The 55531-nt window shown below is 67.1% G+C and carries 53 protein-coding genes and 2 pseudogenes (1 of these 55 only partly in view); 32 read left to right on the top strand and 23 right to left on the bottom strand.

Translation table 11 applies throughout. The features are described from left to right. The first annotated feature begins 75 nt into the window (after positions 1 to 75). Positions 76 to 1176 (top strand): Mrp/NBP35 family ATP-binding protein, encoded by a 1101-nt coding sequence (locus CVUC_RS16670; RefSeq protein ID WP_096033501.1) that lies wholly within the window; start codon positions 76 to 78, stop codon positions 1174 to 1176. Positions 1177 to 1293: 117 nt separating this feature from the next. Here the strand turns inward: CVUC_RS16670 and CVUC_RS16665 are convergent, their stop codons facing one another. From CVUC_RS16665 to CVUC_RS16620, 9 genes and pseudogenes are all read right to left on the bottom strand, one after another. Beyond that, the gene (locus CVUC_RS16665) at positions 1294 to 2592 is read right to left on the bottom strand and encodes an outer membrane protein transport protein (protein WP_096033500.1); all 1299 of its coding nucleotides are present in this window, start codon (positions 2590 to 2592) and stop codon (positions 1294 to 1296) included. 230 nt (positions 2593 to 2822) lie between these two features. Beyond that, positions 2823 to 3728, bottom strand: a complete 906-nt coding sequence (locus CVUC_RS16660) for an SDR family NAD(P)-dependent oxidoreductase (RefSeq protein WP_096033499.1) — start codon at positions 3726 to 3728, stop codon at positions 2823 to 2825. Positions 3729 to 3791: 63 nt separating this feature from the next. Next, positions 3792 to 4046 (bottom strand): hypothetical protein, encoded by a 255-nt coding sequence (locus CVUC_RS20570; RefSeq protein ID WP_012640405.1) that lies wholly within the window; start codon positions 4044 to 4046, stop codon positions 3792 to 3794. A 79-nt stretch (positions 4047 to 4125) separates the two neighbouring features. Then, complete coding sequence (locus tag CVUC_RS20875; RefSeq protein WP_423748633.1) at positions 4126 to 4362, bottom strand: hypothetical protein; 237 nt, start codon at positions 4360 to 4362, stop codon at positions 4126 to 4128. A 214-nt stretch (positions 4363 to 4576) separates the two neighbouring features. Next, positions 4577 to 5803 (bottom strand): pyridoxal phosphate-dependent decarboxylase family protein, encoded by a 1227-nt coding sequence (locus CVUC_RS16640; RefSeq protein ID WP_096033497.1) that lies wholly within the window; start codon positions 5801 to 5803, stop codon positions 4577 to 4579. A gap of 111 nt (positions 5804 to 5914) precedes the next feature. Then, positions 5915 to 6078: pseudogene (locus CVUC_RS20560) on the bottom strand (hypothetical protein); the annotation flags it as partial. A 104-nt stretch (positions 6079 to 6182) separates the two neighbouring features. After that, positions 6183 to 7187: an HlyD family secretion protein gene (locus CVUC_RS16630; protein WP_096033495.1), complete on the bottom strand. Its 1005-nt coding sequence runs from the start codon at positions 7185 to 7187 to the stop codon at positions 6183 to 6185. A 20-nt stretch (positions 7188 to 7207) separates the two neighbouring features. After that, entirely contained in the window at positions 7208 to 7957 is a 750-nt protein-coding gene (locus CVUC_RS16625) for an ABC transporter ATP-binding protein (protein WP_010919952.1), read from the bottom strand. Beyond that, on the bottom strand, positions 7954 to 9159 hold the full coding sequence (locus CVUC_RS16620) for an ABC transporter permease (protein WP_024265760.1): 1206 nt from the start codon (positions 9157 to 9159) through the stop codon (positions 7954 to 7956). The genes CVUC_RS16625 and CVUC_RS16620 overlap by 4 nt, the downstream gene beginning before the upstream one ends. Before the next feature lie 309 nt (positions 9160 to 9468). Between CVUC_RS16620 and CVUC_RS16615 the strand changes: the two genes are divergently transcribed. Both CVUC_RS16615 and CVUC_RS16610 read left to right on the top strand, forming a co-directional pair. After that, positions 9469 to 10749: a NupC/NupG family nucleoside CNT transporter gene (locus CVUC_RS16615; protein ID WP_096033494.1), complete on the top strand. Its 1281-nt coding sequence runs from the start codon at positions 9469 to 9471 to the stop codon at positions 10747 to 10749. 62 nt (positions 10750 to 10811) lie between these two features. Next, entirely contained in the window at positions 10812 to 11435 is a 624-nt protein-coding gene (locus tag CVUC_RS16610) for a glutathione S-transferase family protein (protein ID WP_096033493.1), read from the top strand. Positions 11436 to 11551: 116 nt separating this feature from the next. On the opposite strand, the gene CVUC_RS16605 is transcribed toward CVUC_RS16610, so the two are convergent. Further along, the gene (locus tag CVUC_RS16605) at positions 11552 to 12004 is read right to left on the bottom strand and encodes a PaaI family thioesterase (protein ID WP_096033492.1); all 453 of its coding nucleotides are present in this window, start codon (positions 12002 to 12004) and stop codon (positions 11552 to 11554) included. Between the two features lie 102 nt (positions 12005 to 12106). Between CVUC_RS16605 and CVUC_RS16600 the strand changes: the two genes are divergently transcribed. The 5 genes from CVUC_RS16600 (at position 12107) to CVUC_RS16580 (ending at position 15907) form a co-directional block, all read left to right on the top strand. Beyond that, entirely contained in the window at positions 12107 to 12394 is a 288-nt protein-coding gene (locus tag CVUC_RS16600; RefSeq protein ID WP_024265759.1) for a DUF3253 domain-containing protein, read from the top strand. Between the two features lie 73 nt (positions 12395 to 12467). Next, positions 12468 to 13100 carry a glutathione S-transferase family protein gene (locus CVUC_RS16595; RefSeq protein WP_010919946.1) on the top strand — a complete coding sequence of 211 codons (633 nt, stop codon included), beginning with the start codon at positions 12468 to 12470 and terminating at the stop codon, positions 13098 to 13100. 43 nt (positions 13101 to 13143) lie between these two features. Further along, complete coding sequence (locus CVUC_RS16590) at positions 13144 to 13728, top strand: uracil-DNA glycosylase family protein (RefSeq protein ID WP_010919945.1); 585 nt, start codon at positions 13144 to 13146, stop codon at positions 13726 to 13728. Continuing rightward, on the top strand, positions 13725 to 14783 hold the full coding sequence (locus tag CVUC_RS16585) for an alpha/beta hydrolase (protein ID WP_096033491.1): 1059 nt from the start codon (positions 13725 to 13727) through the stop codon (positions 14781 to 14783). The genes CVUC_RS16590 and CVUC_RS16585 overlap by 4 nt, the downstream gene beginning before the upstream one ends. A gap of 62 nt (positions 14784 to 14845) precedes the next feature. Then, positions 14846 to 15907 carry a Leu/Phe/Val dehydrogenase gene (locus CVUC_RS16580; RefSeq protein WP_010919943.1) on the top strand — a complete coding sequence of 354 codons (1062 nt, stop codon included), beginning with the start codon at positions 14846 to 14848 and terminating at the stop codon, positions 15905 to 15907. 63 nt (positions 15908 to 15970) lie between these two features. Here CVUC_RS16580 and CVUC_RS16575 read toward each other — a convergent pair whose 3' ends face one another. Beyond that, positions 15971 to 16831, bottom strand: coding sequence for a hypothetical protein (locus CVUC_RS16575; protein ID WP_096033490.1), 861 nt, complete (start codon positions 16829 to 16831; stop codon positions 15971 to 15973). A 320-nt stretch (positions 16832 to 17151) separates the two neighbouring features. Then, positions 17152 to 17820: a TetR/AcrR family transcriptional regulator gene (locus CVUC_RS16570; RefSeq protein ID WP_010919941.1), complete on the bottom strand. Its 669-nt coding sequence runs from the start codon at positions 17818 to 17820 to the stop codon at positions 17152 to 17154. Positions 17821 to 17951: 131 nt separating this feature from the next. Between CVUC_RS16570 and CVUC_RS16565 the strand changes: the two genes are divergently transcribed. Further along, positions 17952 to 18461 carry a surface-adhesin E family protein gene (locus CVUC_RS16565; protein WP_096033489.1) on the top strand — a complete coding sequence of 170 codons (510 nt, stop codon included), beginning with the start codon at positions 17952 to 17954 and terminating at the stop codon, positions 18459 to 18461. Between the two features lie 110 nt (positions 18462 to 18571). Here CVUC_RS16565 and CVUC_RS16560 read toward each other — a convergent pair whose 3' ends face one another. Continuing rightward, a complete protein-coding gene (locus CVUC_RS16560; protein WP_096033488.1) occupies positions 18572 to 19126 on the bottom strand; it encodes a hypothetical protein in 555 nt (184 codons plus the stop codon). Next, positions 19123 to 20079: a glycosyltransferase family 2 protein gene (locus CVUC_RS16555; protein WP_096033487.1), complete on the bottom strand. Its 957-nt coding sequence runs from the start codon at positions 20077 to 20079 to the stop codon at positions 19123 to 19125. Before CVUC_RS16555 ends, CVUC_RS16560 begins: the two co-directional genes overlap by 4 nt. 157 nt (positions 20080 to 20236) lie before the next feature. Here CVUC_RS16555 and CVUC_RS16550 point away from each other — a divergent pair, with 157 nt between their 5' ends. The 3 genes from CVUC_RS16550 (at position 20237) to CVUC_RS16540 (ending at position 22831) form a co-directional block, all read left to right on the top strand. Continuing rightward, positions 20237 to 20584: a helix-turn-helix domain-containing protein gene (locus CVUC_RS16550; protein WP_010919937.1), complete on the top strand. Its 348-nt coding sequence runs from the start codon at positions 20237 to 20239 to the stop codon at positions 20582 to 20584. An 11-nt stretch (positions 20585 to 20595) separates the two neighbouring features. Then, positions 20596 to 22008, top strand: a complete 1413-nt coding sequence (locus CVUC_RS16545; RefSeq protein ID WP_096033486.1) for a calcium-binding protein — start codon at positions 20596 to 20598, stop codon at positions 22006 to 22008. A gap of 106 nt (positions 22009 to 22114) precedes the next feature. Next, a complete protein-coding gene (locus CVUC_RS16540) occupies positions 22115 to 22831 on the top strand; it encodes a hypothetical protein (RefSeq protein WP_096033485.1) in 717 nt (238 codons plus the stop codon). Between the two features lie 73 nt (positions 22832 to 22904). Here CVUC_RS16540 and CVUC_RS16535 read toward each other — a convergent pair whose 3' ends face one another. Next, positions 22905 to 24083, bottom strand: coding sequence for a vWA domain-containing protein (locus CVUC_RS16535; RefSeq protein ID WP_096033484.1), 1179 nt, complete (start codon positions 24081 to 24083; stop codon positions 22905 to 22907). Between the two features lie 168 nt (positions 24084 to 24251). Then, positions 24252 to 24788 (bottom strand): GNAT family N-acetyltransferase, encoded by a 537-nt coding sequence (locus tag CVUC_RS16530; RefSeq protein ID WP_096033483.1) that lies wholly within the window; start codon positions 24786 to 24788, stop codon positions 24252 to 24254. A 16-nt stretch (positions 24789 to 24804) separates the two neighbouring features. Between CVUC_RS16530 and CVUC_RS16525 the strand changes: the two genes are divergently transcribed. The 6 genes and pseudogenes from CVUC_RS16525 to CVUC_RS20550 form a co-directional block, all read left to right on the top strand. Then, entirely contained in the window at positions 24805 to 25725 is a 921-nt protein-coding gene (locus CVUC_RS16525; RefSeq protein WP_096033482.1) for a histone deacetylase family protein, read from the top strand. After that, positions 25722 to 26381, top strand: coding sequence for a histidine phosphatase family protein (locus CVUC_RS16520; protein ID WP_096033481.1), 660 nt, complete (start codon positions 25722 to 25724; stop codon positions 26379 to 26381). The genes CVUC_RS16525 and CVUC_RS16520 overlap by 4 nt, the downstream gene beginning before the upstream one ends. Positions 26382 to 26478: 97 nt before the next feature. Next, a complete protein-coding gene (locus CVUC_RS16515) occupies positions 26479 to 26733 on the top strand; it encodes an exodeoxyribonuclease VII small subunit (RefSeq protein ID WP_010919931.1) in 255 nt (84 codons plus the stop codon). Between the two features lie 37 nt (positions 26734 to 26770). Further along, the gene (locus tag CVUC_RS16510; RefSeq protein ID WP_010919930.1) at positions 26771 to 27655 is read left to right on the top strand and encodes a polyprenyl synthetase family protein; all 885 of its coding nucleotides are present in this window, start codon (positions 26771 to 26773) and stop codon (positions 27653 to 27655) included. Between the two features lie 17 nt (positions 27656 to 27672). Then, positions 27673 to 29595 (top strand): 1-deoxy-D-xylulose-5-phosphate synthase, encoded by a 1923-nt coding sequence (gene dxs / locus CVUC_RS16505; RefSeq protein WP_010919929.1) that lies wholly within the window; start codon positions 27673 to 27675, stop codon positions 29593 to 29595. Between the two features lie 86 nt (positions 29596 to 29681). After that, positions 29682 to 29815: pseudogene (locus CVUC_RS20550) on the top strand (hypothetical protein); the annotation flags it as partial. 108 nt (positions 29816 to 29923) lie between these two features. On the opposite strand, the gene flgH reads toward CVUC_RS20550, so the two are convergent. Genes flgH through flgF form a run of 4 tightly spaced genes read right to left on the bottom strand, consistent with a single transcriptional unit; the run spans position 29924 to position 33018 of the window. Beyond that, positions 29924 to 30658 carry a flagellar basal body L-ring protein FlgH gene (gene flgH, locus CVUC_RS16500; RefSeq protein WP_010919927.1) on the bottom strand — a complete coding sequence of 245 codons (735 nt, stop codon included), beginning with the start codon at positions 30656 to 30658 and terminating at the stop codon, positions 29924 to 29926. Between the two features lie 12 nt (positions 30659 to 30670). Further along, entirely contained in the window at positions 30671 to 31474 is an 804-nt protein-coding gene (gene flgA, locus CVUC_RS16495; RefSeq protein ID WP_096033480.1) for a flagellar basal body P-ring formation chaperone FlgA, read from the bottom strand. 4 nt (positions 31475 to 31478) lie between these two features. Then, the gene (gene flgG / locus CVUC_RS16490) at positions 31479 to 32267 is read right to left on the bottom strand and encodes a flagellar basal-body rod protein FlgG (RefSeq protein WP_010919925.1); all 789 of its coding nucleotides are present in this window, start codon (positions 32265 to 32267) and stop codon (positions 31479 to 31481) included. Positions 32268 to 32280: 13 nt separating this feature from the next. Next, complete coding sequence (gene flgF, locus CVUC_RS16485) at positions 32281 to 33018, bottom strand: flagellar basal-body rod protein FlgF (RefSeq protein ID WP_096033479.1); 738 nt, start codon at positions 33016 to 33018, stop codon at positions 32281 to 32283. 226 nt (positions 33019 to 33244) lie between these two features. Between flgF and fliL the strand changes: the two genes are divergently transcribed. The 12 genes from fliL to pyk all read left to right on the top strand — a co-directional run bounded on the left by fliL (position 33245) and on the right by pyk (position 49861). Continuing rightward, positions 33245 to 33862: a flagellar basal body-associated protein FliL gene (gene fliL, locus CVUC_RS16480; RefSeq protein WP_012640398.1), complete on the top strand. Its 618-nt coding sequence runs from the start codon at positions 33245 to 33247 to the stop codon at positions 33860 to 33862. 27 nt (positions 33863 to 33889) lie between these two features. Continuing rightward, positions 33890 to 35014: a flagellar motor switch protein FliM gene (gene fliM / locus CVUC_RS16475; protein ID WP_012640397.1), complete on the top strand. Its 1125-nt coding sequence runs from the start codon at positions 33890 to 33892 to the stop codon at positions 35012 to 35014. Continuing rightward, positions 35011 to 35595 (top strand): DUF6468 domain-containing protein, encoded by a 585-nt coding sequence (locus CVUC_RS16470; RefSeq protein ID WP_096033478.1) that lies wholly within the window; start codon positions 35011 to 35013, stop codon positions 35593 to 35595. The genes fliM and CVUC_RS16470 overlap by 4 nt, the downstream gene beginning before the upstream one ends. Then, positions 35592 to 36386: a MotE family protein gene (locus CVUC_RS16465; RefSeq protein WP_096033477.1), complete on the top strand. Its 795-nt coding sequence runs from the start codon at positions 35592 to 35594 to the stop codon at positions 36384 to 36386. Before CVUC_RS16470 ends, CVUC_RS16465 begins: the two co-directional genes overlap by 4 nt. A gap of 9 nt (positions 36387 to 36395) precedes the next feature. Further along, on the top strand, positions 36396 to 39272 hold the full coding sequence (locus CVUC_RS16460) for a tetratricopeptide repeat protein (protein ID WP_096033476.1): 2877 nt from the start codon (positions 36396 to 36398) through the stop codon (positions 39270 to 39272). Between the two features lie 281 nt (positions 39273 to 39553). Next, complete coding sequence (zwf, locus tag CVUC_RS16455; protein WP_096033475.1) at positions 39554 to 41017, top strand: glucose-6-phosphate dehydrogenase; 1464 nt, start codon at positions 39554 to 39556, stop codon at positions 41015 to 41017. A 2-nt stretch (positions 41018 to 41019) separates the two neighbouring features. Continuing rightward, the gene (gene pgl / locus CVUC_RS16450) at positions 41020 to 41718 is read left to right on the top strand and encodes a 6-phosphogluconolactonase (RefSeq protein WP_096033474.1); all 699 of its coding nucleotides are present in this window, start codon (positions 41020 to 41022) and stop codon (positions 41716 to 41718) included. A 6-nt stretch (positions 41719 to 41724) separates the two neighbouring features. Beyond that, a complete protein-coding gene (edd, locus tag CVUC_RS16445; protein WP_096033473.1) occupies positions 41725 to 43533 on the top strand; it encodes a phosphogluconate dehydratase in 1809 nt (602 codons plus the stop codon). A 14-nt stretch (positions 43534 to 43547) separates the two neighbouring features. Then, positions 43548 to 44543, top strand: coding sequence for a glucokinase (gene glk / locus CVUC_RS16440; protein ID WP_010919917.1), 996 nt, complete (start codon positions 43548 to 43550; stop codon positions 44541 to 44543). A gap of 85 nt (positions 44544 to 44628) precedes the next feature. After that, on the top strand, positions 44629 to 45648 hold the full coding sequence (locus tag CVUC_RS16435) for a LacI family DNA-binding transcriptional regulator (RefSeq protein WP_010919916.1): 1020 nt from the start codon (positions 44629 to 44631) through the stop codon (positions 45646 to 45648). A 297-nt stretch (positions 45649 to 45945) separates the two neighbouring features. Then, positions 45946 to 48411 (top strand): glycoside hydrolase family 3 protein, encoded by a 2466-nt coding sequence (locus CVUC_RS16430; RefSeq protein WP_096033472.1) that lies wholly within the window; start codon positions 45946 to 45948, stop codon positions 48409 to 48411. Positions 48412 to 48430: 19 nt separating this feature from the next. Then, positions 48431 to 49861 (top strand): pyruvate kinase, encoded by a 1431-nt coding sequence (gene pyk, locus CVUC_RS16425; protein ID WP_096033471.1) that lies wholly within the window; start codon positions 48431 to 48433, stop codon positions 49859 to 49861. A 178-nt stretch (positions 49862 to 50039) separates the two neighbouring features. On the opposite strand, the gene CVUC_RS16420 is transcribed toward pyk, so the two are convergent. Together CVUC_RS16420 and CVUC_RS16415 are read right to left on the bottom strand one after the other, a co-directional pair. Further along, positions 50040 to 51173: an acyl-CoA dehydrogenase family protein gene (locus tag CVUC_RS16420; RefSeq protein WP_096033470.1), complete on the bottom strand. Its 1134-nt coding sequence runs from the start codon at positions 51171 to 51173 to the stop codon at positions 50040 to 50042. Positions 51174 to 51245: 72 nt separating this feature from the next. After that, complete coding sequence (locus tag CVUC_RS16415) at positions 51246 to 52451, bottom strand: acyl-CoA dehydrogenase family protein (RefSeq protein WP_096033469.1); 1206 nt, start codon at positions 52449 to 52451, stop codon at positions 51246 to 51248. Positions 52452 to 52625: 174 nt separating this feature from the next. On the opposite strand from CVUC_RS16415, the gene CVUC_RS16405 reads away from it, so the two are divergent. Next, the gene (locus tag CVUC_RS16405) at positions 52626 to 54287 is read left to right on the top strand and encodes a phosphatidylglycerol lysyltransferase domain-containing protein (protein ID WP_096033468.1); all 1662 of its coding nucleotides are present in this window, start codon (positions 52626 to 52628) and stop codon (positions 54285 to 54287) included. Here CVUC_RS16405 and CVUC_RS16400 read toward each other — a convergent pair. Further along, on the bottom strand, positions 54284 to 54499 hold the full coding sequence (locus CVUC_RS16400; protein ID WP_096033467.1) for a hypothetical protein: 216 nt from the start codon (positions 54497 to 54499) through the stop codon (positions 54284 to 54286). The two genes, CVUC_RS16405 and CVUC_RS16400, sit on opposite strands and share 4 nt — an antisense overlap. Positions 54500 to 54707: 208 nt before the next feature. On the opposite strand from CVUC_RS16400, the gene CVUC_RS16395 reads away from it, so the two are divergent. Then, a protein-coding gene (locus CVUC_RS16395; RefSeq protein WP_096033466.1) for an SEL1-like repeat protein crosses the window boundary here: on the top strand, positions 54708 to 55531 show its start. The gene runs 2101 nt beyond the window's last position; 824 of the gene's 2925 nt are visible here — the first part of the coding sequence; the start codon lies at positions 54708 to 54710; the stop codon falls past the right edge of the window.

The following is a 55531-nucleotide window of genomic DNA, read 5'->3' as shown; positions in this document are numbered from 1 at the left end:
GGGGCGCGTGCCTCTACGCACTTGAAATGCCTGGCGCTCGCGCGGATATGAGACCCCCAACAGGAGGCCTCGCCCGTGACCGCAACCCTCGACGACGCCCGCGCGGCGCTGGACCGCATCGCCGACCCGGCCAGCGGGCAGGGATTGGTCAAGGCGGGTCTGGTTCAGGGCCTCGTCGTTCGCAACGGCCGCGCCGGCTTCATGCTGGAGGTCCCAGCCAGTGTGGTCGCGTCTTACGCCCCGGTTCGTGAAGCGGCCGAGAAGGCCCTGGCCGCCCTGCCGGGCGTCGAGCAGGCCCAGGTGGTGCTGACCGCGCAGGCCGCCGAGGGCGCGACCCGGGTCCGCAAGGGCGCCAAGATCTCCGAGGATCCCCAGGCCCGGATGGTTCCGCCACCCGAGGCGGAAAAGCCCCAGCACGTGCGCCACGTCATCGCCGTAGCCTCGGGCAAGGGCGGGGTGGGCAAGTCGACCGTGTCGACCAATCTCGCCGTGGCCTTCGCCAAGATGGGTCTGCGCGTCGGCCTGCTGGACGCGGACATCTATGGCCCCTCAGCCCCCAAGATGATGGGCGTCGACGGCGATCCGCTGTTCGAGAACGAGAAGCTGCAGCCGCTGGAGGCGCACGGCGTCAAGCTGATGTCGATCGGCTTCATCGTCGACGAGGGCAAGGCGATGATCTGGCGCGGGCCGATGGCCTCGTCAGCGGTTCGCCAGATGATCCATGACGTGGCCTGGGGTTCGGAGGCGCAGCCCCTGGACGTGCTGGTCGTCGACCTGCCGCCGGGCACCGGCGACGTGCAGTTGACCCTGGTGCAGAAGCTGCGGATCGACGGCGCGGTTCTGGTGACCACGCCGCAGGAGATCGCCCTGATCGATGCGCGCCGCGCCGCCGCGATGTTCGAAAAGACCGCGACGCCGATCCTGGGCCTGATCGAGAATATGGCCTTCTTCGCCGATCCCTCGACGGGCGCCCCGATCCCGATCTTCGGAGAAGGCGGCGGGGTGGCTGAGGCCGCGCGGCTGAACGTGCCGCTGCTGGGCCGGGTGCCGATCGAGATCGCCGTGCGGCTGGGCGGCGACCAGGGCGTCCCGGTGGTGATCGGCGAGCCCAAGGGGCAGGCGGCGGAGGTCTTTATCGGCGCCGCCAAGGTGCTTTGGAAGTCAGTTAGTCACTAAAATCCGTGTCATCCCGGCTCTGCGCTTCGCTACGGCCGGGATGACACATGAGTTTAGATGCGAAAAGGGCCATCCAGGTTTCCCCGGATGGCCCAGTATCTCAACGCTGGCTCAGCCTTAGAAGCTGAAGCGCGCGCCGGCCGCGAGCACGACGGCCGAACCCTCGACATCGCCGCGCAGGCGGACGGTCGAGCTGGTGGCGGTGACGTCAGTGCGATTGATCTGGCTCTTGTCGAACGCGATGTAGCTGATCGCGGCGTCGAGTTGCAGGGTCTCGGTCGCGGCCCAGGTCGCGCCGGTGGCGTACATCATGCGATCGCCGTCCGGCACGCGGGCGGTGCGGCCGATCTCCGGGGTCGGGGTCGGGTCATACTGGACGCCGGCCCGCAGGGTCAGGCGCTTTGAGGCCTGGTAGTCGACGCCGGCCGCGTAGGTGGTGACGTCCTTATAGTCCTGGGGGCTGGTCGAGCCGCCGCCGACGAAGCTGACGCGGATGGCGTCGAACTCGCTCCAGCCCACGCGGCTGACCGAACCGTTCAGGGTCCACTGGTCGTTCACCGCCCAGCGCGCGCCGAGGTTGGCGATCCAGGGCAGGGTGATCTTGGCCTGGCCGTCGACCGTGAAGTTGCTGGCGGCGGGGATCGGGGCCAGCAGGCCCGAGACCTTCACCGTGCCGTCCAGCTTGTGGTCGAGCTTGCTGCGATAGCTGGCGCCGATCGTCAGGCTCTTGGACGGGTGCAGTTGCGCGCCCACGCTGTAGCCATAGGCGAAGCCGTCGCCCTTCAGCGATTGCAGGCCATCGGCTTGCAGCGGCGAGATGTTGGGCAGGGCGTTGGTCAGTTCGGCGTCGGCGTACATCGCCGTCACGCCAAGGCCCAGATCCAGCATGTCATTGACGCGATAGGCGACCACGCCCTCGACATTGACGGTCCGCAGCTGCGACTTCAGCGCGTCGTAGCGGGTCCAGCTGTTGGCGGTGTACTCGGTGGTGAAGTTGTAGGGCGCGGCGACCGACAGGCCCAGCGAGAGCTTGTCGTTGATCTTCCAGGCGGCGCCGAAGTTCGGCACGATGCCGTTGTTGATCGGGTCGAAGGCGGTGTCGGCGCCGCCGACCGCAGTGGTCAGGCCGGCCGGGGGGACCGGGCGGGTGATGCTGGAGCCGGTGTTGGTGACCTCGGAGTTCACCAGGATCTGGTTCAGGCCGAAGTGGGCTTCGCTGCGGGTGATGCCGGCGATCGAGGCCGGGTTCCACCACAGGCTGCCGACGCCCTTGTCGGCGACTTCGCCCGAATAGGCGCGGCCCGTGCCGCGAACCGATTGTTCTTGCAGATAGAAGGCCGAAGCGGAGGCCTGGGAGGCGGCGACGAGCGCCACGAAAGCCACGCCGACGGCGAGGCGGGTACGCGTAAGAGACATCTTTGACTAGCGACCTTCTTGGGGAGGAGGAGGTCCGCCGGGCGCCGGTTGGCGCTCGAGGAGCGCCGCCTGTAACCCATTCAGTCAAATAGCGTTGATATTATTGATGTTGGTGGTGAATTTTATCAGTCATGTAAAAGAAACGGGGGCTGAAAGCCCCCGCATTAATCACTGTTCTGTCGAATATTGATCGAACGTTGCTTTTCGATCATTGTTTTATTTCTGGCGCGTCAGCCGCCGGCCATCTTGCGGAAGAACTTCTGGCCTTGTTCGCCGCCGTTGAAATAGGCCTTCTGGCCATCCTCGGCGGTGATCTGACCCCAGCTGTCACGGACTTCCTCGGCCGACAGGCCGCCTTCGCCCAGATAGACGCCTTCGGTCTCATAGATCCGCGACAGGGCGAAGGCGCCGGCGCCGGCGGTCAGGATCGCGCCGGTAGGCGCTTCGTCCGAGCAGAGATAGACGACGCCCGGCGTCACATATTCCGGCGCCAGCTTGGCCAGCACTTCGGGCGGCATCAGGCCCTCGGTCATGCGGGTGGCCGCGACCGGGCTGATGGCGTTGATCTTGACGTCGTTCTTGGCGCCCTCGAGCTTGAGGGTGTTCATCAGGCCCAGCACCGCCATCTTGGCCGCGCCGTAGTTGCTCTGGCCGAAGTTGCCGTACATGCCCGACGACGAGGTCGTCACGACGATGCGGCCATAGTTCTGGGCCTTCATGATGTCCCAGACGGCCTTGATCGGCTTGAAGGTGCCGAAGACGTGGACCTGCATGACCAGCTCGAAGTCGGCCAGCTCCATCTTGGTCAGGGTCTTGTCGCGCAGGATGCCGGCGTTGGCGATCAGGATGTCGATGCGGCCCCAGGTGTCCATGGCCTGCTTGATCATCAGGGCGACGCCCGCGTCGTCGGTCACCGACGAGCCGTTGGCGATGGCTTCGCCGCCGAAGGCCTTGATCTCGTCGACCACCTTCTGGGCCGCTTCGGACGAACCGCCCGAGCCGTCCATCGAGCCGCCCAGGTCGTTGACCACGACCTTGGCGCCGCGACGCGCCAGTTCCAGGGCGTGCTGTCGGCCAAGCCCGCCGCCGGCGCCCGTCACGATCGCCACCTTGCCGTCGAAGCGGATGTCCGCCATGCCGAAGTCTCCCTCAAACGTGTGTTTGGTTTGGCGCGTTTGTGCGGCGCGGGAGAGGGGAGGTCAAGGGGAGGCTCCTGTCTGGATTTGATGAGCGCCCCCTCCGTCGCGATGCTTCGCATCGCGCCACCTCCCCCGCTGCACGGGTGAGGAGGTCGGCCTGTCATCCTCCCCCGCGCGCGGGGGAGGTGGATCGGCGCGGATACGCGACGAGACGGAGGGGGCGCTCTGAGCACGCCACCACCACTTCACGCGGGCTCCCGCTGAAGGTTCGGAAAGGGACGCGGAGCGCCGGACAGCGTCCGGATTGTGAGACAAGAATACCGTTTCGACGAAGCCCGAACGCTCCGCGCAGCCGTTATCCATCAGCGTCCCGTCAGGTGGCCCTGTTCAGGCCTTACCGGGACCCGAGCGTCTGGTTTCCCAAACGTCCGACGGTCGAAGAGGACGAGCCAATACAGGCTAAGACACATCCTTTTACCCTCAACCACGCCGACGGCGGGCGGGTGAGCCCAGCAAGCTCAGCCCCGGACCGTCCGAGTATCCCCCTCGAACCTGTCCCCGCTCGACCGCCCCCCGCCGCCGCAAATGGTCGCTGGCCATGCGCCCTTTCCTCGCGACGAGGTGGGAGCATTGTGGGGGCGGTTTTGTCGGCGATGCGTCGATTTTGGATGATCCCGTCTCGCTGACGGCTAACGGGTTGATTGTGTTGGGAATGGGTCGTGCCAATCCCCGCGCGGCGGCGGGGATTGGGGGGCTTGCCGGAAAGTATTGCGATCGGTCGATCTGTTGACCGGCCGTCGGGAAAGGGGGGGAGCGGACCCCACTTCGCCTTCGACCTCGAGACGTCAGGTGGCGGCGCGCCGGCAAGTTTCGTCGATCGCTGCAATAATTCTTTCGATATCGGCGTTGGGGTTGGCGGAAACACATCTCAGCCAAGTCTCACCATCGATGTTCGCTGACGACGCAAGGCCCTGCGGAAGCGCGGCGCGAAACTCATCGACGCTATGAGATGCGGGTCTGAAAACGATCACACCCGTTCCGCCATCCGCAAAGACTTCAAGGTCTGGGTGAGCCGCGATGAAATCCTGCAATCGCCTCGCGTTGTCCATGCAGTGTTCGATCCGCGCGGCCAACCCCTCGCGTCCCCATGCCAGAAGCGTCGCCAGCAGCAGCGTTCCTGCGGCACCATGGGACCCTTGGACGCCAATGTTCGGCGCCGCGAGATACGCGCCACCGAAACTTATGGAGGCGTGAGCTGCCTCAGTGTCACGGAACATGACGAGCGCCGACTCTTTGGGTTGAAACAACCACTTGTGCGCCGACACAGCGACGGAATCGGCCCGGTCGACTCCGGAAAGGATGCTCCGGTGTCGATCTGACAATGCCAGCGGGCCAGCCCATGCTGCATCGATATGCGTCCAGGCTGCGAGACCGCAACAGTCCAGGGGATCCACGGCGCCGACGCTGGTGGTTCCGGCCGTGAGCACCAGGCAGGCGTCCGACAGGTCACTGGGTAATGTCGCCGGATCCAACCGGTGGCGCTGATCAACGACCGTTTCAACGTACTCGAGGCCCAAGATCCGGGCAGCTTTCCGGACGCTGAGGTGTGAAGCTGAGGACGCTAGCACCTTCTTCACGCCGCGCAGGTCACGAGCCGTCCACAGGGCCGTCAGATTGGCGATGCTGGATCCGGGAGCCATGTGGCCGCCGTTCATTCCAAAGAACGGCGCCAACCATTCGACGACGCACGCTTCAGCTTCCCGAGCGAACGGGGCAGTCGCGGGATGCAGCAGGTTCTGGTTGAGACGTGCGTTCCAGAGCGCCAAGGCCCAGGTAATCCATGGGGTCGGCGGGTCCATGTGCGCTATCGCGTCGCTTGCCCCCAGATTTGCCGCGCGGCCGAGAACATCGGGGGCAAGCCGCTCCAAGGCCTCAACCTCGCCGAGTCCGCGATCCGGCAAGGACTTCGGCATTTCGTAGCTGGGCCGCTCCGAGTGGGCCCGACGGTCAAGCAATTCAACAGCCCGACGAAGACCCTCGGAATTCAGTTCAAAACTCGTGTCCGATGACATCCTGGTCTTGCTTTCACAGCATCGCCTAAGCACGACGGTCCATCTCTAGATCAGCTCAACGGAGCCGTCACGATGAGCGCGCTGGGCCCGCTAAGGGTCGATAGCGGACCAAATCCTCCCCCCAGCGGGGGAGGTGTCGGCGAAGCCGACGGAGGGAGAAGAAGCCGGCTCGGCAGCACCTCCCCCTCCGGCCTTCGGCCTCCTCCCCCTCTGGGGGGAGGATTTTCGAACGCCTTACATGGGCCGAAAGCCGTCTCCAGCCTCCCTCCAGAAATCCGACACGGCCTACGTCACACCGGGTGTCCCCGGCCGCGCCAATGAAAAACGCCGCGCGGGGGCCGCGCGGCGTTCCAAGGCAGTGTGCGCTAAGGCGGGGCCCTTAGCTCTTCTTCGTCATCCCGCCGGCCACCGGCTGGGTCGGCTTATCCCGCTTCACGCCGGCCTTCTGGCCGGGCTTCATGAACTTGACCAGCACGCGCTGGCCGACCAGCAGCGGGGCGCCGTCGGCGCTGACCACCACTTCGACGACGCGCTCGTCGCTGCGCTGGCTGGGATCGTCCGAGGCCAGCTTGCGGGCGCCGAAGACGGCGGCGCGGCGCAGGACCTGGCCGACATAGGTCTTGTCCGGATCGCCTTCAGGCTGGATCTCGACCTCCTGGCCGATGGTCACGTTCGGGATGTCGGCCTCGACGATCTCGGCGCGGGCGATGCGCTGGGTGTTGGGCTCGAGGTCGAACATGGCGGTGACGTTCAGGGTCGAGGCGCCCGAGCCGGGATTGGCCTGGCGGCGGGCGATGCGGCCGTCAGCCGGCGCGCGGATCACCGTCAGCTCCTCATTGAAGCGGGCCTGGGCCAGTTGGGCGGTGGCGACGCCGATCTGGGCCTGCTGGGTGCCGATATTGGCTTGCGCCTGGGCGATCTGGTCGCGGGCGGCGTCCAGTCGCTGAGCGGCGACATAGTTCGAGGCGGCCAGGCCCTGCAGGCGGTTGAACTCGCGCTGGGCGGTGCGCAGTTGCACCTGATGCAGCGCCAGCTGCGCCTTGGCCGAGGCCAGGGCCGCCGAAGCGGTCTGAGTCGCCAGGCGGGCGTCGTCGTCCTCTTGCTTGGCCAGGGGCTGGCCGGCTTTGACGATGTCGCCTTCCTGGACGAACACCTCGCGGATGATGCCCTGGCGGCGCGCGGCCACCTGGATCACGCCGCCCTCGACGTCGGCCTTGCCCTGGGCGATGGCCGCGTAGGGGGAGGGCTCTTCTTGAGCGGCGGCGGCCTCAAGCTTCTTCTTTTTCTCGGCCTGTTGGCCCTTGGCGTAGAACAAGCCGCCGCCGAGCAGCAGCACGACGACCAGGGCGATGTAGAAGGCGGGTCGGCGCAGGAAGCCGGGCATGTCGAAATTCCCCCAGAAAATCAGTGGCTGAGCGGCGCAGGATTGGCGTCGGGCGTTCTACGCACGTCGTCCAGGATCCGGCCGTCTTCGATGTGGATGACGCGGTCGGCATAGGCCTCGAGCCGCGGGTCGTGGGTCACGCAGATCACCGCCGCGCCACGGACGGAGGCCGCCTCGCGCAGCAGGCGGATGACGATCTGGCCGTTCTCGCCGTCGAGCGCCGAGGTGGGCTCGTCGGCGAAGATCAGGTTCGGGTTCTTGGCCAGGGCTCGGGCGATGGCCACGCGTTGCTTTTCACCGCCCGACAGTTCGGACGGGCGCTGGTTGACGCGCGGGCCAAGGCCCACCGACTCCAGCGCCGCCTGGGCGCGACGGGCCTGTTCGCCGGGGCTTGCGCCCTGGTACTTCAGCGCCGTCATCACCTGCTGCTTAGCGGTGAGGGCCGGGAACAGGTTGAAGCCCTGGAAGATGAAGCCGCAGTGATCCAGGCGGAACTTGTCGATCTTGCCGGTGGGCAGAGACCACAGATCCTTTGCCTCGAGGGCCGAGACCTTGCCCTCGTCGGGCTTCAGAAGGCCCGACAGGGCGGCCACCAGGGTCGACTTGCCCGAGCCCGACGGGCCCATGACCATGGTCACGTCACCGTGCTTGGCGTCGAAGTCGATGCCCTTGAGCACTTCGATATAGCTGCGGCCAGTCTTGAAGCGCTTGACCAGACCACGGGCTTCGAGGGCGGTTTCGCCACGCTTGTGCGCGTTGTCACGGGTCATCGCAGCAGGTCCGCGGGTTGGCTGTTCTTGAGGACGCCGAGCGACAGGAAGCCCGACAGCATGGCGATGGCGACCAGGAAGCCCGCGACGATGGCGACTAGGACCGGCGGGAAGTACATCGGCACCCCGCCCATGGTCGCCAGCAGCGAGACACCCCAGGTCAGCAGGCCTGCGGCGAAGACGCCGACGATGCCGACCCAGAAGGAAAGCTCCATCACGATGTTGCGCAGGTCGCCCATCGACACGCCCAGGGCGCGCAAGCTGGCGAACTCCTTGATGTTGGCCATGATCGCGCCGCGCAGGGTCTGCCAGGTGATGGCCACGCCGATCAGCAGGCCCAGGAACGCCGAGAAGCCCAGCATGATGCCGATGATCTGGTCTTCCAGCATGGCGTTGGAATTGGCGTCGGCCAGTTCCTGGCGGGTCCAGGCGCGGAACTTGCCGTCGGCCTTCTTGTTCAGCTGCGCAGCGACGATTTCGGCGCGGGCAGGGTCCTTGATCTCGACCATCAGCGGGCCGACGCGCTGGCCGATATCGGCCTCGCCCAGCATCCGCAGGGTGTCGCGCGACATGACCAGGGTGGGCTGGATGATGTTCGGATAGCCGCGCGTGACCACGGCGATATGGATCGTCTTGCCGTTGTAGAGGGCCTTGTCGCCCTTCTTGACGCCCAGTCGCTTCAGCGCCGTCTCGTCGACCGCGACCGCATAGGGGCGGCGCAGGGCTTCGATCATCGACTGCGTGTAGTCGGTGGGCACCGTGACATAGCCAGGGATCGCGTCGACGACGGTGACATTGACGAACTCGGTCTTGCGAGCCGTGCCGCCGCCGCCGCCTTTCTCGCCCTTGCCGGCCCGCTTGGCGCGCGCCTCTTCCTTGGCCTGCTGCTCGGGCGACAGGATGTTCTGGAAACGGCCGCCAGAGCCGTCCAGCGGCGCGACCTGGGTGACCTCGGGGTGGCTGTAGACCAGCGGGATCATCCGGCGCGGCAGGCCGGACGGGCCGCCGAACAGCGCCTTGGCGCCCGGGCCCAGCACCATGATGTCGGCGCGGGCGCGGTCGATCTGGGCGGTGAAGCCTTTGCCGATGCCGACGAACATGCCGACCTGCGCCAGCACCAGCAGGCCCGAAAAGGCCAGGGCGACGACAGCCGCCATGTAACGACGCCACTCGTATAGAAGTGTGGCCAAGGCCAACGACATTTGCGGACTCGTGCTCCCCCAATCGACGGTTGCAGCAATGAACGCCGATCGACGAGTGGCCAAGTTAAATCGGGGTAAGGCGCGTTTCAGGCATGAAATAGTCGGGGCCGGCCTCGCTGAAGGGCAGACCTCGTCGCTCGCCAGCCGGCGCGCGGCCTCGGCGGTAAGAGGCTTATGACTTAGGCGCCTTGCGGTCTGGTTAACCATTCCTTACGCAAGGCGCTTGCGTGCGACGCCGCTGTTGGTGTCAATCAGCGCCTCTTGGTCGGCGTCGCGGGGGCGTCGCCTCATTGTAAGGTCTTCGTCTTGATGTTCCGTCCCGAGAACGTTCAGGCCCTCGCGGGTCTGGCGCTCACCCTGGGCCTGTGCTGGCTCGTTTCCGAGAATCGTAAGCGGTTCCCCTGGGGCCTGGCCATCGGCGCGGTCGTCATTCAGGTCCTGCTGGTCCTGGTCCTGTTCGGCCTGCCGCAAGCCCAGCAGATGCTGCGCGGCGTCAACGGCGCGGTGGAGGGCCTTGCCGCCTCGACCCAGGCCGGCACCGCCTTCGTGTTCGGCTTTCTGGCCGGCGGCGACCAGCCCTATACGGTCAGCAATCCGGGCGCGGGCTTCATCTTCGCTTTCCGCGTGCTGCCGGTGATCCTGGTGGTCTGCGCCCTGTCGGCGCTGCTGTGGCACTGGAAGATTCTCAAGTGGCTGGCTCAGGGCTTCGGCTTTGTCTTCCAGAAGACGCTGGGCCTGCGCGGCCCGCCGGCCCTGGCCACCGCCGCCACCATCTTCATGGGTCAGGTCGAAGGCCCGATCTTCATCCGCGCCTATCTCGACAAGCTGAGCCGCTCGGAACTCTTCATGCTGATCGCGGTCGGCATGGCCTGCGTGTCGGGCTCGACCATGGTCGCCTACGCCACCATCCTGGCCGACGTCCTGCCCAACGCCGCCGCCCACGTGCTGACCGCCTCGATCATCTCGGCCCCGGCCGGCGTGCTGCTGGCCCGGATCATTGTGCCGTCCGATCCGATGGAGAAGAGCGCCGATCTTGATCTGTCGACCGAGGACAAGACCTATGGCAGCTCGATCGACGCCGTGATGAAGGGCACCACCGACGGCCTGCAGATCGCGCTGAACGTCGGCGCCACCCTGATCGTCTTCGTGGCCCTGGCCACCATGGTCGACAAGGTCCTGGGCGCCTTGCCGCCGGTGGGCGGCGAGCCGCTGAGCATCGCGCGCGGCCTGGGCGTGGTCTTCGCGCCGCTGGCCTGGTCGATGGGCATCCCGTGGAAGGAAGCGGGCACGGCCGGCGGTCTGCTGGGCGTGAAGCTGATCCTGACCGAGTTCACCGCCTTCATCCAGCTGTCCAAGGTGGGCGAAGCCCTGCTGGACGAACGCACGCGGATGATCATGACCTACGCGCTGTGCGGTTTCGCCAATATCGGCTCGGTCGGCATGAACGTCGCCGGCTTCTCGGTGCTGGTGCCCCAGCGCCGGCAGGAAGTGCTGGGCCTGGTCTGGAAGGCGATGATGGCCGGCTTCCTGGCCACCTGCCTGACCGCCTCGCTGGTCGGCCTGATGCCGCGAAGCCTGTTTGGGCTGTAGGCCGCTTTCCTTCCGTTGCGAAAACCAAGCATCCTCCCGGTCAAAAGCCGGGAGGATTTCTTTTGAAACTCTACGATTGCCTGCGGGCGCCCAATCCTCGCCGTGTGCGCTGGTTCATGGCCGAGAAGGGGATCGACGACGTCGAGATCGTCACCCTGTCGATCATGGGCGGCGAGCACAGGTCGCCGGAGTATCGCGGCAAGGCGGGTCTCGCCCACGTGCCCGCCCTGGAACTGGACGATGGGACGGTGATCACCGAGTCGGTCGCCATCTGCCGCTATCTGGAAAGCGTCTATCCCGAGCCGAACATGTTCGGGCGCGATCCCAAGGAGACGGCGATCATCGAGATGTGGCTGCGGCGCACCGAGATGATGGTCGCCACGCCAATGATGCAGGGCGTTCGTCACAGCCACCCCGGCATGGCCGCGCTGGAGGCGCAGGTCCCCGAAGTGGCCGCCTACAATCTCGAGAGCGTCAGAAAGAGCCTGAAGGTGCTCGATGACCGTCTGGCCGAAAGCCCGTTCATCGCAGCGGACCGCGTCACGATCGTCGACGTCATCGCAGTCACCAGCCTGGACTTCGGACGCATGATCAAGTGGCGGCCGGACCCCGAACGGGTCCACGTCAACCGCTGGCTGGACGCCATGCTGGCTCGCCCCGCCGCTGCGGCGGGCATGACCGCCTAGATCGGATCTGCGGAGCCGTCCTTGCCCTTCGACGGGCTCAGGGTGAGGACGACTTTTGACGCCGGTTCAGTAGAAAACCTCATCGTGAGCTTGTCGAAGGACGAGGTTACGATCCTTCAACGGCTTCGGATCCGCTTGATCACGCCCGAGAAGTTCAGCATCGGGCTGGAGCCGGTCGAGATCAGGCCGCGCACGAACAGCAGCGCGCCGCCGGCGCGCACGACCTCGCCGGTGGCCGTGACCAGGTCGCCGGGACGGGCCGGGCCGACGAACTCGCCGTTCAGGCTGACGGTGACGGCGTGGCTCCCCGCCAGGTCGCGCCAGGCGATGGCGAAGAGGCAGAAGTCGGCAAAGGTCATCATGCAGCCGCCGTGCATGAAGCCGCCGCCGTTCATGTGCTTGGGCTCGGCGCGGAAGGCGCAGGTGACGCGGCCCGTTTCATCCTCGCGGAAATAGAAGGGGCCGGACTGGTCCTCGAATGGGTCCATGCCCTGCCAGGTGCGCCAACCGGCCCACTCACCGGTCTCGACCAGTCGCGAGCTGCTGGAATTCTCGGCCCCGCCGTCCATGCTGTCCCCCTCCGAAACTTATCGGGGTTCAGTTAGAGCGGTCGTCTCGCGCGCGCAAGCCGCGCCTCGCGTTCGGACGCGATCCATGGCATGGCGAGGCGTATGACCACCCCGATCCAAGACACCATCCTGTCCCAACTGGCGGCCTTGCCCGAAGGCAAGTCGATCGACCCTATGAACGTCGCCAAGGCGATCCAGCCCGAGCGCTGGCAGCAGCTGCTGGGCCATGTGCGCACCAACGCCATCGAACTGGCCCGTGAAGGCAAGGTGGTGATCCTGCGCCACAACAAGCCGACCAATCCCGAGAAGTTCCGCGGCGTCTATCGCATCCGCCTGCGCCTGGAAGGCGACCCGACCAGCTTTGAGGAAACGGCCGGCGACGAAGAATAGTCGCTGCCGCGAGTTCGTCTTGAAACGAAACTGAGTCCATGGCCTATGGTCTCCCAAACCAGGGAGACCATCGATGCTCATCTACGGCTCGTCGCTTTCGCCGTTCGTCCGCAAGACCATGGTGTTCGCCACCGAAAAGGGTCTGGCGTATGACACCAAGGTGGTCCGACTGGGCCAGCCCGACCCCGAGTTCGAGGCCTGCAGCCCGTTCGGCAAGATTCCCGGCTTCCAGGACGGCGACTTCAAGATCTCGGACTCCTCGGCGATCATCACCTATCTGGATGCGGCCTATCCGGAGCCGAACCTGATCCCGACCGAGCCCAAGGCGCGCGCGCGGACCGTCTGGTACGAGGAATACGCCGACTCAATCTTTGTCGGCGCTGCGGGCCCGATCTTTTTCAACCGCGTGGTGGGGCCGCGCTTTATGGGCGCAGAGCCCGACCAGGCGGCGATCGACAAGGGGATCAATGTCGCCATGCCGCCGGTGCTCGACTATCTGGAGCGCACGATCCCGGCGAGCGGCTTCCTGGTTGAGGACCGTTTCACCCTGGCCGACATCGCCGTGGCCAGTCCGTTCGTGAACCTGGAACACGCTGGTTTCGATTTCGCCAAGTGGCCCAAGTCCAAGGCCTATGCCGACGCCATCCTGGCCCGGCCGTCGTTCGAGGGCATCATCAAGCGCGAACGCCGGATGCTGGGGGCTTAAGGCGCCGCTTGGGGCGGCGGACGGGATCGCCTACATCCCGTCCATGCCGCTCGATGCGCTTCTCTCCGAAATCTCGGCCTGCCGCGCCTGCGCGCCGTATCTGCCGCACACGCCGCGGCCGGTCACGCGCGTCAGCACGGCGACGCGGCTGCTGATCGCGGGCCAGGCCCCAGGGCGGATCGTCCACGAGACGGGCCTGCCCTTCAACGACCCCTCGGGCGTCCGCCTGAGGCAGTGGATGGGGATCGACCGCGAGACCTTCTACGGGCGGTCCGAGATCGGCGTCGCGGCCATGGCCTTCTGTTTTCCGGGGACCAATCCCAAGGGCGGCGACTATCCGCCACCGCCGCGCTGCGCGGCGCTGTGGCGATCGCAGTTGCTGGCGGCGCTGCCCAATGTCGAACTGACCTTGCTGGTCGGCCGCTACGCCCAGGAGTGGGCGCTGGACGGCCGAACGGGCAAGACCATGACCGAGACCATCGAGCGCTGGCGAGAATTCGGACCGAACGTTCTGCCGCTGCCGCATCCATCCTGGCGCAACACCGCCTGGCTGAAGCGCAATCCGTGGTTCGAGGCTGAGGTCACGCCTTATCTTCGCCGGCGTGTCGCAGACATTCTACGGTCATGAATCGCCGCGCCCTGATCTTGTCAGCCTGCGCCGCCGCGCTGTCGGCGTGCGCGCCGCTGCGCCAGCGGCCGGAGCTGGCGGCGCTGGGGTTTCGAGGGCCGCGTCTGACGGATGAGGCTTTCATCAGTTTCGACGGCGCGCACCTTGGTCTGATGCGCTGGCTGCCCGCCGGCGAGCCCGACTGGGTCGTGGTCGGCCTGCACGGCATGAACGACTATGCCAACGCCTATCACCTGGCCGCCGCCTGGTGGGCGGGCAGGGGCATCGCGACCTATGCGCTGGACGTGCGCGGGTTCGGTCGCTCGCCCGAGCGCGGCGTCTGGGCGCAGCCGGAGCTTGTCATCGAGGATGTCCGCCTGCTGGTCGAGGCCGTGCGCGAGCGCCATCCGCGCGCCAAGGTCGCCCTGGCCGGAATCAGCATGGGCGGCGGTCTGGCGATCAGCGCCATGGCCACGCCCGACCCGCCCCGCGTCGACAAGCTGATGCTGTTCGCGCCGGCGGTCTGGGGTTGGTCGAACCAGCCGTTGCCCAACAAGCTGAGTTTGTGGATCACCGCCCATACGAAGGGCGACTGGGTGGTCAAGCCTCCCGAGTGGCTGGTGCGCAACGTCATGCCTTCCGACAACATCGACGAACTGCGCCGCATGGGTCGTGATCCGCTGATGATCTGGGGCGCGCGCTCCGACACGCTCTATGGCCTGGTCGGACTCATGGAGCGCGCCTGGAGGTCGCCGGGCGCGATCTCGACCCCGGTCGCCTGGTTCTACGGCGCCAACGACCACGTCATTCCCCGCGCGCCGACGGTCGAAGCGGTGAGCCGCCTCAAGTCTGGCGCGCTTACGGCCTACTATCCCAAGGGCTATCACCTTCTGCTCGTCGATCTGCAGGCTGAAGCGGTCTGGCGGGACGTCGAGGCGTTCCTGCGTGACGCGCCGGGGGGCTGGCCGCCGTCGGGTGTTCCGACCATTCCCTCCAGTCTCGCGGCGATGACAGCGTTGGATCCGCCCAAGGCGGCCAAACGCGGCTTGTCGCAAGGTCAGCCTTCGGGCTTGTGAGCCGGGGAAAGCCAGCGTACACCGCCCGCCAACTTCATTCTGGCTGAGGCGAGACCGGCAGCATGACCTTGTTCGATTCCCCCGATTTCGAGGGACACGAAGGCGTTCACGCTTTCTTCGACGAAAAAACTGGTCTGAAGTCGATCATCGCGGTCCATTCGACCGCGCGCGGGCCGGCTGCCGGCGGCTGCCGCATGTGGGACTATTCCAGCGCCGATGCGGCCCTGACGGACGCGCTGAGGCTGTCGCGCGGCATGTCGTACAAGAACGCCATGGCCGACCTCGACTTCGGCGGCGGCAAGGCCGTGATCATCGGCGACAGCCGTAGCCAGAAGACGCCGGAACTGTTCGAAGCCTTCGGTCGCGCCGTCGACAGCCTGGGTGGCCAGTACTGGACCGCCGAGGACGTCGGCGTCTCGCCGTCGGACCTGGAAAGCACGCGCAAGACCACCCGTTTCGTCGCCGGCCTGGAAGGCCACGCGGCCGCCTCGGGCGATCCCTCGCCGGTGACCGCCGAGGGCGTGTTCCGCGGCGTGCGCCTCTGCGTCGAGCGCGCTCTGAACCGCGACCTGAAGGGCGTTCGCGTCGCCATCCAGGGCGTCGGCCACGTCGGCGCCTATCTGGCCGAGAAGCTGCACGCGGCCGGCGCGGAGCTGATCATCGCCGACGTGAACCAGGTGGCCCTGGCCGAGGTGGCCGCCAAGACCGGCGCCACGATCGTGCCGACCGACGCGATCTTCGACGTCGAGGCCGATGTCTTCGCCCCCTGCGCCCTGGGCGGCGCGATCTCGAACGCGACCCTGCCGCGTCTGAAGGTCAAGGTGATCGCCGGCGGCGCCAACAACCAGCTGGCCGACGCCATGATCGGCCAGACCGTGTTCGATCGCGGCATCCTCTACGCCCCGGACTACGTCATCAACGGCGGCGGCATCATCAATGTGGCGGCCGAGATCCGCGCCCTGGAAGCCGGCGGCGCGTTCGACGGCGGCTGGGTGGCGAGCAAGCTTGATCGCCTGGCCCAGACCCTGGCGGAAGTGATCGATCAGTCGATCAGCGAGAAGCGTCCGGCCAACCTGGTGGCCGATGAGATCGCGCGCGCGCGCATCGCCGCCGCGCGGGGCTGAGGCTGAAGCCTGACGGTCTCTCCGGCGGATGGGGAGACCGTGGCGCCTCTGCTGGGGCTGGGCTTAACGGCCTTGGATCGAGACCGTGACGCCGACGACCGTGTCCTTGTTGGAATAGTCGATCGAGTTCAGCTTGCGCCGCGTCGCCGACAGCGACACCTGATTGTTGTTCTTGCGATAGCCGATGCCGACCTGGCGACTGCCGAAGCGCGCCAGCTTGTCTTCGCTGAAGCCGGCGTTGCGCCAGCCGTCGATGGTGTCGCGCACCAGGTTCAGGCTGTAGGCCTTGCCCGAGCTGGCGGCGAACAGCATCCAGCGCCCGCGCCGCAGGTCCTCGGCCGACGCGCCCGCCTTCGAGACCAGATTCGACGCGTTCAGTGACAGGCGCTTGACCAGGCTGGGCTGCATGCCCAGCGGCGTGAAGGGCAGGGGCTCCTTGCCGACCTCCGCCTTGAGGACCTTGCCATAGGGCCGGTAGGTCTTGGTGTGGGTGAGCGCGAGAACGGGTCGAGGGTGGCTCTGCGCGGCCTCGGTGAGGATTCGGGCGGTGGTACGGGTCTTGGGCGCTTCGGCTTGGGCCAGGGTCTGGACGCGGGGAGCAGGCTCGGGCCGCGAGGGTGCTGCGCCCGCCAGGCCCGTTTCTGCGGGACCGCCCGCCAGGGCGACGGTCGCCGCCGCTGGCGTCGCGGCGACCTCCGCCGCAACCGCGCGCGCCCGCTCGCCGCCATAGCGCGCCGTGGCGATCGGCGCGTCGGGGTCGTCCACGCTTGCGCCGTCCTTAGGGCCACCCGCCAGGGTCAGGGTCCGATTGAATTCTTCAGGAACATGAGTCGACAGCGCCGTCGCGGTCCCAACGACCGCGAGGCCCGTTACAGTCAACAGACATCCGAGCGCGACACGTCGCATGCTCGTCAGCTCCCCCATTCCCTTGCGCTAAGGTTAAGGGTGTCGGGAAGGGCTGTACAGACGTGTAGCGCGAGAGTTGAACCCTGCGCTGACATGCCGCGCCTAAACGGGCGCCTCAGTGGCCGGGACGCTATTCGAAGCGGCGTATCGCCTTCGCAGGCGCGTATTCCGCCGCCGGATTCGCGCCCTGCCGTGGCTTCCGCGCAGCCTCGAGGACACACAGGCCCCTGTCCTGGCCCTGATTCGCGCTGCCGTACTGGGGGCGGTGGGCGACAGGCGGACGTCCCGCAGCAGGCGACGTCGCCTCCGCACAGGCGCCTGTTCACCGTTCGGCGCGATCAGGCGCGGAAGCCGGCCTCGGCGAAGCTCAGCATGCGATCCAGCAAGGCCACGACATCGGCTTCGCTGGTCTGTCCTTCGGACAGCACGTTCAGCCGGTCGAACTCGGCGAAGCGATTATTGTGCAGCATGCCCAGCGTGAAGTGCAGCCGCCAGTAGACCTCTTCGGGCGACAGGTCAGGGCGGGCGCGCAGCAGGGCGTCCGAGAAGCGGCGCAGGTGAGACACGTCGGTCTTCAGCACCTGGCGAATCTCGTCGGTGCCTTCGCTGCGGGCGCGGATCAGGAACTGCAGCGAAATGCGGCGCTCGTGGTCGGGCGCCAGCCAGCGCAGCGGCGGGGTCAGCAGGGCCGCCAGGATCTCGCGCAGGGGCGGGCTCCCGACGTTGCGGTCGTTAGCCTCGTGCAGCATCTTGGCGCGCTCGCGATTGAGCTCGGCCGTGCGCCGCTTGAAGATCTCGAACAGCAGCGCGTCCTTGGAGCCGAAGTGATAGTTCACCGAGGCCAGATTCACGCCCGCGGCGGCCGTGATGTCGCGCACCGAAACGTTCTGAAAGCCATGCAGCGCGAATAGGCGTTCGGCGGCGACGAACACCAGGTTCTTGGTGGCGGCTTCGCTCTCGCTCGCGTCGACTTCATGCGAAGCGGCGGCGTCGGTCGTCGGACTCACTACAGATTCCCCTTTACCCGCAGGGAAGTCTTACGGGCGTTCGAATTTGGCGCAAGCGTCAAGATCGTCCCTGTAGCGCGTAACGACGTTCGCGTTTAGGCTTTTCCCGTAAAGCGCGTGGGGGCGACAAGATGATCGGCATGCTGACGGCCATTCTGCTGCTGGCGGGGCAGGCCAGTACGCCAGCGCCCGCGGTCAAGGATGATGCGGCCAAGGTGGACTCGGTCACGATCACCGCCGCCGAAAAGAAGCCGGCCGCCATGCCGCCCTGGTCGCGGAAGATCGAGGGGATCGGCTGGCCGTTCATGGGGGTTGGCGAGGACAAGTCCGTCATGATGTTCGCCAAGACGGGCAAGACGCCGTCGGGCGCGGACTACCAGCGGGTCTGGGTTCGCCACGAGTTCCGGCTGCCCCAGACGGAGGCGGGCCTGACGTTCCGCTCCGAACGCCTGGCCCAGGACGTCGACTGCAAGGCGCGCGCGTTCCGAAGCCTGGCGGTCTATCGCTATCCGGAAAACAACCTCGGCGGTGAGCCTGTGGCCTTCAAGTTCGATGAGAACGACTGGACCAGGCCCGACGCCGGCGCCTTTGCAGAGACCGTGGTGGACGCCGCCTGCATGCGCCCGGACGCTGTGGGCTAGAGCCTGTCTGGTTTAGATGGAACCATCTAAACCAGATCAACAGGCTCTAAAATCAAACACTTAGAGCCATTTCAAACGCTTTAGATGATTCCATCTAGAGCTAAAGGGCTCTAGCGTCGCGGGTCTGCCGCCCCCTTCAGGGACAGGTTCCAGAGATAGACCTGCCGCGCCCGCGAACCGGTGGGCAGACGCTTGAGCTGCTCGATCTGGCTCTTGGCGAGACGGAACGGACGATAGCCCCGGCCACGGAGGCAGGCTTCCAGCGCAGGCTCGAGTTGCCGGGCGACCTCGCGCCAGGTCTTGTTCATGTGCAGCTGCGCCCGCGCGGCGTGGTCGACCAGGGCGTTGACGTCCATGTTGGGCTGCGTCGCGTCCTGCTGCGCCAGACCGTCCGGCTGCGCGGCGTCGGTCATGTAGGTCAGGTCCACCAACGGAATCGACACCGGCGCCTTGGTTTGCGCCTCGTAGGCGCATTCGACCGCGTCGGTCCGGTACTGCAGGAACGAGGTCCCGGCCTTGCCCCAGCTGTCGCGCGACGCCGCCAGGGCGGGTTGCGCGGCGACGACCGTGATCAAGCCTAGGGCGAGGGGGAGGAGCCGAAGCATCGCGCGTTCCAACGTTTCCGTCCGTGATAGCGGTAACGAGGTTCGCCGAAAAGGCGTCAACGCGTGATCGGCGCCAGGCGCTGGGGCGAGCGCTCGGTTTGCCGGTGCGCCATCCGCAGCAACGGGCGGGCGACGGCCGCGCTCAGGATCAGCGGCGCCAGCAGCAAGGCCAGGGCCTTGCGGCGCCTGCTGTCGGCCCGCTTGAGGAAGTAGCGCACCAGGCCCTTTCCCTTGTGCCACTCGATGACCAGCGGGCTTTCACGGCTGGTGGAGCCGACATGCACGACCCGGGCGTGCGGCTGGAACAGCACGCATCCGCCCTGGCGACGGGCGCGCCAGCACAGGTCGATATCCTCGACATGCAGGAAGTAGCCTTCGTCGAACCCGCCGAGGCGCTGGAAATCTCGGGCGCTCACATAAAAGCAGGCGCCCGAGATCGTCGGGGTGTCCACCGGGAAGGGCGGGATGGGCTCACCTTCCCGGTGGATCTCGAAGCGGCGCAGCGGGGGCAGGGTGGCGCTAAGCTTCGAGAGGCTGAGCAGGGTGGTCACCGGCGTGATCTCGCCACGCCGGCCGCCCCGCTGTTCGGTGCCGTCGGTGTTGAACACCCGCGCGCCCACCACACAGGGCGAGGGGCGATCCCGCGCGGCCTCGCGCAGGGCGGCGACCGCGCCGGGGGTCAGGAAGGCGTCGGGATTGAGGAAGACCAGCTCGTCCCCCTTCGCCGCCGTCGCGCCCAGATTGGCGGCGCGGGCGAAGCCGATATTGCCCAGGCCCTGCAGCAGCCGCACGCGCGGTTCCCGGCGGGCCAGGTCGCGGAGCCAGGCGGCGTCGGCGAGCGAGGAGCCATTGTCGACGATGACGAACTCGTCGACCCGAGGCTCGTCCAGCGCATGACGGATGCTCTCCATCAGCGCCGGACCAGTCATGTAGACGACCATGACCAGCGACAGGCGAGGCCGCGTCGTCGCGGCGGCGGATCCTGAGGCGATGGGATCGAGGGGGAGGTACATGGCGACGCTTCGTTCAAAATAGTTGCGTTAAAACTGTATGTGGCGAGCGACCGGCTTGCAAGCCCTTCGATCGACCTGAACGACGGATGTTGCGTTTTTATGCAATGTGTAACAACTAGGGGAAACGCCTGCGGTTGGGCGTGCGAGCAGCGTTGCGATGTCACGAACGGCGATGAATCCCGCCAAGGCGGCCTTGACCAAGAGTTTGCGGCGCGAGGCCGGCCGGTGGCTGAAGGCGGCCCGCGAAGCGGCGGGGCTCACCCAGGCCGAGTTGGCCGAGAAGACGGGGCTTCGCTACTACACCTTCGTCTCGCAGGTGGAGAACGGCCTGGGTCGCGTGCCGATCGAGGCGCAGGCGGTCTGGGCGCAAAGCCTTGGCCTGGATCCCACCCAGTTCGCGCGGACCCTGCTGCGCTATTACGAGCCTGAGCTCTATCGGCTGTTGTTCGACGGCGCGGCCGAAGAGGTCGAGCCCTTCGTCGCCGACCAGGCGGCGCAGGCCTGACGCGCGCCGCCATGGGTGAGGTCCTAGCCTTCAGTCCCCGGCCCCCGGCCACCGACTGGTCCGCCAACGAGCGGGGCCTGCTGCTGCTGCTCACCCAGCAACTGACCGCCAGCTATGGCGAGGTCGACGGCGTGTTTGGCCAGACCGACTCCGGGGATCCCTGGTACGTGGTCACCGACGCCAATCAGGACGTGCTCGTTCACATCGCCCGCATCGACGGCCAGTTCGTCGTGCACGATGCGGCCGTCGACATGTTCCATCAGGTCGGCAGCCTGTGGGGCGCGCTTCGTCAGGTTCTCGCCTCAGGCGCGCCGGAGGCGCCGACAGGGGTCGTGGTCGCGTTCAACCCGGCCAGCCGCGAGGCGCAGTCGTTCCTGTCTCTGGTGGTCGCCTTCGGCCTCTATCTGGAGCTTCGCGGCGTCGAGTTCGGCCAGACGGGGCGCCTGGACTTCGACAGCGCGCCGCGCGCCGGTGATCCGGCGATGCAGGCGCTGACCTCGAAACTCATCGCCGCGCTGAACCTGGACGCCGGCAAGAGTGAGGCCGAGGCGATCGTCGCCGCCGCCGTCGCCCGCGAGCTGGGCCCGCAAGCCCCGTTCAAGGCGGTGCAGGGGTCCGCCATCGCCGTGCAAGCCGCCAATGCCGAGTCGCCGAGCCTGGGCGCGTTCAAGCCGCCGAGCGCGCTGGGCGCGCCGCCCTCAGCGGCGCATGCGCCGTCCGGCCAGGCCGGCGCTTCGCCGCCGCCCGGCGACACGCCAGGCGATGTCGAGGTTTCGGGCGAAGGGTTCGCGACCGGCAAGTCGCTGACGCACGGCACGCCCGGCGCTGATGTTCTGGCCGGCTCGTCCGGGGGCGACACCATCCGCGCCGGCGGCGGCGATGACTATGTCGACGGCCGCGGCGCGGGCGCGGGACAGGTCGATCGGCTCGACGGCGGGGACGGCGACGACCAGATCGTCATGGGCGCGCGCGTCGTCGCCAGCGGCGGCGCAGGGGCCGACACGTTCCTGGTCTCCGCCCAGCCGCCGACCGACAAGGCCGAAGGCCTGCTGGGCGTCGTGCTCGATTTCTCCGTGGCCCGCGGCGACCAGCTTGAGGTTCAGGGCAAGGGGGAGATGACGGTCGTCAGCTCCACGGCGGTCGCCGACGTCCTGGCCGCCCAGGGCGCGACGTTGGGCGAGAGCAACATCGCTGTCCTGGCGGAGATCAGCCCGCCGGTCGCCGGCGCCCGCGTCGGCTTCGACATCAATGGCGATGGGCAGGAAGATGTCTTCATCCTGCTGGGTGGCGCGGCGCCGACCAGCTTCCATGTCGGCATGACAATCGCCAACGATCACGCCGCCGCGCCGGTGGACAAGGTCTCGCTGGTAGGCCAGCCGAGCGTTGATCTGGGGCCCGTGGGCGAGCCTGCGCCGCGCGGCTGAGCGGGCGGCAGGCCGCGCGAGCACCCTTGAGCTTCAGCGATGTTTTGCGTGGTAAGGCGGCGGCAAAGTGCGCTAACTCGCTCACTCTGAGGTGGAGTTTAGGCGCATGTTCGCGGGTCCTGGTGAGCCGAGCGTTGGGTCGTCTAGGTGGACAAGGCGCGCAGCGATCGGCGCGATCCTGTCGGCTGGAGCCGGCGCGGTGGCGGCGTGCTCGCCCTTTTCGGGCGGCTATCGTTTCAAGATCGAGATCGAGATCGAGGTTGGTGGTCAACGCTACTTCGGAAAGGGCGTGCGCGAAACCGTGACGCGCGAGCAGAGCGCGTGGCCCGATCAAACCTCCCTTCTGACCCGGAAGACGCGCGGCGAGGCGTTCTGGATTGATGTTCCGGGGTTCCCGACCTTGTTCGTTCTCTTGCCGCGTTACGATGGGTCCTTCTTGCAAGAGTGGAACCCTGACCTTTACCTCGTGAAAACAGAGTATAGGCGCGACGAATTCGAAAGATACTCGGTTGATAAAAAGATCGACCGAGCGACCTTGGCGCTCTCGCAAATGCCGGCGCTTTTATACTTCAAGAATTTTTCTGATCCCGCTTCGGGGGAGGTTCTGGCCCCCGCCAATATCGCGAAGGTCTATGGCTCAGGTGCGCGAGTCGTCCGCGCTTCGGTAGCGCGAACTCGTGAATCTGTGAGTCGAGGTATTAGAAGGAAAATTCCGTGGATGGGGAGGGAGATACGGGCCTACAGTGCGTTTGACATGCAAGTTCAATCTCCCAACAGATACATATTCAATATTCGGCACTTCTATTCTTGGGGAATTATGTAAATATTTACCTATATGTTGCTGTGGGTTCTGAATTCGCGGTGAATCAGTGGGGGTAGATACTTGCTCCCCCCGCCTAACCCCGCACCAACTCCCGCATGGCCTTGTCCAGGCCCTCAATGGTCAGCGGGAACATCCGGTCGGCCATGATCTGGCGCATCACCCCGATCGACTGGGTGTAGTCCCAGTGGCGTTCCGGCGTAGGGTTTAGCCAGATGCAGCTCTGATAGATGTCGGTGACGCGCTGCATCCAGATCGCGCCCGGCTCTTCGTTCCAGTGCTCGACGCTGCCGCCCGGATAGGTGATCTCGTAGGGGCTCATCGTGGCGTCGCCGACGAAGATCACCTTGTAGTCGGCCGGGAACTTGTGGAGCACGTCGAAGGTCGGGATCTTCTCGGTCTGGCGACGCTTATTGTCCTTCCAGACGGCCTCATAGAGGCAGTTGTGGAAGTAGTAGAACTCCAGGTTCTTGAACTCGGTGCGCGCGGCGCTGAACAGCTCCTCGCAGAGCTTGATATGGCTGTCCATCGAGCCGCCGATATCGAAGAACAACAGCACCTTGATGGCGTTGCGGCGCTCGGGCCGTAGCTGGATGTCGAGATAGCCCTTCTCGGCGGTGCCCTTGATGGTGCCGTTCAGGTCCAGTTCCTCGGCCGCGCCGGTGCGGGCGAACTTGCGCAGGCGCCGCAGGGCGACCTTGATGTTGCGGGTGCCCAGTTCGACGCTGTCATCGAGGTTCTTGTATTCGCGCTTGTCCCAGACCTTCACGGCCCGGCCGTGGCGGCCCTTGTCCTGGCCGATGCGCACGCCTTCGGGGTTGTAGCCGTTGTTGCCGAACGGGCTGGTGCCGCCCGAGCCGATCATCTTGTTGCCGCCCTCGTGGCGCTTTTTCTGCTCGCGCAGGCGCTCCTGCAGAGTCTCCATCAGCTTCTCGAAGCCGCCCAGGGCCTCGATCTGGGCCTTTTCCTCGTCGGTGAGGAACTTCTCGGTCAGGGCTTTCAGCCATTCCTCGGGAATGTCGGCGGCCAAGCCGTCATTGACCGTCTCCAGGCCCTTGAAGACGTGGCTGAACACGCGGTCGAACTTGTCGAGGTTCTTCTCGTCCTTCACCAGGCTGGCGCGCGAGAGGAAATAGAAGTCCTCCACCGAGCGGTCGATGACGTCCTTGTCGAGCGCCTCCATGAGCAGGAGGTACTCGCGGAGACTGACCGGCACCTTGGCCTGACGGAGCTCAGAGAAGAAGCGGAGGAACATCGGCGCGACTTTCGAACAGGTGTTCGGATTGTGTCGGGTTCTGAAAGAAGACGCAATGGCGTGCGTCCTTCGAGGCCCGCTGCGCGGGCGCCTCAGGATGAGGAGCGCTGTTCTGAATTCCTCATCCTGAGGTGCGAGCCATTGGCGAGCCTCGAAGGACGCAGGGACTCACCCCCGCCGCAGGATGAACTCCAGATCGTTCGTCTCGCCCACAGGGAAGAAATACTCGCCGACCCTCGCAAAGCCCAAACGACCGTAGAGCCGCTGCGCCCCAAAGTTCTCCGACCATACCCCGATCCACAGCCGACGCGGGCCGGCGGCCTCCAGCCAGTCCAGCGCCGTGTTCAGCAGGCGAGACCCGCGCCCGCCACCCCGGTGGGCTTTCAACAGATAGATCCGCTTGAGCTCGCCGTCTTCGGGCGCGACCTCATCGTGGGGCAGGTCGCAGGGGCCGGCCAGGGCGTAGCCAACGGCCTCGCCGTCCGCGTCCTCCATCAGCCAGGTGGCCTTGTCCGGATGGGCCAGATCGTTGCGCGTCCGCTCAAGACCATAGGCGTAGGCGAGAAAGGTCTCCAGATCCTCGGGCGGATAGAGGTGGGCGAAGGTCTCGCTGAAGGTGCGTGCGCCCAGGCTCGACACCGTGTCGGCGTCGTCGATCGTGGCCCGACGAATGGTGTACGAGGCGGTGGTCGGATCAGCGTTCACGGTCTAGGAGTCTCCCATGGCTCTCGCGCTTTATACGCATTTGGACATGCTCGACCACCGGCCGGGCGACCGGCATGTCGAGCGCCCGGAACGTCTGCGGGCGGTGCTCGACGCGCTGAACGACGATCCGAATCTGGCGCTCGATCCGATGGACGCGCCGCTGGTCGAGATCGAGGATCTGCTGCGGGTCCATCCCAAGGCCTATGTGGACGCCGTCTTCGCCGCCGCGCCTTCGACGGGACGCGTGGCCCTGGATCCGGACACGGTGCTGTCCGCAGGCAGCCTCGCCGCTGCGCGTCGGGCTGCGGGCGCCAGCGTGGCGGCGGTGCGGGCCGTGGCGGAGGGCATGACCGAGCGCGCCTTCTGCGCCGTGCGGCCTCCGGGCCACCACGCCGAGCCGGGCGTGGCCATGGGCTTCTGCGTCTTCTCCAGCGTCGCCGTCGCCGCCCGGGCCGCCCAGGCTGCGGGCCTGCAGCGCGTGGCGATCGTCGATTTCGACGTCCATCACGCCAACGGCACCCAGGCGGTGTTCGAGCATGACCCGACCGTGTTCGTGGCCTCGATCCACCAGTCGCCGCTCTATCCGGGCACCGGTGATCCCAGCGAGACGGGGCTTGGCAACATCGCCAACGCCACGGTGCCCGCCCATGCGTCTCGCGAGACCTGGCGGTCGCGATTCGAGGGCCTGATGGACAAGGTCGACGCCTTCGCCCCCGAACTGGTGATCGTTTCGGCCGGTTTCGACGCCCATGCGCGCGATCCCCTGTCGGCGCAAAGCCTGGAGGAGGACGACTTCGCCTGGGCGACCCGCGCGATCCTGTCGGTGGCCAGGGCTCGCGGCAAAGGCCGGGTTGTGTCCTCGCTCGAGGGCGGTTACGACCTGCAGGCGCTAGGGCGTTCCGCCGCCGCGCATGTACGCGCTCTTCAGGAGGAATGAGAGGACGGCGCGGCCTTCGGGCCATCGGGCTTCTCTTCAACATGGCTGCCGTCACCATCGCCGACCACAAGTCCCCGCCCGCGCGACCGGGCGTCATCACCCTGGCCCGCCACGGTGAGCCTGCGCTGTCGCGCAAGGTGACGCTCAACGCCCCTCAGTACGGAGACTGGTGGGCGCGCTACGAGGAGGGGGGGCTTAAGGCGGGGCAGACGCCGCCTTCCGGCCTGGTGGAGATTGCGCGGGACGCCGGCGCCATCATCGCCTCGACCCGCCTGCGCTCGATCGAGACCGCCAGGGCCGTCGTCGGGGAACGGGCGTTCGCAACCGACCCGACCTTCATCGAGGCGCCGCTGCCGCCGCCGCCCTGGCCGCTGTGGCTGCGGATGTCGCCCAAGCATCTGGGGTTCTTTGCGCGGTTCTGGTGGTGGTTCTTCGACAACCACGGCGGCCAGGAGACCCGCAAACAGGCCGAGGCCCGCGCCGGCCAGGCGGCCGACCTCCTGGTCGAGCTGGCCGAGAACGGTCAGGACGTGCTGGTTCTGGCCCACGGCTTCTTCAACTGGATGATCGCCGATGCGCTCAAGGCGCGGGGATGGGCGAAAATCGTTGATCAAGGTCACGCCTACTGGAGCATCAAGCGCTTCCGCCGCGCTTAGTCTGCAAAGCCTCTTCCCTTAACCACGCCTTGGCTCTAGGCCGTTGCCCGCGCCGCTCGTCGCCACTAGGCTGACGGCTGTTCACCTGAGAGTTGAAATGACCGACGCTGCGAACCCGCCCGCTGACATCTCCGCCCTCAGCTTCGAGGAAGCGCTGTCGCAGCTGGAGCGCATCGTGCAGGAGCTGGAGTCGGGCCAGGCTGCTCTCGAGCGCTCGATCGACATCTACGAGCGCGGCGCGGCCTTGAAGGCGCACTGCGAGAAGAAGCTCGAGGCCGCGCGCCTGAAGGTCGAAAAGATCGTGCTGGGGCAGGGCGGCGCGGTGGCCGCAGAACCGGCCGAGTTCAACTGATGCCCGGCCAGCGCCCGGCGTGCGAGGGGAGCCCCTCATGAGCGACCTTGCCAAGCGGATCGTCCAGGCGGCCGACATCGTCACCGTGGCGCTGGACGAGCTGTTGCCGCGCGCCGACGGCCCCGAGAGCCGCCTGACCGAGGCCATGCGCTACGCGGCGCTGGGCCCTGGCAAGCGCCTGCGGCCGTTCTTCGCCCTGGAAACCGGCAAGATGTTCGATCTGCCCGAGCGGCCGGTGCTGCGCGCGGCGTGCGCGCTGGAGTGCATCCACGCCTACAGCCTGGTGCATGACGACCTGCCCGCGATGGACGATGACGACGTGCGTCGTGGTCGCCCGACCGTGCACAAGCAATACGACGAGGCCACGGCCATCCTGGCGGGCGACGCCCTGCAGACGGCGGCCTTCGAGATCATGGCTCACCCGGACACCCACGACGACGGCCATGTCCGCTCGGAACTGGTGCGCAAGCTGGCTATCGCCTCGGGCGCGCGCGGAATGTGCGGCGGCCAGATGATCGACCTCCTGGGCGTTCGCGACGATCTGGGCGCTGTGGCGCGCATGCAGCGGCTGAAGACCGGCGCCCTGATCGCCTTCGCCTTCGAGATCCCGCTGATCATCGCCCGCGCCAAGGAGTCCGAGCGCTCGGCCCTGATGGCCTTCGCCCAGGACCTGGGTCTGGCCTACCAGATCGTCGACGACATCCTCGACGCCGAGGGCGATGAGGAGACCCTGGGCAAGGCCGCCGGCGGCAAGGACGCCGCCAAGGGCAAGGCCAACTACGTCACTTTGTTGGGGCTGGATGCGGCCAAGGAGCGCGTGACCCTTTTGGCCGAGCAGACGCGTTCCCATCTCGAAATCTTTGGCGAACGGGCCGAACATCTCCGCGCGAGCGTTGATTTCGTGCTGGACCGCCGCAACTGACCGCGCTTTTAACAGATATGTCTTCCAAAACTCCTCTGCTCGACACGATCGCCTCGCCCGCCGATACGCGCGGTCTCTCGCTCGCCGAGCTCAAGCAGCTCGCGGCGGAAGTCCGGGCTGAGACGATTGACGCCGTGTCGGTGACGGGCGGGCACCTGGGCGCGGGCCTGGGCGTGGTCGAACTGACGGTGGCCCTGCACCACGTGTTCGAGACGCCCAAGGACATCGTCATCTGGGACGTCGGCCACCAGGCCTATCCGCACAAGATCCTCACGGGTCGCCGCGACCGCATCCGCACCCTGCGCCAAGGCGGCGGCCTGTCGGGCTTCACCAAGCGGGCCGAGAGCGAATACGACCCGTTCGGCGCGGCCCACGCGGCCACCTCGATCTCGGCGGCGCTGGGCTTCTGCGCCGCGCGCGACGCGAAAGGTGAGGACAACAGCGTCATCGCCGTGATCGGTGACGGCTCGCTGGGCGCGGGCATGGCCTATGAGGCGATGAACGCGGCGACCGATACGACCAAGCGCCTGATCGTCATCCTCAACGACAACGACATGTCGATCGCCCCGCCGGTGGGCGGCATGAGCGCGTATCTCGCCAACCTCGTTTCGGGCGGCGCCTATCGCTCGGTGCGCAAGCTGGGCAAGACCGTCGTCGAGAAACTGCCCACGCCGATGCGCGAAGCCGCGCGGAAGGCGGAAGAGTACGCCCGCGGCATGGTCACCGGCGGCACCTTCTTCGAGGAGCTCGGCTTCTACTATATCGGCCCGATCGACGGCCACGATATGGACGCCCTGGTCAGCGTGCTCAAGAACGCCAAGGCGTTCGGCGACAAGCCCGTGCTGGTCCACTGCGTCACCCAGAAGGGCAAGGGCTACGCGCCCGCCGAAGGCGCGGCCGACAAGCTGCACGCGGTGGTCAAGTTCGACGTCGTCACCGGCCAGCAGCAGAAGGCGGCCGGCGGCCCGCCCAGCTACACCAAGGTCTTCGCCCAGGAACTGATCAAGCAGGCCGAGAAGGACGACAAGATCGTCGCCATCACCGCCGCCATGCCCTCCGGCACGGGCCTTGATCTGTTCGGCAAGGCCTTCCCCGAGCGCACCTTCGACGTCGGCATCGCCGAGCAGCACGCGGTGACCTTCGCCGCGGGCATGGCGGCCGACGGCATGAAGCCGTTCGCGGCGATCTATTCGACCTTCCTGCAGCGCGGCTACGACCAGGTGGTCCACGACGTCGCCATCCAGGGCCTGCCGGTGCGCTTCGCCATGGACCGCGCCGGTCTCGTCGGCGCCGATGGTCCCACCCACGCCGGCAGCTTCGACATCGGCTTCATGGGCGCTCTGCCCGGCATGGTGCTGATGGCCGCCGCCGACGAGGTGGAGCTGGCCCGCATGGTCGCCACCGCCGCCGAGATCGACGACCGCCCCAGCGCCTTCCGCTATCCGCGCGGCGAGGGCCTGGGTCTCGACATGCCGGCCATCGCCGAGCCGCTGGAGATCGGCAAGGGCCGCATCGTCCGCGAGGGGACCAGCGTCGCCATCGTCTCGTTCGGCACGCGTCTGTCGGAAAGCCTGAAGGCCGCCGACCTGCTGGCCGCGCGCGGGCTTTCCGCCACCGTCTGCGACGCCCGCTTCGCCAAGCCGCTCGATCTCGACCTCCTGCTCCGACTGGCCCGCGAGCACGAGGCCATCATCACGGTGGAAGAGGGTTCGATGGGCGGCTTCGGCGCCTTCGTGCTGCAGGCCCTGGCCCAGCACGGCGCCCTGGACCGCGGCCTGAAGATCCGCACCCTGTGCCTGCCGGACGTCTTCCAGGACCAGGACAAGCCTGACGCGATGTACGCCCAGGCGGGTCTGGACGCCGAAGGCATCCTGCGCGGGGCGCTGTCGGCCATGGGCATGGACAATGTCAGCGCGGCGGGCGCGGGGCGGCGGGCTTAAGGGCTCTTCTGCGAGCGCGAACGGCGTTCCGGCGGGGAGTAGGAAGGTCGGCTTTCTGGAGCGAGACCCAAGGCTGCTCGCGGCCCTTGGCGGACGTTCGAAAATCCTCCCCCCAGAGGGGGAGGAGACCGAAGGCCGGAGGGGGAAGTTCTGCCGAGCCGGCTTCTTCCCCCTCCGTCGGCTTCGCCGACACCTCCCCCGCTGGGGGGAGGATTTGGTCCGCTCACCACCCACTGCCGACGTTCGAAACGCCCGCTTCCCGGAGCTATCGCCCCTCGGGAACCGACCAGAGGCCGGCCCGATGGGCCTTGCGGTACGGGTCCCGCCCCTAGAACGGCGAGAACTTCTCGACCAGCGACTGGCCGGCCGGGGTCTTCTGCACGCGGCTGATGTCGCCGCGGCCGCCGTAGCTGATGCGGGCTTCGGCGATCTGAGTGTGGCGGATGGTGTTGGCCGAGGAGATGTCCTCGGGGCGGACGATACCGGCCACGGTCAGCTGGCGCAGCTCGGCGTTGGTGCGCACTTCCTGGGTGCCCTGGATGACCATGTTGCCGTTCGGCAGAACCTGGCTGACCACAGCGGCGATCGTCAGGCTGATCTTTTCCGACCGGCTGACGCCGCCCGAGCCGGCGTTGGTGGTGGTCGAGTTGGTCTCCAGCGCTGAGGCCGGATCGAAGCCGCCCGGCAGGAACTTGCCCAGGCTCGATTCCATGCCCAGCAGATGCGGCACGCCGGCCTTCATATTGGCGGTGCGCGAGCTGTTGGTCGCGTTCTTGGTGCTGGCGCTGTCATCGATGTCGATCATCACGGTGACGATGTCGCCGACGCGGCTGGCGCGCTGGTCGTTGAAGAAGGCGCGGGCCCCGACCCGCCACAGCGAGTTGGCCGAAGCCGCCTGCGGGGCGGGCTCGCGGGCCGACACGTACTGCTGTTGCATGGGGGCCAGCGGGGCCGGGTAGCCGACGGGCGCGAGATCCGGACCCTTGACGGCCTCCTTGACGGTCGAGCAGGCGGCCAGCGGGGCCAGGAGGACGGCGGCGGCGAGGATAGCAGGACGACGCATGATCTGGACCTCTTAGCGAGCGGCGAAACGGAGGGGTTGCGAGCGGGCTTGCAAGCTCTGGGCCTGCGGGCCGACAGCGGCGGCGCCGGGGCCGACGGCCACAGCCTGGATGATCTTCTTCGACAGAGTGTTCTGAACGGCGAACACATCACCGGCGGCGGCGGCGGCCATGGCCTTGCCCTGCAGTGACAGGGAGATTCCGCCGTCTTCATAGGTGATGGTGATCAAGTCGCCGCTCTTGATGACCTGGGCGGCGGCCACATCCTTCATCCCGACGGGAGCGCCTTCCCGCAGGGGACGCTTGGCGGCGAGGCCGATCACGGCGTCGGCGTCGCGCGGCGCATCGGCCGGGGCGCCGGCCATCTTCACCCAGATGAGATCCTGCGGCTGGACGATTTCGCCGGCCGACAGGCTGCGGGCGTAGGCAAGAACTTCCACATTGGCGCGCGGGGCGCCGGCCAGACGCGCGCCGGCCAGCTGAGCGCCGGGGGCGGCGCTCGACGAGACGCCGCCATTATCGACGCCCTCGCGAACGATGATCCGGCGCACGCCGTTGGCGTTGGTCCAGACGTAGCCCGCGCGGCGGGCCGACATCTGCACCTGACCGGCTTCGAGCACGGCGGTGGCGCCCATGCGTGCGGCGACCACGACGTTGGCGGCGGGGCCGCTGACGCCGTCGAAGAGATCGCCCAGAGTGATGCGGCCGTCGGCGTCGGTGGTGTCCATCCGCAGGGTCACGGGCGTTCCGGCGAAGGCGGGCGCCGACAGGGCGGTGATCACCAGGGTGGCGGCGGCGGCGAAGAGAAAGGCCTTCATGAGCTTACGACCGCAGTTGCGAGGTGGCTTGCAGCATCTGGTCGGCCGTCGAGATCACCTTCGAGTTCATCTCGTAGGCGCGCTGGGCGGTGATCAGGGCGGTGATTTCAGAGACCGCGTCGACGTTGGAGGCCTCGGTGTAGTGCTGCAACAGCATGCCAAAGCCCGGCTCGCCCGGCGCAGCCAGGGTCGCCGCGCCCGAGGCGGCGGTCTCCAGGAACAGGTTGTCGCCGATGGCTTCCAGGCCGCCTTCGTTCAGGAAGTTGGCCAGCTGGATCTGACCGACGGTCTGGGGCTGGGGCTGACCGTCCAGCTTCACCTGCACCAGGCCGCTCTTGCTGATGGTGATGTCGGTGGCGTTCTGCGGGATCGTGATGCCCGGCTGAACCAGATAGCCGTCCTCGGTGACGATCTGGCCCTGGTCGTTGGTCGAGAAGTTACCGGCCCGTGTATAGGCCGTCTCGCCCGACGGCAGCAGGATCGGCATGTAGCCCTTGCCCTGGATCGCCAGGTCCAGCGGGCTGTCGGTCAGGGTGGGGGTGCCTTGCTCGGTGATGCGATAGACCGAGCCGGCCTTGACGCCGCCGCCGACCTGCACGCCCGTCGGCACGATGTTGCCGTCGCTGGACGACTGCGAACCGGCCCGCTCGATGGTCTGGTACAGCAGGTCCTGGAACTCGGCGCGTTGGCGCTTGAAGCCAACGGTGTTCATGTTGGCGATGTTGTTCGAGATGACTTCGACGTTCAGCTGCTGAGCAGCCATACCCGAAGCGGCGGTGCGGAGAGCTTGCATCGGCTAGCGTTCCCTAGTTGATCTTGCCCAGACGCTCGACGGCGCTGCGCGAGAGTTCGGCGGTGTTGTCCATCATCTTGGCGACGCTCTCGTAGGCGCGCTGGATCTCGATCAGCTTGGTGATCTCGATCACGGGTTGGACGTTCGAGGCTTCCAGCATGCCCTGGTGGATCTGGGCGTCCGTGACGGGCTGCGGGGCGGTGTTGGTGGTGTTGCGGTAGAGGTTGTCGCCGTCCTTGGCGAAGGTGGACAGGTCGTCCGGGCGCACCAGGCCGATTCTGCCGACCCGGATCGCGCCTTGGCTGACGATGCCGTCCTTGCCGATCGTCACGGGGCCAAGGCGGGGATCGATCGTGATCTGTCCGCCGCCGTCGTCCAGCACAGGCGCGCCGGCCTGGGTGACGAGGATGCCTTCCGGATTGGTGGTGAAACGGCCGTCGCGCGTGTAGCGCTCACCGCCATTGGCCTGGACCTTGAAGAAGCCCATGCCGTTGATGGCCAGGTCGTAGTCGCCGCCCGTCTTGGTCATCGGGCCCTGGGTGAAATTGCGGGCTACGCCGGTGTCCAGCACGAACTTGACCGGCGCGGAGCCGTCCAGGGTCTTGGCAGGCTTGGCCTGCTCGGTGCGGACCATCAGGTCTTCGACCTTGAAGCCCGTGGTGTTGGCGTTGGCGATGTTGTTGGCCACGATGTCGAGCTCGCGGCGCAGCGTCATCTGACGCGAGAGGCCGACATAAAGCGCGTTGTCCATGGCGAGTTAACTCGGGCGGCTGACGCGACAAATGCGTCGCAACCCCAGAAGCAACCTTCGTGCCAGCGCTAAAAGGCCATTAAAATCAACAAATAGGAAGGTTAATGCGGGTGTGCTGGTCGGACTCTGCCGGGCAGATTCAGCCTGCGACCAATTGCCCGGCAAAACACATCGTTAACCATGCTTCGCGCATGAGTACGGGTATAGATTCCAAGGAACCGCGCGCGTGGCCAAGAAACCCGAAAAGGAAGCTCCCGCTCCCGAAGGCGAAGAGGGCGCTGAGGGCGAAGCTCCGGCGAAGAAGAAGCCGCCAATCCTGATCATCGCGATCGCTGCGGGCGTGCTTGTTCTGGGCGGCGGCGGCGCTGCGGCCTTTTTCCTCCTGAAGCCGAAGCCGGCCGCTGAAGCGGGCGAGCACGGCGAGAAGAAAGAGGAAAAGAAAAAGGAAAAGAAGAAGGAAGAGAAGGGCGACAAGAAGGACGCCGAGAAGGGCGCTGAAGGCGCGGCTGGGACTCCGGTGATCAAGGAGGGCCCCGACGGCGTCGTCTTCTACACGCTGCCGGACATCGTCGTGAACATGCAGACGGCGGACGGTAAATCGACCTTCCTGAAGCTGAAGCTGACCTTCGAGCTGCCCGACGAGGAAACGGCCGATGAGCTGACGCCGAATCTCCCCAGGTTGCAGGACATGTTCCAGACCTTCCTTCGCGAGCTGCGTCCTGAGGACCTGAACGGCAGCCAGGGCACGTACCAGCTGCGCGTCGAACTGCTGCGCCGGGTCAATCTGGTCGCCGCGCCGGCCAAGGTGAACGCCGTCCTCATCGAGGAGATGCTGATCAACTAGTCCTCAGGGCGGGTTGGGCGAACGATCATGGCGGACGAACTCGACGATCAGGCGGCGATGGCCCAGTGGGCCTCGGAAAACCCTCCCGGAGGCGGAGAGGGCGTGAACGAGTTCGGCGATTTTTCCGGCGGCATGGGCGGCTGGGATGACGGCGGCGGCGACGGCGCCTCCGAGCGCATTCTGAACCAGGACGAGATCGACAGCCTGCTGGGCTTCGATCTCTCGGGGGACGGCTCCGACGACCGCACGGGCATCCGCGCCATCATCAACTCGGCGCTCGTCTCGTACGAGCGCCTGCCGATGCTGGAAATCGTCTTCGACCGCCTGGTGCGGTTGATGACCACCAGCTTGCGCAACTTCACCTCCGACAACGTCGAGGTCAGTCTCGACAACATCAGTTCGATCCGCTTCGGCGACTATCTGAACTCGATCCCGCTACCGGCCATCCTGGCCGTGTTCCGCGCCGAGGAGCTCGACAACTACGGCCTGCTGACGGTCGACTCGAACCTGATCTACTCGATCGTCGACGTGCTCTTGGGCGGTCGTCGCGGTACGGCGGCGATGCGCATCGAAGGTCGGCCCTACACGACGATCGAGCGGGTGCTGGTCCAGCGGATGATCGAGGTCGTGCTGCACGACCTGAAGAGCGCCTTCGAGCCGCTGCATCCGGTCAGCTTTTCGCTGGATCGCCTGGAGACCAACCCGCGCTTCGCCGCCATCGCCCGTCCGGCCAACGCCGCCATTCTGGTGAAGCTGCGGATCGACATGGAGGATCGCGGCGGCCGTATCGAGCTCTTGCTGCCCTACGCGACGCTGGAGCCCATCCGGAAGATGCTGCTGCAGCAGTTCATGGGTGAGAAGTTCGGTCGCGACAACATCTGGGAAGGCCACTTGGCCACCGAGTTGTGGACCACCCAGATGGAGGTCCGCGCCGTGCTCGACGAGCAGCAGGTGCCGCTTTCGCGCGTGCTGAACATGCAGGTCGGCGACACCCTGATGCTGAACGCCACGCCCGACAGCCTGGTGGAGCTGCGCGCCGGCGCCATCCCGCTGACACGCGGCCGCATGGGGCGTCGCAACCATTCGATCGCCGTCCGGGCCGAAGCCCCGCTGACGCCGGCGGCGAAGAAGGCCGTGCAGAAACTGAAATGAGCGTCGTCGCCCTGGCCATGAACGGGTTCCTGGCGGTGCTGCTGATCGCGGCGCTGATCTTCGGCTGGCGTCTGGAGCGCCGGCTGAAGGCGCTGCGCGACAGTCACGAAGGCTTCGCCAAGGCGGTCGCCGATCTCGACCAAGCCGCCGCGCGGGCCGAGCAGGGGCTCGCCGATCTCCGCGCCGCCACCGACGAGGCCGCTGAAACCCTGGCCGTCCGGATCGAGCGCGCCCAGGCCCTTGCGGCTCAGCTGGAAGATCGGGTCAACCGGCCTGCGCCGCCCAAGGCTCAGGCAGCGCCGGAGCGCGAGCCTCCGCCACGTCCGTCGCGTGCGATCGAGGCTCCGCCGGTCTCACCCTCTGGCGAGCGTCGCCTTTCGGCGGCCGATTTCGAGCGCCTTCTCGAGCGCGAGGATCGGGTCGAGCGGGCCGCTCGCGGCGAGCCGACGCCGCGACCCGCGCCACGTCCAAATCTGAGCCAAGAAACCCCGCGTTCACGGGCGCGGGTTGATGATGACCTGTTTGATGGGCCGGCTGATCCCCCGCGCCCGACCAGCAATCCACGAGTTCCTCGCCGATGAAGAACATTCCGCGCATTCTGCCCCTGATCGGTGTCGCCGCAGGCGGTGTGCTGGCCATCAACGCCCTGTCGGGCGCCAAGTCGCTGCCCGACCTGGTCAGCGGGGCCAAGGCCTTCGCCGAGGGCGCCGCCAAGCCTGAAGGTCCCGAAGGCGAGGGGGCTCCCTCGGCCGAGGGCGCAGGGCAGCCCGCCGCCGCCAAGGCGCCGCCGCCTCGGGTCTGCGCGCCGTCGGCTGACGCCCTGGCGCGGGAGGCGGGCCTCTCGCCGGCTGAACTACGCATCCTGCAAAGCCTGGGCGCGCGCCGCGGGCAACTGGACCAGCGCGAGCAGGACATCGATGTCCAGCTGCAGCTTCTGGCCGCCGCCGAGGCCAAGCTCGACGCCAAGATGAAGGCTCTGACGGGCCTGAAGGGCGATATCCAGGGGCTGCTGGGCCAGGTTGACGCCCAGAAGCAGGCCGAGGTCGACCGCCTGGTGGTGGTCTATCAGGGCATGAAGCCCAAGGACGCCGCAGCGCGGATGACGTTGCTGTCGGATGAGGTTCGCCTGCCGATCGCGGCCAAGATGAAGGAAAAGACCCTGGCGATGATCCTGGCCAACATGGCTCCGGGCGACGCCAAGATCCTGACCGAGCGCCTGGCTTCGCGTCTGGCCAACCCCGCTGTGGACAAGGGCAAGGCGGCCGTCGCCGAGAACGCCGCGCCGGGCGCCGCGCCCGGCCAGCGCGCCGCCGGTCCTCTGGCGGGCGCAGCGCCCGCCGCCGCCAGGCCGCCCGCCAACCAGGCCGGTTAAGGGAGGCCCATGACCCTTCGCCAGCTCCTGCGTTCCAGCGTCGCCGCCGCGTGCATCGCGGGCACGCTGGCGCCGACCGGCTACGCCGCGCCCCAGCCGATGGTGGCGCGCGGGGCGCTGGACGTGCGCGTCGCGCAGGCGGCTGAGTTCTCCCGGGTCGAGTTCCACTGGGCCGGCGGCGCGCGAATGACCCCGGTGCGGCAGGGCCAGACGCTGGTCCTGCGGTTCAATCGTGACGCCAATCCCAATCTTTCCGCGCTGAAGATCGCGCCGCCGCGCTGGATCAAGTCGGCGGACGCCCGTCGCGTCAACGGCGTGCTGGAGATCGTTCTCACCCTGACCGATGACGCCGACGCCAAGCTCGGCACGGCCGACGGCGTCGACTTCGTCAATATCTACCCCAAGGCCGGCGCCATTGCGTCTGCGGCGGCGGCGGCTTCACCGGCGACGGCCCCCGCGCCGGTCGGTCGTCCCAATCCCATGCCGCGCGATGGCGTGGTTCGCGCGGGGATCGATCGACGGGATGGGCAGGTCACCCTGTCGTTCGACTGGGCTGCGCCGGCGGGCGCAGCGGTCTTCCGGCGGGGCGAGGCGGTCTGGATCGTCTTCGACACCCCCGCGCGGCTCGATATCTCCAAACTGCCGGGCACGACGCCGCGCTATTCCAAGCTGCAGGTCTATCGCGGCGCGGACTATGTGGCGCTGCGCGTCGTCGCACCGCCCGGCGAGCCCTATGTGGCGGTCGGGTCGGGCCCGTCCTGGCGCGTCAGCTTCGGCGCCGGACCACAGCAGAGCCCGGACATCATCCAGGTCACCCGCGCCGAGCAGTCACCTTCGGCCGCACTGTCCGCCGCCGTTGCCGGCGTCACGCGGGCGATCTGGGTCGATGATCCGGCCGTTGGCGATCGCATCATCGTCGCGCCGGCCCTGGCCCCGGCCAAGGGGCTGCCGTCTCGGCGTGAGTATGTCGAGTTCGCGTTGCTGCAGTCGGCTCAAGGTCTGGCCGCCGAGGCCTACGCCGCCGACCTGATGGTCCAGGCGCAAGCCGATCAGGTGCGCATCGGCCGCCCCAAGGGCCTGGCCCTGTCGCCGGCCTCGGCCGCCGCCCCGCCGGAAGAAGCCAGCGCCGGGGCGCCGCAGCCGCTGTCGATGCCCGCCCTGATCGATCTCGAGGCCTGGCCCAAGACGGGCTCTGGCGGGTTCCTGGCGCGCTACAACGCGCTGCAGGGCGCGGTGTCGGCCGCGAGCGAGGATGAGGCCGATATCGCCGCACGCCTGGCGCTGGCGCGGTTCCTGGTCGGCTCCCAGATGTCGTTCGAGGCCATTGGGGTTCTCAACGCGGGCGCCCGCAAGCACCAGACCCTGATGGGCAACCCCGAATTCCGCGGCCTGCGCGGCGTGGCGCGGGTGCTGGCCGGGCGTCTTTCGGAAGCTGACGCGGACTTCTCGTCGCCCGTGCTGGCTGATGAGCCCTCAAGCGCGCTGTGGCGCGGCTATATCTCCGCCAAGAACGGCCAATGGCTCGATGCGCGAACCCAGTTCGCCAACGGGACCCGGGCGCTGGATCTGTTCCCGCCGATCTGGCGAGCGCGCTTCCTCAAAGCCCAGGCCGACGCCGCCTTGGGCGTGGGGGACCTGCCGGGCGCCATGCAGGCCGTGACGAAGGCCCTGGCCCAAGCCAAGATCCCCGTCGAGGACCAACTGGATATTCGCCTGGTCCAGGCGCGCATTTTCGAGGCCAAGGGTGAGAAGGCGCGCGCGCAGCGCATGTACACCGCCATTGCGAAGGCCCCCATCGATCGGATCGCCGCGCCGGCCACGCTGCGCGCGACCCAGCTGCAGTATGCGCGTGGCCAGATCAACGCGACCAAGGCCGCCGAGACGCTGAACCAGTTGCGCTATCGCTGGCGTGGCGATGGCGTGGAGCTGGAGGTCATCCGCGCGCTCGGCAAGCTCTACATCGACCAGGGCCGGTACCGCGAGGCGCTGGAGGTTCTGCGATCCGCCGGACGTCGCCTCTCGGATCGTCCCGAGGCCGTCGCGTTGCAGAACGACCTCTCCGAAGCTTTCCGTCAGCTGTTCCTGCAAGGCTTGGCCGACGGCATGCAGCCGATCCAGGCGGTCGGCCTGTTCTACGACTTCCAGGATCTGACGCCGATCGGTGCTGACGGCGATCAGATGGTCCGCAATCTGGTTCGCCGCCTGGTCGACGTCGATCTGCTCGGCGATGCGGCCAAGCTGTTGAAGTATCAGGTCGAGAACCGTCTCAACGGCGTTCCCAAGGCCCAGGTCGCGACCGATCTGGCCTGGATCTACCTGATGGACAAGAAGCCCGAGGACGCGCTGAACACCATCAACGCGACCCGCACGACGATCCTGCCGCCCGCCCTGAACGCCGAGCGTCGTCTGGCTACCGCCCGCGCCCTGATGGGTCTGGGGCGCTATGACGCGGCGCTGGATCTGGTCGAAACCGACACCAGCCGTGACGGGCAGGAGATCCGCGGCGAGATCGCTTGGAAGCAACGCGCCTGGCCGGCCGCCGGCGCGCTCTATGAGCGGTCCCTGGGCGACCGCTTCAGGACAGGCGGGGCGCTCAGCGCGGCCGAGGAGGCGAGGTTGCTGCGCGCCTCGGTGGCCTACAGTCTCGCCGATGACGACGCGGCGCTCGGTCGCCTGCGCGCTCGCTGGTCGGGCTTCATCGAGACAGCCAGCAACCCTGAAGGTCTTCGCGTAGCGCTACAGGGCATGTCGATGGGCGCGGTGTCCGCGTCCGACTTTGGACGGGTTTCCGCCGACAACGAGGCCTTCAATGGCTGGATCGGTCGCCTCAAGGAACGTTTCCGGACAGGACAACCGGCCGGGTCACCCGCCCGCGCGGGCGGCTAGCGCTCGCTGCGGTGATCGCAGGTTCGCGCGCGATAGAAGGGCGGCAGGGCAAGGTTCGCCTGAAAGCGCGCTCAAGAGGCGTTATGGAAGGCAGGGTGTTTCCGAATGGCCCCGGGAATCCTTCAAACAGTTCCTATGAAACCGGATTGGTCTTATGGCGGGCGCCAAGCGTTTGGCCTAGTTAGAGCCCCGCCGCGCGCCGATCCGAGGGCGGCGAAGTGCGGCCGCTTGCCTTTCCCGCGCAGGCATGTCATGACAACGTTGTCATAAGGTGGACGACATTGGCTAAGAACAACGACGTCGGCGAGAACGGCCGCGAAGTCTTGGTGCTGCTGGGCGGAGCGGGCGATTTGGCCCTCCGGATGCTGCTGCCTTCTCTGTATTTCCTGGAGCTCGACCGACTGCTGCCGCACGATCTGCGGATCATTGGCGTCGCCCGGGCCGACCATGACGCGGCCAGCTACAAGGCGCTGGTCCGCGAGCAACTGGGCAAGCGCGCGACAGTGGAGGAGGCGGTCTGGAATCGCCTCGCTGCACGCCTCGACTACGTGCCTGCGAACATCACCAGTGAGGAAGACACCAAGAAGCTGGCCGAACGGATCGGTGCGCATGGCACGCTGGTCATCTTCTTCTCGCTGTCGCCCAGCCTCTACGGCCCGGCTTGCCAGGCTTTGCAGGCGGCCGGCCTGACGGGGCCCAACACGCGCTTGATCCTCGAAAAGCCGCTTGGCCGCGATCTCGAAAGCTCCAAGGCCACCAACGTCGCCGTCGCCGCTGTGGTCGACGAGAGCCAAGTGTTCCGCATCGACCACTATCTGGGCAAGGAAACCGTCCAGAACCTGACGGCCCTGCGCTTCGCCAACGTGCTGTTCGAGCCCCTGTGGGATCGCAACACGATCGACCATGTGCAGATCACCATCGCCGAGACCGAAAAGGTCGGCGACCGCTGGCCCTACTATGACGAATACGGCGCGCTGCGGGACATGGTGCAGAACCACATGCTGCAACTGCTGTGTCTGGTCGCCATGGAAGCGCCCTCAGGCTTCGATCCCGATGCGGTGCGCGACGAGAAGGTCAAGGTGCTGCGCTCCCTGCGGCCCTTCACCAAGGAGACCGTGGCCCACGACACCGTGCGTGGCCAGTACGTCGCCGGTGTGGTCGAGGGCGGCGCGCGCGCTGGCTACGTCGAGGAAGTGGGCAAGCCCACCAAGACCGAGACTTTCGTGGCCATGAAGGTCGCGATCGACAACTGGCGTTGGGACGGCGTGCCGTTCTTCCTGCGCACCGGCAAGAACCTGCCGGACCGCCGCACCCAGATCGTCGTCCAGTTCAAGCCTTTGCCGCACAACATCTTCGGTCCGGCGACCGATGGCGAGCTGTGCGCCAATCGTCTGGTCATCGACCTGCAGCCGGACGAAGACATCTCGCTGACGATCATGAACAAGCGTCCGGGTCTCTCGGACGAGGGCATGCGACTGCAGTCGCTGCCGCTGTCGCTGTCGTTTGGCCAGACCGGCGGGCGCCGTCGCATCGCTTACGAAAAGCTGTTCGTCGACGCCTTCCGCGGCGACCGTACGCTGTTCGTGCGTCGCGATGAGGTCGAGCAGGCCTGGCGCTTCATCGACGGCGTCTCGGCGGCCTGGGAAGAGGCCAGTATCGAACCGGCGCACTATGCGGCGGGCACCTGGGGACCGCAGTCCGCCCAGGGCCTGATCTCGCCCGGCGGCCGAGCCTGGAAGGCCTGAGCATGCCCTTCACGCCCATCAAGCTCGAAGCATTTGGGTCCCGCGAGGACCTCTATGACGCGGCCGCCTCGGTTCTGGTCGGCGCGTTGACGACGGCGGTCGCTCGTCACGGCCGGGTCGGCTTCGCCGCCACCGGCGGCACGACGCCGGCGCCGGTCTATGACCGCATGGCGACCATGACCGCCCCCTGGGACAAGGTCACGGTCACGCTCACCGACGAACGCTTTGTTCCCGCTACCGACGCCAGCAGCAACGAGGGTCTGGTGCGTCGCCACCTGCTCGTGGGCGAGGCGGCCAAGGCCTCGTTCGCGCCGCTGTTCTTCGACGGCGTGAGCCACGACGAGAGCGCGCGCAAGGCCGAGGCAGGCGTCAATGCCGCCACCCCGTTCGGCGTCGTTCTCCTGGGCGTGGGGCCGGATGGGCATTTCGCTTCGCTGTTTCCGGGCAATCCGATGCTGGATCAGGGTCTTGACCTGACCACGGACCGTTCGGTGCTGGCCGTGCCGCCCAGCGATCCCGCGCCGGACCTCCCACGCCTGAGCCTGACCCTGGCCGCCCTGACCCGCACCGATCTGATCGTGCTGCTGGTCACCGGCGCGGCCAAGAAAGCTTTGTTGGACGGCGACGTTGATCCGGCCCTGCCGGTCGCCGCCATTCTGAAACAGGACCGCGCCAAGGTCCGCATCCTCTGGGCGGAGTAGATCGCCATGAGCCTGAATCCCGTCATCGCCGACGTCACCGCCCGGATCGTGGCGCGCAGCAAGGACAGCCGCGCGGCCTATCTCGCCAACATGGAACAGGCGATCGCCAATCAGCCGGGGCGCGCCAAGCTGTCCTGCGCCAACTGGGCCCACGCCTTCGCCGCCTCGCCGGGCGTCGACAAGCTGCGCGCCCTGGATCCGAACGCGCCGAACATCGGCATCGTCTCGGCCTATAATGACATGCTGTCGGCCCACCAGCCGCTGGAAGCCTATCCCGCGCTGATCAAGGACGCCGCCCGGGACGTGGGCGCGACCGCCCAGTTCGCCGGCGGGGTGCCGGCCATGTGCGACGGTGTCACCCAGGGCCGTCCCGGCATGGAGCTGTCGCTGTTCTCGCGCGACGTGATCGCCATGGCGACCGCCGTGGCCCTGACCCATGACGCCTTCGACTCGGCGCTGTATCTGGGCGTCTGCGACAAGATCGTGCCGGGCCTGGTGATCGGTGCCCTGACCTTCAGCCATCTGCCCGCCCTGTTCGTGCCCGCCGGCCCGATGACCTCGGGCCTGGCCAACAGCGAGAAGGCCCGCATCCGCGCGCTCTACGCCGAGGGCAAGGTCGGTCGTGAGGAACTGCTGGCGGCCGAGAGCGCCAGCTATCATGGCCCGGGCACCTGCACCTTCTATGGCACGGCCAACACCAACCAGATGCTGATGGAGCTGATGGGCTTCCATTTGCCTGGCTCGGCCTTCGTCCATCCCAACACGCCGCTGCGTGAGGCCCTGGTCAAGGAATCCGCCCGACGCGTGGCTGCGGTGACCAACAAGGGCAATGAATTCATCCCGGTCGGCCGGATGATCGACGAGAAGTCGTTCGTCAACGGCGTGGTCGGGTTGATGGCGACCGGCGGCTCGACCAACCTGGCGCTGCACATCATCGCCATGGCCGCCGCTGCGGGCGTGCAACTGACGCTTGAAGACCTGGACGATATCTCCAAGGCCACGCCGCTGCTGGCGCGCGTCTATCCGAACGGTTCGGCCGACGTGAACCACTTCCAGGCCGCCGGCGGCATGGCTTTCGTGATCCGTGAGCTGCTGAAGGCGGGTCTGGTGCACGAAGACGTCCAGACGATCGCGGGCGCCGGCCTGTCGCTGTACGCCCAGGAACCGGTGCTCGAGGACGGCGTGCTGACCTGGCGTGACGGCGCTCACGAGAGCCTGGATCCCGCCATCGTGCGGCCGGTCTCCGACCCGTTCAGCAAGGAAGGCGGCCTGCGCCTGATGGCGGGCAATCTGGGGCGCGGCGTGATGAAGATCTCGGCCGTGAAGCCCGAGCACCACGTGATCGAGGCGCCGTGCGCTGTGTTCCAGGAACAGGAAGACTTCATCGCCGCTTTCAAGCGCGGCGAGCTGGATCGCGACGTGGTCGTGGTGGTCCGCTTCCAGGGGCCGTCCGCCAACGGCATGCCTGAACTGCATAACCTGTCGCCGTCGATCTCGGTGTTGCTGGATCGCGGTCACAAGGTGGCCCTGGTCACCGACGGCCGCATGTCCGGCGCCTCTGGCAAGACGCCCGCCGCCATCCACGTGACGCCGGAAGCGGCCAAGGGCGGGCCGCTGGCCTATGTCCAGGACGGCGATGTGATCCGCGTCAATGCCGAGATCGGGGAACTGAAGATCATGGTGGACGAGGCGACCCTGCTCGCCCGGACCCCCGCGAACGTCCCGGCGTCCAAGCCGGGCTTTGGCCGGGAACTGTTTGGATGGATGCGGTCGGGGGTCGGCGCGGCCGACGCCGGCGCCTCCGTCTTTGCTTGAGGAAGCGCTAGGTCATGGACGGCAATCACAGCGGCGGGCTCGGCCTCGTCGGCGACATCGGCGGTACGAACGCCCGCTTCGCCCTGGTCGAGTTCGACGGTCAGGACCCGCGCCTGATCGAGCCGACGGCCTATAGGGGCGAGGACTACGGCACGGCCGAGGACGCCATCGAGGAGTATCTCCGCAAGGTCGGTGTCAAGCATCCTGACCAGGCGGTGGTCGCTGTGGCCGGGCCGATCGACCACGGTCAGGTCCACATGACTAATCTGGACTGGCGGATCTCCGAGGACGGCCTGCGCCGCGCAGGCGGTTTTCGGAACGCCAAGCTGATCAACGACTTCACCGCCCAGGCGCTGGCCGCGCCGCGCGTTGGCCCTAAGGACCTGCGCCAGATCGGCGAATTGCCGACGTCGGGGGAGGGCGATCTGGCGATCCTGGGTCCAGGCACCGGCTTCGGCGTCGCAGGCCTTGTCCGTCGCCATGGCCAGGAGATCCCGCTGGCCACCGAGGGTGGTCACGTCGCCTTCGCGCCGGTCGATGACGTCGAGATCGAGGTGCTCCGCGCCCTGACCCGGCGCCTGGACGGCGGTCGGGTGTCGGTCGAGCGGATCCTGTCGGGTCCCGGCATGGAGGACCTCCATGTGGATCTGGCGGCCGCTGAAGGGCGCGGTGTCGAGGCGCTGACCGCCAAGCAGATCACCGAGCGCGCCGTAGAGGGCTGCGCCGACAGCCTGGCGACGGTGAACCGTTTCTGCGCCATCCTGGGCTCAACGGCGGGCGACATCGCTCTGACCTTGGGCGCACGCGGCGGTGTTTTCATCGCCGGCGGCATCGCACCACGCATCATCGACATCCTGGAGAAGAGCCCGTTCCGCGAGCGCTTCGACAGCAAGGGGCGTCTGTCCGGCTTCACCCGTTCGATCCCGACGCACGTGATCCTGCATCCGCACACCGCCCTGATCGGTGCGGCGGTGGCGCTCACGCCGGAGGGCCGTGCGGCGGTGTCGTAGTCGTTTTCTTGGGGCTCGCCATGACAGCCTTGTCATGGCTAAGTACGCGCCGAACCGAGCGAATCGGACCGGCGAGGGACGGAAATTGAGCGCCAAAGTCACGATCCACGACGTGGCCCGCGAGAGCGGAGTCTCGATCAAGACCGTCTCGCGTGTCCTGAATCGCGAGCCCAACGTCAAGGCTGACACCCGTGATCGCGTGCAGGCCGCGGTAGCTGCGCTGCACTATCGCCCCAATATCTCGGCCCGTAGCCTGGCGGGGGCGAAGGCCTATCTGATCGGCGTTTTCTTCGACAACCCCAGCCCCGGCTACGTCACCGATGTGCAGCTCGGCGCCATCGCCCGTTGCCGGCAGGAAGGGTTCCATCTGATCGTCGAGCCGATCGACTCGACCGCCGATGTCGAGGATCAGGTCGCGCCGATGCTGACGACGTTGCGCATGGACGGCGTGATCCTGACCCCGCCGCTCAGCGATCATCCGGTCGTTCTGGCGGCGCTTGAGCGGGAAGGGGTGGCCTATGTCCGCATCGCCCCAGGCGACGATTTCGACCGTGCGCCGTGGGTCAGCATGGATGATCGGCTGGCCGCCTACGAGATGACCAAGCATCTGGTCGATCTGGGCCACAAGGACATCGCCTTTATTGTAGGGCACCCCGACCACGGCGCTTCGCACCGGCGTCATCAGGGGTTCCTCGATGCTATGCGCGACAGCGGCCTGCGTGTTCGTGATGATCGTGTGGCGCAGGGCTGGTTTTCGTTTCGCTCGGGCTTCGAGGCGGCCGAGAAGCTGCTGGGCGGCGCGGATCGACCGACGGCGATCTTCGCCTCGAACGATGACATGGCGCTGGGCGTCATGGCGGTCGCCAATCGCTTGCGGCTTGACGTTCCTACTCAACTGTCAGTCGCCGGCTTCGACGACACGCCGGGAGCGAAGATAACCTGGCCTCAGCTCACCACGGTTCGCCAACCGATCCACGCCATGGCCGGAGCGGCCGCCGACATGCTGATGCAAGGCGTCGAGCGGGAAGAGGGCGCGCCCCCGCCATCGCGGCTCCTGGACTTCGAACTCGTCGTGCGGGAGTCCACCGGCCCAGCGTCGCACTGACGAGTGCGCGATTGGCAAGTTGGTACCGCAATCATATTCCCCTTGACAGCGCTGTCCGATCGACGTGAGATCGCATAGATCAAGACAGTCGCCACGAAAAGGCGGCGTCAGGAGGAAACGCCATGACCTCGCCTGGCCAGTCCAGCGGCTGTCGCGCCCTGTGCGCACGATCACTCCCCTCCAAGCGGACCTGAAGCCGCTTATCTTCGCTCGGCGCGGACACTTCGCAAGCGCCGCGCCGAGCGCCTTTCCTTTAAACACCGCTCCGCCCGACGGACGCCCCTTCAAGGATCGCCCATGCTGCCGCGCCGTTTCGCCTTCGCTTCCGCCCTGGCCCTGACGATCGCCTGTGGATCGGCCGGCGTGGTCCTGGCCCAGACGCCGCCGAACGCCACTGCAAACCCCGCCGTTTGGCCGAAGTCGGCCAGTCCAGCCGCCATCACCGACGCCAAGACCGAGGCCTTCATCGCCCAGCTGATGAGCCGGATGACCGTCGAGGAGAAGGTCGCCCAGACCATCCAGGCCGACGGCGCCTCGATCACGCCCGAGGAACTGAAGAAGTACCGGTTGGGATCGGTGCTGGTCGGCGGCAACTCAGCGCCGGACGGCAATGACCGCGCCAGCCCGCAGCGCTGGATCGAATGGATCCGCGCCTTCCGCGCGGCGGCGCTGGACAGGCGCGGCGACCGGCAGGAAATCCCGATCATCTTCGGCGTCGACGCCGTGCACGGTCACAACAACGTCGTGGGCGCTACGATCTTCCCGCACAATGTCGGCCTGGGCGCAGCGCACGACCCCGACCTGATCCGTCGTATCGGCGAGGTGACCGCTAAGGAAATGGCCGCCACCGGCGCGGACTGGACCTTTGGTCCGACGGTCGCCGTGCCTCGCGATTCACGCTGGGGCCGCGCCTATGAGGGCTATGGCGAGAATCCGGAGATCGTGAAGGCCTATTCGGGCCCGATGACCCTGGGGCTGCAGGGGGCGCTGGAAGCCGGCAAGCCGCTGGCGGCTGGCCGCGTGGCGGGCTCGGCCAAGCACTTCCTCGCCGATGGTGGCACCGAGAATGGCCGCGACCAGGGCGACGCGAAGATCTCCGAGGCCGATCTGGTGCGTCTGCACAACGCCGGCTACCCGCCGGCGATTGAAGCCGGCATCTTGTCGGTGATGGTCTCGTTCTCCAGCTGGAACGGGGTCAAGCACACCGGCAACAAGAGCCTGCTGACCGACGTGCTAAAGGAGCGCATGGGCTTTGAGGGCTTCGTCGTCGGCGACTGGAACGCCCACGGCCAGGTCGAGGGCTGCAGCAACACCAGCTGCGCCCAGGCCTATAACGCCGGCATGGACATGATGATGGCTCCCGACAGCTGGAAGGGCCTCTACGACAACACCTTGGCGCAGGTGAAGGCCGGGCAGATCCCCATGGCGCGGATCGACGATGCCGTTCGCCGCATCCTGCGAGTCAAGGTCAAGGCCGGCCTGTTCGAGGACAAGCGGCCTTTGGAGGGCAAGCTGGAGCTCCTCGGCGCGCCTGAGCACCGGGCCGTGGCGCGCGAGGCGGTGCGCAAATCGCTGGTGCTGCTGAAGAACGAAGGCGTGCTGCCGCTGAAGAGCTCGGCTCGTGTGCTGGTCGCCGGAGACGGCGCCGACGACATTGGCAAGGCCTCGGGCGGTTGGACCCTGACCTGGCAGGGCACCGGCAACAAGAACAGCGACTTCCCGCATGGCCAGTCGATCTATGCAGGCGTCGCCGAGGCCGTGAAAGCCGGCGGCGGCAGCGCGGAACTGTCGGTTTCAGGCGATTTCAAGCAGAAGCCCGACGTGGCGATCGTCGTGTTCGGCGAGAACCCCTACGCCGAGTTCCAGGGCGACATCACCAGCATCGAGTATCAGGCTGGCGACAAGCGTGACCTGGCGCTGCTGAAGAAGCTCAAGGCTGCGGGCATTCCGGTGGTGTCGGTGTTCCTGAGCGGCCGGCCCCTGTGGACCAACCCCGAACTCAACGCGTCCGACGCCTTTGTCGCGGCGTGGCTGCCCGGCTCGGAGGGCGGCGGCGTGGCCGACGTTCTGGTCGGCGACAAGGCGGGTAAGCCGCGCCACGACTTCCAGGGCAAGCTGTCCTTCTCCTGGCCCAAGCGCGCCGACCAGGAGCCGATCAATGTCGGCGACCCGGGCTATGACCCGCTCTTCGCCTATGGCTATGGCCTGAGCTACACCAAGCCCGGCAAGGTGGCCAAGCTGTCGGAATACCCGGGCGTCGCGTCCGCCGCCGCCAATGTCGATCGCTACTTCGTCGACGGCCGCACGCCTCCGCCCTGGATGATGAACGCCTCCGGCGCGGCGTCGCTCAAGACGGTGGACGCCGGCGCGCAGGAAAACGCCCGTCAGGCCACCTGGAGCGGCGAAGGGCTGGGCGTGGTCGGGGTTATGGGATCGCCGGTCGATCTTTCGCGGCAGACCACCGGCGACATGGCCGTGATGCTGCGATACCGCGTCGAAGCCGCCCCGACGAAACCGGTGTCAATGAGCGTAACCTGTGGCGAATCCTGTCGCGCGACGGTAGACGTAACGTCAACGTTGTCAGGTGCGAAAACGGGCGAATGGCGTACGGCGAAGATCAAACTTTCCTGCTTCCTCGCCAAAGGCGCGGATATGACGCAAATTTCGTCTCCGTTTGCGCTGACGACCGCGGGGGCGCTGACGCTTTCGTTCACGGAAATCCGGCTCGCCTCGAACGAGGGCGACGCCACCTGTCCAAACTGATCCATGAAGGAGCGACGGCATGATCCGCGCCCGTCGCTCGCGCATCGTCGCCACCCTCGGTCCGGCGTCGAGCTCTTTCGACATGATCGTCACCCTGGCCAAGGCCGGGGCTGACGTCTTTCGCCTGAACTTCAGCCACGGCGCCCACGAGACCCACGCGGCCGTCTATGCGGCCATTCGCGAGGCTGAAAAGGTCGTCGATCGTCCGCTGGGCGTGCTGGCCGACCTTCAGGGGCCCAAGCTGCGCGTCGGCAAGTTCGCCGATGGTCCGGTGATGCTGAAGGCCGGCCAGGCGTTCCGCTTCGACAGCGATCCGGCGCCGGGCGACGAGACGCGCGTGCATCTCCCGCACCCGGAAATCCTGACCGCGATGCGGCCGGGCGCGACCCTGCTGCTGGACGACGGCAAGCTGCGGATGACCGTGACGGATGCGGGCCCCGGCTACGCCAACACCAAGGTCGTCAACGGCGGCAAGCTGTCGGAACGCAAGGGCGTAGCGGTGCCGGATGTCGTCATCCCGATGTCGCCGCTGACCGCCAAGGACCGTGAGGACCTGGCCTTCGCCCTGCGCCTGGGCGTGGACTGGGTGGCGCTGTCGTTCGTGCAGGCCCCTGAGGATATGGCCGAGCTGCGCCGGATCGTCGAAGGCCGCGCCGCCGTGCTGGCCAAGATCGAAAAGCCGCAGGCGCTGAAGGTGCTGGGCCCGATCCTGGATCTCTGCGACGGCGTCATGGTGGCGCGTGGCGATCTCGGCGTCGAAATGGCGCCCGAGGAGGTGCCGGTCGCCCAGAAGGAAATCCTGCGCGCGGCGCGTGAGCGGGGCATTCCCGTGATCGTCGCCACCCAGATGCTGGAGTCGATGACCAGCTCGCCGACCCCTACGCGGGCCGAGGCGTCGGACGTCGCCAACGCCGTCTATGAGGGCGCCGATGCGGTGATGCTGTCGGCGGAGTCGGCGGCGGGTGACTATCCCGAAGAGTCGGTCTCGATGATGAACCGCATCATCGAACGCGTTGAGCGTGACCCGAAGTGGCCAGAGCTGATGTACGCCGAGCAGAGCCACGACGACGTGGACGCCGACGTGCTGGTGGTCGCCGCCGCCGGGGCGGCCAAGTCGGGGTCCACCAAGTGCCTCGTGGCCTTCACCACCACGGGCGCGACCGCGCGCCGCCTCTCGCGCGAGCGCCCCTTGCAGCCGGTGCTGGCCCTGTCGCCCGAGATCAGCGCCGTGCGTCGCATGTGCCTGGTCTGGGGTGTGGAGCCGCGCGTCAGCGCTCAGCCCGACAGCCTGGAGGTCGTCACGACGGACGCGTCGAGCAAGGCGTTGGAGCTCGGCCTGGTGGCGCCCGGTGAGCGACTGCTGGTCGTCGCGGGCACGCCCTTTGGCGCTCCGGGCGCAGCGAACCTTCTGCGTCTGGCGCATGCGCCGGCGCCGGCGCGCCGGCGTTAGAGCCCTTTAGCTTTAGATGGAATCATCTAAAGCGTTTGAAAGGTCTCTAAGTGTTTGATTTTAGAGCCTGTTTATCTGGTTTAGATGGTTCCATCTAAACCAGACAGGCTCTAGTCCTGCCAGGTTTAGACGGGGGCCGTTCGGACGATCGGCCCCCGTTCGTTGATGAAAGGCGCGCTCAGAAGCCCATCAGGCGAGCGTAGCGGTCGCGGTGGAAGCTGGCCCCGCCGAACAGGGCCTCGGTGACGCGTGCGCGCTTCATGTACAGGCCGGCGTCGTGGGCGTCGGTCATGCCGATGCCGCCGTGCATCTGCACCATCTCGTTCGACGCCAGGTGCACCAGCTCGCTGGCCTTGGCCTTGGCCAGAGAGGCCAGCGCGCGGCTGTCGGCGCCGGCGTCCAGCGCCTCAAGCGCGGCTTCGACGCACGAGCGGGTGGTCTCCAGGTCGGTGAACCACTTGGCGGCGCGGTGTTGCAGGGCCTGGAACGTGCCGATGACCTGGCCGAACTGGGTGCGGGTCTTCAAGTAATCCAGGGTGATGTCGAAGGCGGCGCTGGCGCTGCCCAGCATCTCGGCGGCGAGGCCCGCATAGGCGCGGTCCAGGGTCGGCTCCAGGATGGCCCAGCCCTTGTCGACCTCGCCCAGCACCGCGTCCGCGCCGACCTCGACGCCGTCGAAGACGATCTTGGCCGCGCCGCGCGAGTCGATCAGCGACAGGTGCGAGCGGGTCACGCCGGCGGCGTCGCCCGCGACCAGGAACAGGGTCAGGCCGGCGGTGTCGCCCGGCTGGCCGCTGGTGCGGGCCGCAACGATCAGCAGGTCGGCGGCCTCACCGTCCAGCACCAGGGTCTTGGTTCCGTTCAGCACGTAGCCTGCGCCGCTTTGGGTCGCCGACAGGGCGGTGCGGGCGGGGGCGTGGTGAGCGCCTTCGTCGATCGCCAGCGTCGCCACGGCCTCGCCGGTGGCGATCTTGGGCAGCCAAGCCTGCTTCTGAGCGTCGGAGCCGCCCAGCTGCAGCGCCGAAGCGGCGATCATGGCGGTGGAGAGGAGCGGGGAGGCGGCCAGGGTCCGGCCGGTCTCTTCCAGGATCAGGCCCAGGCCCAGATAGCCGAAGGCCGAGCCGTCATAGGCCTCGGGCACGATCACGCCGGCCCAGCCCATCTGGCCCATCTCGGCCCAGGCGGCGGGGTCGAAGGTCTGCTTGCTCTTGCTGTCGCGCAGCTTGCGCAGGGCGCCGACGGGGGCGCTTTCGCTGGCCCAGCCCTTGGCGGTGTCGCGCAGCATCGTCTGTTCTTCGGTCAGGACGGCCATGTTCAGGCTCCTTGAAAAGTCTTGGTCTTGGCGCGCCGTTCCGACGGCGCGCGCGGCTTACGGCTCGGAGGGTTACTGGTGATCCAGAAGGCCCAGGACCCGCTTGGCGACGACGTTGAGGTTGACCTCGCTGGTGCCGCCCTCGATCGAGTTGCCCTTGGCGCGCAGCATGGCGCGGGGTGCGGCCAGCTCCTCGGCGCTGAAGTCTTCGCCCGACCAGCCCAGGCCCTGAAGTCCCAGGGCCTCGACCAGCAGCTCGGTGCGCTCCTGGTTCATCTTGGCGGCGGCGTACTTGATGATCGAGACGGCGGCGCTGGGGCCCGAGCCCTGCTTGGACTCCGCCTCGGCGCGGCGCACGGTCAGCATGAAGGCGTGGGCGTCCATCGAGTGAGCCGCCAGACGCGCGCGGAAATCGCCGTCGGCGATGCGACCTTCGCTGTCGACACCGAGCTCCTTCTTGGCCGCCTCGACGACCGACAGGCCGCCGCCGCCGCCAAAGCCCGAGGCGCTGATGTTCTGGCGTTCGTACTGCAGCAGGCGCTTGGCGATGTCCCAGCCGCCGTTCAGCTTGCCGACGAGCTGTTCCTTCGGGACCTTCACATTGTCGAAGAAGGTCTCGCAGAAGGGCGAGGAGCCGCTGATCAGCTTGATCGGGCGGGCCTCGACGCCGGGCGAGGTCATGTCGAACAGCACGAACGAGATGCCCTCGTGCTTCTTGCTGGTGTCGGTGCGCACCAGACAGAAAATCCAGTCGGCCTGGTCGGCGTAGCTGGTCCAGACCTTCTGGCCGTTGATCAGATAGTGGTCACCCTTGTCCTCGCACTTGGTCTGCAGCGAGGCGAGGTCAGAGCCCGCACCGGGTTCGCTATAGCCCTGGCACCAGCGGGTTTCACCGCGGACGATCGCGGGCAGGAAACGCTGCTTCTGCTCCTCGGTGGCGTATTCCAGCAGCACCGGGCCCAGCATCCAGACGCCGAAGCTCATCAGGGCCGGGCGCGCCTTGAGGCGGCGAAGCTCCTGTTCCAGAACCTTGTTCTGGGCCTTGGAGAGGCCGCCGCCGCCGTATTCCTTGGGCCACATCGGGGCGGTCCAGCCGCGTTCGGCCATGCGGTCGAGCCACAGCTTGGCGTCGGGGTTCTTCCACACCATCTTGCGGCCGCCCCACGGGGCCTCGTCCTCGCCCATCGGCGCGTTCAGGGACTTTGGATAGTTGGCTTCGAGCCAGGCGCGGGTATCGGCGCGGAAGGCGTCGAGATCGGTTCCCCCGAAATCGGCCATGGTCTCATCTCCCTAAGCGGACCGGTGTTTGGCCGACACACTACCCCTCGCCACGGCGGCGGCAAGCTGATTCAAACGATCGTTCGCATCTTGGCGCGCGACCACGCCGGGGATTACGCGATATAGAAGCGGCTGCTCCTGGATCCCTCGGGGATTCGCGATTTCGGGATCTGGATGTCCTCGACAGTTTTCAGGCCCGCGGCCCATGCGATCGCCCCCACCGTGGCGGCGATCCTGGCCGCGTCGGCGGGTGTCATGCTGTTGGCCTCCGGGGCGACGCCGTCCGAACCGACCCGTTTCCTGCTTCTTCTGGCCTTCGCGCCGGACCTGCTGATCGAGATCAGCCACTTCTTTTCCTCAATTTTGGGTCTCGTGCTGCTGCTGCTGGCCTTTGGCCTGCGTGCGCGGCTCGGCGCGGCCTGGTGGGCCGCTCTGATCGTGCTGGGGGCCTCGGCCGTTCTCGCCATTTTCAAAGGCCTGAACTGGGAAGAGACCGCCATGCTGCTGGTCTGCTTCTTTGTGATCCTGCCGTTCCACGACGCGTTTCCCCGGAAGGCCGCGCTCACCAAGATGGAGATCACGCCGGGGTGGCTGCTCTCAGCGGCTGCCGCCATCGTCGGGGCGTCGGTCCTGGGCTGGTGGTCGTTCAACCACACAGAGTTCGCTGACAAGTCCTGGATCAGGATCCTGCAGGATCACGACGAGGCGGCCCGGGCCATCCGCTCGTCGGTCGCCGCGGCTATTGTCCTGCTTGGCGTCGGCGTCTGGCGCCTGATCGCGACGGCGGCGACCCCGCCCGTGGTCGACGACACCGATCCCGAGTTTGACCGGGTGCGCGCCATTCTGGCCAAGGCCGAGGGCGCCGAGCCCAGCGCCAACCTCGCGCTGCTGGGCGACAAGCGGTTTCTGTTCTCGGCGTCAGGCGAGACCTTCCTGATGTTCGGGGTCCGCGGCCGCTCGTGGATCGCGCTCGGTCCGCCCGTCGGCAAGCGCGAGGAGCGCATGGAGCTGTTCTGGCGCTTCCGCGAACTGGCCGACGCCCACGCCGCGCGCGCGGGCTTCTATGGTCTCGGACCCGACGATCTTCCCGACACGGTGGATCTGGGTCTGGCCATCCAGAAGACCGGGGAGAGCGCGGCGGTGCCGCTTGAGGCGTTCAGCCTGGTTGGGCGGCGTCGCGAGGTGCTGCGCCGGAACTGGCGTAAGGCCGGGGAAGGCGGCGCGGCGTTCGAGGTCCTGCCTGTGGGCGCGGCGCCGGCCATGATGGACGAGCTGAAGTCCATCTCGGACTCCTGGCTCTCGCATCACGCGGGCGGCGAAAAGAGCTTCTCGATGGGGGGCTTTGACCCACGTTATGTGGCCGAGTTCCCCGTCGCGGTTGTTCGCAGTGAAGGCAAGATCGTCGCCTTCGCCACGCTGTGGACGACGGCCGCCAAGACGGCGTTCTCCATGGACCTGATGCGCTACTCTGACGAAGCGCCCAAAAACGTCATGGACTATCTGTTCGTCGAGCTGCTGCAGTGGGGCAAGGACGAGGGATACAGCGCCTTCGAGTTCGGCGTCGCGCCGCTGGCGGGTCTGCAGGATCGCCCACTGGCCCCGATCATGTCGCGCGTCGGCCGGCTGCTCTACGAGCGCGGCGAGGAGATCTATAACTTCCAGGGTGTGCGTCGCTACAAGGACAAGTACGACCCAGTCTGGCAGCCGCGCTACATTGCCGCGCCTCAGAAGTGGGCGATCCCGTTCCTGCTCGCCGACATCGGGCTGCTGTCGTCCGGTGGGGTCTCCGGCCTGGCGAAACGACCCAAGAAGCTCCCGGAGAAGGCCGCGACCTAGTAGCGCGTCTGGTTACCCGTCTGGACGCCTAGCAGGTTCACCAGATGCACCAGCATCAGCATCAGTCCGACCACGCAGATCATCATCATCGGCCGCCAAGGGATCAGCCGCGGACCCTTGAGAATATTGATCGGACGCGCGCCCAGCCAACCGAAGAGCACGGCGAGCATCAGGAACAGGATCGCGGCGGCGGCGGTGACGGGCAGGTCCATGCGCGCTTCTAGGCCTGCGACAATCCGCCTGGCAAATGGTTAACCAGTGTTAACCCTCTTGCTTTTGAACCGCGCTACAGAGTGATGGGACTCTGTCCTGATTCCTCCACAGTGAATCGCACAGCCACTACATCTGGCGTTTTCGTCGCGTTTACACCCTAGGAATCGGTGACTAGCGTTTTCCCCAGGTGCGGGGAGATCGATTCGCATGACGGCGGCTTCGCCATGGAGCGTTAAGGGGATTGACCCCAAGGCACGGGAGGTCGCGAAAGACCTCGCGCGTCGCTCCGGCATGACTTTGGGTGAATGGCTGAACCGAATGATCATCGAAGGCGATGGTCAGACCGCTGATCCGCGTCTCGCGGGGGACGATGTCCCCAACCGCGCCTATCTCGAGATTGTCAAAGATGATGCGCCGCCGCGCATCGAGATCGCCGAGCATCCGGCAGATGAGGTTGGTCGCGTCGCGCTGGCGCTGGATCGCCTGACCCAACGCATTGAAGCCGCCGAGGGGCGCAACGCCGCCGCCATCACCGGCATCGATCACTCCGTCCGTGACGCCCTGACGCGTCTGGGCGCATCCGAACGTGAGCAGATCGCCGTCGCCGCCCGGTTCGAGGGCGCTGTCGACGAACTGAAGACCGAGCAGGCTCGGGCCACCGAACGTCTGCGCCGGATCGAGAGCGAGGCGGCGGGTCCGCGCTCGGCCGAGGCGTTGCGCGCGCTGGAAGGCGCCTTGGGCAAGGTCGCCGGACACCTTTACGAAGGCGAGGCGCGGACGCGCGAGGCGATCGCGACCCTGGAAGCCAAGCTGAACCAGCAGAGCTCGGGCGATCCCAGCGCGCTGGTCGAGGCTGTGGTCGCGCGACTGGGCGAACGCCTCGAAGCCGCCGAAACCCGCACCAGCGACGCGCTGCGCGAACTGGGCGCGTCGTTCCAGGCCCTGGATCAGCGCTTGGGCGCCGTCGAGACCGCCAATCCCGCCACGGGCGTTCAGGAGGGCCTGGACAGCCTGGCGGCCACCCTCACGCA

Origin of the sequence: Caulobacter vibrioides (assembly GCF_002858865.1) — a bacterium.
Classification (GTDB): Bacteria; Pseudomonadota; Alphaproteobacteria; order Caulobacterales; family Caulobacteraceae; genus Caulobacter; species Caulobacter vibrioides.
The sequence above is the reverse complement of the archived record's forward strand: the minus strand, read 5'-3'. Positions and strand labels throughout refer to the sequence as shown.

Excerpts from the sequence above, each read along its gene's own strand:
- CVUC_RS16665 (WP_096033500.1), bottom strand. The coding sequence starts at position 2,592 with ATGTCTCTTACGCGTACCCGCCTCGCCGTCGGCGTGGCTTTCGTGGCG.
- CVUC_RS16660 (WP_096033499.1), bottom strand. The coding sequence starts at position 3,728 with ATGGCGGACATCCGCTTCGACGGCAAGGTGGCGATCGTGACGGGCGCC.
- CVUC_RS20875 (WP_423748633.1), bottom strand. The coding sequence starts at position 4,362 with ATGCTCCCACCTCGTCGCGAGGAAAGGGCGCATGGCCAGCGACCATTT.
- CVUC_RS16640 (WP_096033497.1), bottom strand. The coding sequence starts at position 5,803 with ATGTCATCGGACACGAGTTTTGAACTGAATTCCGAGGGTCTTCGTCGG.
- CVUC_RS16630 (WP_096033495.1), bottom strand. The coding sequence starts at position 7,187 with ATGCCCGGCTTCCTGCGCCGACCCGCCTTCTACATCGCCCTGGTCGTC.
- CVUC_RS16625 (WP_010919952.1), bottom strand. The coding sequence starts at position 7,957 with ATGACCCGTGACAACGCGCACAAGCGTGGCGAAACCGCCCTCGAAGCC.
- CVUC_RS16620 (WP_024265760.1), bottom strand. The coding sequence starts at position 9,159 with ATGTCGTTGGCCTTGGCCACACTTCTATACGAGTGGCGTCGTTACATG.
- CVUC_RS16615 (WP_096033494.1), top strand. The coding sequence starts at position 9,469 with ATGTTCCGTCCCGAGAACGTTCAGGCCCTCGCGGGTCTGGCGCTCACC.
- CVUC_RS16605 (WP_096033492.1), bottom strand. The coding sequence starts at position 12,004 with ATGGACGGCGGGGCCGAGAATTCCAGCAGCTCGCGACTGGTCGAGACC.
- CVUC_RS16600 (WP_024265759.1), top strand. The coding sequence starts at position 12,107 with ATGACCACCCCGATCCAAGACACCATCCTGTCCCAACTGGCGGCCTTG.
- CVUC_RS16595 (WP_010919946.1), top strand. The coding sequence starts at position 12,468 with ATGCTCATCTACGGCTCGTCGCTTTCGCCGTTCGTCCGCAAGACCATG.
- CVUC_RS16590 (WP_010919945.1), top strand. The coding sequence starts at position 13,144 with ATGCCGCTCGATGCGCTTCTCTCCGAAATCTCGGCCTGCCGCGCCTGC.
- CVUC_RS16585 (WP_096033491.1), top strand. The coding sequence starts at position 13,725 with ATGAATCGCCGCGCCCTGATCTTGTCAGCCTGCGCCGCCGCGCTGTCG.
- CVUC_RS16580 (WP_010919943.1), top strand. The coding sequence starts at position 14,846 with ATGACCTTGTTCGATTCCCCCGATTTCGAGGGACACGAAGGCGTTCAC.
- CVUC_RS16575 (WP_096033490.1), bottom strand. The coding sequence starts at position 16,831 with ATGGGGGAGCTGACGAGCATGCGACGTGTCGCGCTCGGATGTCTGTTG.
- CVUC_RS16565 (WP_096033489.1), top strand. The coding sequence starts at position 17,952 with ATGATCGGCATGCTGACGGCCATTCTGCTGCTGGCGGGGCAGGCCAGT.
- CVUC_RS16555 (WP_096033487.1), bottom strand. The coding sequence starts at position 20,079 with ATGTACCTCCCCCTCGATCCCATCGCCTCAGGATCCGCCGCCGCGACG.
- CVUC_RS16550 (WP_010919937.1), top strand. The coding sequence starts at position 20,237 with ATGTCACGAACGGCGATGAATCCCGCCAAGGCGGCCTTGACCAAGAGT.
- CVUC_RS16545 (WP_096033486.1), top strand. The coding sequence starts at position 20,596 with ATGGGTGAGGTCCTAGCCTTCAGTCCCCGGCCCCCGGCCACCGACTGG.
- CVUC_RS16540 (WP_096033485.1), top strand. The coding sequence starts at position 22,115 with ATGTTCGCGGGTCCTGGTGAGCCGAGCGTTGGGTCGTCTAGGTGGACA.
- CVUC_RS16535 (WP_096033484.1), bottom strand. The coding sequence starts at position 24,083 with ATGTTCCTCCGCTTCTTCTCTGAGCTCCGTCAGGCCAAGGTGCCGGTC.
- CVUC_RS16525 (WP_096033482.1), top strand. The coding sequence starts at position 24,805 with ATGGCTCTCGCGCTTTATACGCATTTGGACATGCTCGACCACCGGCCG.
- CVUC_RS16520 (WP_096033481.1), top strand. The coding sequence starts at position 25,722 with ATGAGAGGACGGCGCGGCCTTCGGGCCATCGGGCTTCTCTTCAACATG.
- CVUC_RS16515 (WP_010919931.1), top strand. The coding sequence starts at position 26,479 with ATGACCGACGCTGCGAACCCGCCCGCTGACATCTCCGCCCTCAGCTTC.
- CVUC_RS16510 (WP_010919930.1), top strand. The coding sequence starts at position 26,771 with ATGAGCGACCTTGCCAAGCGGATCGTCCAGGCGGCCGACATCGTCACC.
- dxs (WP_010919929.1), top strand. The coding sequence starts at position 27,673 with ATGTCTTCCAAAACTCCTCTGCTCGACACGATCGCCTCGCCCGCCGAT.
- flgH (WP_010919927.1), bottom strand. The coding sequence starts at position 30,658 with ATGCGTCGTCCTGCTATCCTCGCCGCCGCCGTCCTCCTGGCCCCGCTG.
- flgA (WP_096033480.1), bottom strand. The coding sequence starts at position 31,474 with ATGAAGGCCTTTCTCTTCGCCGCCGCCGCCACCCTGGTGATCACCGCC.
- flgG (WP_010919925.1), bottom strand. The coding sequence starts at position 32,267 with ATGCAAGCTCTCCGCACCGCCGCTTCGGGTATGGCTGCTCAGCAGCTG.
- flgF (WP_096033479.1), bottom strand. The coding sequence starts at position 33,018 with ATGGACAACGCGCTTTATGTCGGCCTCTCGCGTCAGATGACGCTGCGC.
- fliM (WP_012640397.1), top strand. The coding sequence starts at position 33,890 with ATGGCGGACGAACTCGACGATCAGGCGGCGATGGCCCAGTGGGCCTCG.
- CVUC_RS16470 (WP_096033478.1), top strand. The coding sequence starts at position 35,011 with ATGAGCGTCGTCGCCCTGGCCATGAACGGGTTCCTGGCGGTGCTGCTG.
- CVUC_RS16465 (WP_096033477.1), top strand. The coding sequence starts at position 35,592 with ATGAAGAACATTCCGCGCATTCTGCCCCTGATCGGTGTCGCCGCAGGC.
- CVUC_RS16460 (WP_096033476.1), top strand. The coding sequence starts at position 36,396 with ATGACCCTTCGCCAGCTCCTGCGTTCCAGCGTCGCCGCCGCGTGCATC.
- pgl (WP_096033474.1), top strand. The coding sequence starts at position 41,020 with ATGCCCTTCACGCCCATCAAGCTCGAAGCATTTGGGTCCCGCGAGGAC.
- edd (WP_096033473.1), top strand. The coding sequence starts at position 41,725 with ATGAGCCTGAATCCCGTCATCGCCGACGTCACCGCCCGGATCGTGGCG.
- glk (WP_010919917.1), top strand. The coding sequence starts at position 43,548 with ATGGACGGCAATCACAGCGGCGGGCTCGGCCTCGTCGGCGACATCGGC.
- CVUC_RS16430 (WP_096033472.1), top strand. The coding sequence starts at position 45,946 with ATGCTGCCGCGCCGTTTCGCCTTCGCTTCCGCCCTGGCCCTGACGATC.
- pyk (WP_096033471.1), top strand. The coding sequence starts at position 48,431 with ATGATCCGCGCCCGTCGCTCGCGCATCGTCGCCACCCTCGGTCCGGCG.
- CVUC_RS16420 (WP_096033470.1), bottom strand. The coding sequence starts at position 51,173 with ATGGCCGTCCTGACCGAAGAACAGACGATGCTGCGCGACACCGCCAAG.
- CVUC_RS16415 (WP_096033469.1), bottom strand. The coding sequence starts at position 52,451 with ATGGCCGATTTCGGGGGAACCGATCTCGACGCCTTCCGCGCCGATACC.
- CVUC_RS16405 (WP_096033468.1), top strand. The coding sequence starts at position 52,626 with ATGTCCTCGACAGTTTTCAGGCCCGCGGCCCATGCGATCGCCCCCACC.
- CVUC_RS16400 (WP_096033467.1), bottom strand. The coding sequence starts at position 54,499 with ATGGACCTGCCCGTCACCGCCGCCGCCGCGATCCTGTTCCTGATGCTC.